This window comes from Saccharibacillus sacchari DSM 19268 (genome assembly GCF_000585395.1).
Classification (GTDB): Bacteria; Bacillota; Bacilli; order Paenibacillales; family Paenibacillaceae; genus Saccharibacillus; species Saccharibacillus sacchari.
Genome location: NZ_KK073875.1, coordinates 1759670 through 1817340 on the forward strand (window position 1 = coordinate 1759670; position 57671 = coordinate 1817340).

54 protein-coding genes (1 of these 54 cut by a window edge) are annotated in these 57671 nt (G+C 54.8%); 6 read left to right on the forward strand and 48 right to left on the reverse strand.

Annotated elements, in window-relative coordinates; all coding sequences use genetic code 11:
• Positions 1-75: 75 nt before the first annotated feature.
• A complete protein-coding gene (locus tag SACSAC_RS07565; RefSeq protein WP_037292325.1) occupies positions 76-1005 on the forward strand; it encodes an ArsR/SmtB family transcription factor in 930 nt (309 codons plus the stop codon).
• Positions 1006-1091: 86 nt separating this feature from the next.
• On the opposite strand, the gene SACSAC_RS26910 is transcribed toward SACSAC_RS07565, so the two are convergent.
• From SACSAC_RS26910 to SACSAC_RS07650, 16 genes are all read right to left on the reverse strand, one after another.
• Positions 1092-1319 (reverse strand): hypothetical protein, encoded by a 228-nt coding sequence (locus SACSAC_RS26910; RefSeq protein ID WP_051506950.1) that lies wholly within the window; start codon positions 1317-1319, stop codon positions 1092-1094.
• A gap of 116 nt (positions 1320-1435) precedes the next feature.
• Positions 1436-2854 (reverse strand): hypothetical protein, encoded by a 1419-nt coding sequence (locus tag SACSAC_RS07575; RefSeq protein ID WP_037285060.1) that lies wholly within the window; start codon positions 2852-2854, stop codon positions 1436-1438.
• 14 nt (positions 2855-2868) lie between these two features.
• On the reverse strand, positions 2869-3375 hold the full coding sequence (locus SACSAC_RS07580; protein ID WP_211251332.1) for an RNA polymerase sigma factor: 507 nt from the start codon (positions 3373-3375) through the stop codon (positions 2869-2871).
• Positions 3376-3585: 210 nt separating this feature from the next.
• On the reverse strand, positions 3586-5043 hold the full coding sequence (locus SACSAC_RS07585) for a hypothetical protein (protein WP_037285062.1): 1458 nt from the start codon (positions 5041-5043) through the stop codon (positions 3586-3588).
• 82 nt (positions 5044-5125) lie between these two features.
• On the reverse strand, positions 5126-5635 hold the full coding sequence (locus tag SACSAC_RS07590) for a sigma-70 family RNA polymerase sigma factor (protein WP_245608600.1): 510 nt from the start codon (positions 5633-5635) through the stop codon (positions 5126-5128).
• Between the two features lie 154 nt (positions 5636-5789).
• Complete coding sequence (locus SACSAC_RS07595) at positions 5790-7208, reverse strand: DUF4179 domain-containing protein (protein ID WP_037285064.1); 1419 nt, start codon at positions 7206-7208, stop codon at positions 5790-5792.
• Positions 7209-7224: 16 nt separating this feature from the next.
• Positions 7225-7758 carry a sigma-70 family RNA polymerase sigma factor gene (locus SACSAC_RS07600; RefSeq protein WP_245608601.1) on the reverse strand — a complete coding sequence of 178 codons (534 nt, stop codon included), beginning with the start codon at positions 7756-7758 and terminating at the stop codon, positions 7225-7227.
• Positions 7759-7928: 170 nt separating this feature from the next.
• A complete protein-coding gene (gene pgmB / locus SACSAC_RS07605) occupies positions 7929-10922 on the reverse strand; it encodes a beta-phosphoglucomutase (RefSeq protein ID WP_037285066.1) in 2994 nt (997 codons plus the stop codon).
• 115 nt (positions 10923-11037) lie between these two features.
• A complete protein-coding gene (locus SACSAC_RS07610) occupies positions 11038-14499 on the reverse strand; it encodes a DUF5704 domain-containing protein (protein ID WP_051506951.1) in 3462 nt (1153 codons plus the stop codon).
• The gene (locus tag SACSAC_RS26915) at positions 14499-15722 is read right to left on the reverse strand and encodes an S-layer homology domain-containing protein (protein WP_051506952.1); all 1224 of its coding nucleotides are present in this window, start codon (positions 15720-15722) and stop codon (positions 14499-14501) included. Before SACSAC_RS26915 ends, SACSAC_RS07610 begins: the two co-directional genes overlap by 1 nt.
• A 535-nt stretch (positions 15723-16257) precedes the next feature.
• The gene (locus SACSAC_RS07625) at positions 16258-17490 is read right to left on the reverse strand and encodes a hypothetical protein (RefSeq protein WP_037285070.1); all 1233 of its coding nucleotides are present in this window, start codon (positions 17488-17490) and stop codon (positions 16258-16260) included.
• Positions 17491-17497: 7 nt separating this feature from the next.
• Positions 17498-19000, reverse strand: a complete 1503-nt coding sequence (locus SACSAC_RS07630; protein WP_156950966.1) for a glycosyltransferase family 2 protein — start codon at positions 18998-19000, stop codon at positions 17498-17500.
• Positions 18981-20087 (reverse strand): HEAT repeat domain-containing protein, encoded by a 1107-nt coding sequence (locus SACSAC_RS07635; protein WP_037285071.1) that lies wholly within the window; start codon positions 20085-20087, stop codon positions 18981-18983. Before SACSAC_RS07635 ends, SACSAC_RS07630 begins: the two co-directional genes overlap by 20 nt.
• The gene (locus tag SACSAC_RS07640; RefSeq protein ID WP_037285073.1) at positions 20084-21976 is read right to left on the reverse strand and encodes a GGDEF domain-containing response regulator; all 1893 of its coding nucleotides are present in this window, start codon (positions 21974-21976) and stop codon (positions 20084-20086) included. Before SACSAC_RS07640 ends, SACSAC_RS07635 begins: the two co-directional genes overlap by 4 nt.
• Positions 21973-25149 carry an ATP-binding protein gene (locus tag SACSAC_RS07645; RefSeq protein WP_051506953.1) on the reverse strand — a complete coding sequence of 1059 codons (3177 nt, stop codon included), beginning with the start codon at positions 25147-25149 and terminating at the stop codon, positions 21973-21975. The genes SACSAC_RS07640 and SACSAC_RS07645 overlap by 4 nt, the downstream gene beginning before the upstream one ends.
• Positions 25146-25529 carry a response regulator gene (locus SACSAC_RS07650; protein ID WP_037285075.1) on the reverse strand — a complete coding sequence of 128 codons (384 nt, stop codon included), beginning with the start codon at positions 25527-25529 and terminating at the stop codon, positions 25146-25148. The genes SACSAC_RS07645 and SACSAC_RS07650 overlap by 4 nt, the downstream gene beginning before the upstream one ends.
• A gap of 188 nt (positions 25530-25717) precedes the next feature.
• Here SACSAC_RS07650 and SACSAC_RS07655 point away from each other — a divergent pair, with 188 nt between their 5' ends.
• Complete coding sequence (locus SACSAC_RS07655) at positions 25718-26254, forward strand: CcdC family protein (RefSeq protein ID WP_084777958.1); 537 nt, start codon at positions 25718-25720, stop codon at positions 26252-26254.
• Between the two features lie 291 nt (positions 26255-26545).
• The gene (locus SACSAC_RS07660; RefSeq protein WP_037285077.1) at positions 26546-26803 is read left to right on the forward strand and encodes a hypothetical protein; all 258 of its coding nucleotides are present in this window, start codon (positions 26546-26548) and stop codon (positions 26801-26803) included.
• Positions 26804-27151: 348 nt separating this feature from the next.
• Here SACSAC_RS07660 and SACSAC_RS07665 read toward each other — a convergent pair whose 3' ends face one another.
• Complete coding sequence (locus SACSAC_RS07665; protein WP_037285078.1) at positions 27152-28591, reverse strand: glycoside hydrolase family 1 protein; 1440 nt, start codon at positions 28589-28591, stop codon at positions 27152-27154.
• Positions 28592-28687: 96 nt separating this feature from the next.
• On the opposite strand from SACSAC_RS07665, the gene SACSAC_RS28385 reads away from it, so the two are divergent.
• Complete coding sequence (locus SACSAC_RS28385) at positions 28688-29959, forward strand: LacI family DNA-binding transcriptional regulator (protein ID WP_245608602.1); 1272 nt, start codon at positions 28688-28690, stop codon at positions 29957-29959.
• A 49-nt stretch (positions 29960-30008) separates the two neighbouring features.
• Entirely contained in the window at positions 30009-31778 is a 1770-nt protein-coding gene (gene nagZ, locus SACSAC_RS07680) for a beta-N-acetylhexosaminidase (RefSeq protein ID WP_051506954.1), read from the forward strand.
• A gap of 350 nt (positions 31779-32128) precedes the next feature.
• On the opposite strand, the gene SACSAC_RS07685 is transcribed toward nagZ, so the two are convergent.
• A complete protein-coding gene (locus tag SACSAC_RS07685) occupies positions 32129-33127 on the reverse strand; it encodes an NADP-dependent oxidoreductase (protein ID WP_037285080.1) in 999 nt (332 codons plus the stop codon).
• A gap of 358 nt (positions 33128-33485) precedes the next feature.
• Here SACSAC_RS07685 and SACSAC_RS07690 point away from each other — a divergent pair, with 358 nt between their 5' ends.
• Positions 33486-34442: an L-lactate dehydrogenase gene (locus SACSAC_RS07690; RefSeq protein WP_037285083.1), complete on the forward strand. Its 957-nt coding sequence runs from the start codon at positions 33486-33488 to the stop codon at positions 34440-34442.
• A gap of 240 nt (positions 34443-34682) precedes the next feature.
• Here the strand turns inward: SACSAC_RS07690 and SACSAC_RS07695 are convergent, their stop codons facing one another.
• From SACSAC_RS07695 to SACSAC_RS07795, 30 genes are all read right to left on the reverse strand, one after another.
• A complete protein-coding gene (locus SACSAC_RS07695) occupies positions 34683-35039 on the reverse strand; it encodes a hypothetical protein (RefSeq protein WP_037285085.1) in 357 nt (118 codons plus the stop codon).
• Between the two features lie 136 nt (positions 35040-35175).
• Positions 35176-35916, reverse strand: coding sequence for an ABC transporter permease (locus SACSAC_RS07700; protein ID WP_037285086.1), 741 nt, complete (start codon positions 35914-35916; stop codon positions 35176-35178).
• On the reverse strand, positions 35917-36633 hold the full coding sequence (locus SACSAC_RS07705) for an ABC transporter permease (protein WP_037285088.1): 717 nt from the start codon (positions 36631-36633) through the stop codon (positions 35917-35919).
• Positions 36630-37607, reverse strand: coding sequence for an ABC transporter ATP-binding protein (locus SACSAC_RS07710; RefSeq protein WP_037285090.1), 978 nt, complete (start codon positions 37605-37607; stop codon positions 36630-36632). Before SACSAC_RS07710 ends, SACSAC_RS07705 begins: the two co-directional genes overlap by 4 nt.
• 183 nt (positions 37608-37790) lie before the next feature.
• Positions 37791-37982 (reverse strand): DUF4177 domain-containing protein, encoded by a 192-nt coding sequence (locus SACSAC_RS07715; RefSeq protein ID WP_037285092.1) that lies wholly within the window; start codon positions 37980-37982, stop codon positions 37791-37793.
• Between the two features lie 55 nt (positions 37983-38037).
• Complete coding sequence (locus SACSAC_RS07720; protein WP_051506955.1) at positions 38038-39333, reverse strand: ABC transporter permease; 1296 nt, start codon at positions 39331-39333, stop codon at positions 38038-38040.
• Complete coding sequence (locus SACSAC_RS07725) at positions 39330-40226, reverse strand: ABC transporter ATP-binding protein (RefSeq protein ID WP_037285093.1); 897 nt, start codon at positions 40224-40226, stop codon at positions 39330-39332. Before SACSAC_RS07725 ends, SACSAC_RS07720 begins: the two co-directional genes overlap by 4 nt.
• Before the next feature lie 362 nt (positions 40227-40588).
• The gene (locus SACSAC_RS07735; RefSeq protein ID WP_037285098.1) at positions 40589-41245 is read right to left on the reverse strand and encodes a response regulator transcription factor; all 657 of its coding nucleotides are present in this window, start codon (positions 41243-41245) and stop codon (positions 40589-40591) included.
• Positions 41242-43572: an ATP-binding protein gene (locus SACSAC_RS07740; RefSeq protein ID WP_037285100.1), complete on the reverse strand. Its 2331-nt coding sequence runs from the start codon at positions 43570-43572 to the stop codon at positions 41242-41244. Before SACSAC_RS07740 ends, SACSAC_RS07735 begins: the two co-directional genes overlap by 4 nt.
• A gap of 25 nt (positions 43573-43597) precedes the next feature.
• Entirely contained in the window at positions 43598-43780 is a 183-nt protein-coding gene (gene comX, locus SACSAC_RS07745) for a competence pheromone ComX (protein ID WP_037285101.1), read from the reverse strand.
• Between the two features lie 242 nt (positions 43781-44022).
• Positions 44023-44940, reverse strand: coding sequence for a polyprenyl synthetase family protein (locus SACSAC_RS07750; RefSeq protein WP_037285103.1), 918 nt, complete (start codon positions 44938-44940; stop codon positions 44023-44025).
• Between the two features lie 170 nt (positions 44941-45110).
• Positions 45111-45842 (reverse strand): nitroreductase family protein, encoded by a 732-nt coding sequence (locus SACSAC_RS07755; RefSeq protein ID WP_037285106.1) that lies wholly within the window; start codon positions 45840-45842, stop codon positions 45111-45113.
• Between the two features lie 14 nt (positions 45843-45856).
• Positions 45857-47200 carry a YcaO-like family protein gene (locus SACSAC_RS07760; RefSeq protein WP_037285108.1) on the reverse strand — a complete coding sequence of 448 codons (1344 nt, stop codon included), beginning with the start codon at positions 47198-47200 and terminating at the stop codon, positions 45857-45859.
• Positions 47197-47778, reverse strand: a complete 582-nt coding sequence (locus tag SACSAC_RS07765; RefSeq protein WP_037285110.1) for a TOMM precursor leader peptide-binding protein — start codon at positions 47776-47778, stop codon at positions 47197-47199. The genes SACSAC_RS07760 and SACSAC_RS07765 overlap by 4 nt, the downstream gene beginning before the upstream one ends.
• A complete protein-coding gene (gene mpaM / locus SACSAC_RS26920; protein WP_051506956.1) occupies positions 47778-48599 on the reverse strand; it encodes a daptide-type RiPP biosynthesis methyltransferase in 822 nt (273 codons plus the stop codon). The genes SACSAC_RS07765 and mpaM overlap by 1 nt, the downstream gene beginning before the upstream one ends.
• A gap of 43 nt (positions 48600-48642) precedes the next feature.
• The gene (locus tag SACSAC_RS07775; RefSeq protein WP_051506957.1) at positions 48643-49476 is read right to left on the reverse strand and encodes an SDR family NAD(P)-dependent oxidoreductase; all 834 of its coding nucleotides are present in this window, start codon (positions 49474-49476) and stop codon (positions 48643-48645) included.
• Between the two features lie 38 nt (positions 49477-49514).
• Positions 49515-50645, reverse strand: a complete 1131-nt coding sequence (gene mpaP, locus SACSAC_RS07780) for a daptide biosynthesis intramembrane metalloprotease (protein WP_037285111.1) — start codon at positions 50643-50645, stop codon at positions 49515-49517.
• A 183-nt stretch (positions 50646-50828) separates the two neighbouring features.
• Positions 50829-50966, reverse strand: coding sequence for a daptide-type RiPP (locus SACSAC_RS28190; RefSeq protein ID WP_169833756.1), 138 nt, complete (start codon positions 50964-50966; stop codon positions 50829-50831).
• Between the two features lie 86 nt (positions 50967-51052).
• A complete protein-coding gene (locus SACSAC_RS28575; RefSeq protein WP_281175760.1) occupies positions 51053-51178 on the reverse strand; it encodes a daptide-type RiPP in 126 nt (41 codons plus the stop codon).
• 29 nt (positions 51179-51207) lie between these two features.
• Positions 51208-51333 (reverse strand): daptide-type RiPP, encoded by a 126-nt coding sequence (locus tag SACSAC_RS28580; protein ID WP_268239471.1) that lies wholly within the window; start codon positions 51331-51333, stop codon positions 51208-51210.
• Positions 51334-51385: 52 nt separating this feature from the next.
• Complete coding sequence (locus tag SACSAC_RS28195) at positions 51386-51523, reverse strand: daptide-type RiPP (protein ID WP_169833756.1); 138 nt, start codon at positions 51521-51523, stop codon at positions 51386-51388.
• A gap of 48 nt (positions 51524-51571) precedes the next feature.
• The gene (locus SACSAC_RS28585; protein ID WP_268239472.1) at positions 51572-51697 is read right to left on the reverse strand and encodes a daptide-type RiPP; all 126 of its coding nucleotides are present in this window, start codon (positions 51695-51697) and stop codon (positions 51572-51574) included.
• A 72-nt stretch (positions 51698-51769) separates the two neighbouring features.
• Entirely contained in the window at positions 51770-51895 is a 126-nt protein-coding gene (locus SACSAC_RS28590; RefSeq protein WP_281175761.1) for a daptide-type RiPP, read from the reverse strand.
• Positions 51896-51936: 41 nt separating this feature from the next.
• A complete protein-coding gene (locus SACSAC_RS28595; protein ID WP_268239473.1) occupies positions 51937-52062 on the reverse strand; it encodes a daptide-type RiPP in 126 nt (41 codons plus the stop codon).
• Between the two features lie 21 nt (positions 52063-52083).
• Positions 52084-52221: a daptide-type RiPP gene (locus SACSAC_RS28200; RefSeq protein WP_169833757.1), complete on the reverse strand. Its 138-nt coding sequence runs from the start codon at positions 52219-52221 to the stop codon at positions 52084-52086.
• 48 nt (positions 52222-52269) lie between these two features.
• Positions 52270-52422 carry a hypothetical protein gene (locus SACSAC_RS27930; RefSeq protein WP_156950967.1) on the reverse strand — a complete coding sequence of 51 codons (153 nt, stop codon included), beginning with the start codon at positions 52420-52422 and terminating at the stop codon, positions 52270-52272.
• 21 nt (positions 52423-52443) lie between these two features.
• On the reverse strand, positions 52444-52566 hold the full coding sequence (locus tag SACSAC_RS28600; RefSeq protein WP_281175762.1) for a hypothetical protein: 123 nt from the start codon (positions 52564-52566) through the stop codon (positions 52444-52446).
• A 163-nt stretch (positions 52567-52729) separates the two neighbouring features.
• Positions 52730-54049, reverse strand: coding sequence for a daptide-type RiPP biosynthesis aminotransferase (gene mpaD, locus SACSAC_RS07785; protein ID WP_051506958.1), 1320 nt, complete (start codon positions 54047-54049; stop codon positions 52730-52732).
• Between the two features lie 26 nt (positions 54050-54075).
• Positions 54076-56496, reverse strand: a complete 2421-nt coding sequence (locus SACSAC_RS28205; protein WP_169833758.1) for a hypothetical protein — start codon at positions 56494-56496, stop codon at positions 54076-54078.
• 332 nt (positions 56497-56828) lie between these two features.
• Positions 56829-57671: the 3' portion of a site-2 protease family protein gene (locus tag SACSAC_RS07795; protein ID WP_037285116.1), read on the reverse strand. Its footprint extends 267 nt past the window's final position; 843 of the gene's 1110 nt are visible here — the last part of the coding sequence; the start codon falls outside the window, past its right edge — the gene reads right to left on this strand; its stop codon occupies positions 56829-56831.

Consider the following 57671-nt stretch of genomic DNA (forward strand, 5'->3'; position numbering starts at 1 on the left):
CGCGCTGCATTATATACTGTTAGGAATAAGATGAGTTATCGAATCGTTAAAAAACATTGCCATTTGGAGGAAGCCATGGAACTCGATATTACCGAACAATCGCTGCCCGTGTATGAAGCGCTCGCCAGCAAAGTCCGCCTCAATCTGCTGTCGCTGCTCGCCGAGCGGCCGATGAACGTACGCGAGCTGGCCGAAGCCTCGAATCTGAGCAGCGCCATTATGACGATGCATGTACGAAAACTGGAGAACGCGGGACTGATTCGCACCGAACGCATGGCGGGCCGGGGCGGAGCGCGCAAAGTCTGCTCGTTGGCCGAAGATCGCATCGAGATCATTTTGCCGAAGGCCGGAAGCGATCGCCGCTCCGTCCATCCGGTCAATGTGCCGATCGGCCATTTTACGGATTGGGAAGTGCATCCGACCTGCGGATTGGCGACGACGGAGAAAATGATCGGCCAGTTCGACGATCCGCGATTCTTCCTGTCGCCGGAGCGGGTGAATGCTTCCATTCTATGGTTCGGACAAGGGTTCGTCGAATACCGCGCGCCGAACTTCCTGCTATCCAGCCAAACGCCCGAAGAACTGGAAATCTCGATGGAAATCTCGTCCGAAGCTCCGGGCATCGACGAAGAATGGCCGTCCGATATTACGTTTCATTTGAACGGCGTCGAGCTGGGTACCTGGACGAGTCCCGGCGACTACGGCAAACGGCGCGGCAACCTGACACCGGCCTGGTGGCCGAACGACATCAATCAATACGGGCTGTTGAAAAGGCTCAAGATCAACCGCGGCGGCACCTTTATGGACGGGACTCCGCTGTCTTCCGTCACGCTCGATCAAATCTCGCCTTCGAGCAAGGAATGGAAGCTTCGGATCGGCGTGCGCAGCGAAGCCCAGCACGTCGGCGGCGTGACGCTGTTCGGCAGCGGCTTCGGCAATTACAATCAGGATATTTTGTTCCGGCTCTATTACAGGGATGCGGTCAAGCCGGAAACGCAAGGTTAAAACGCCTGAACCTCGCAGCCCCGGTCGATACGGCATGTCCGTATTTGCCGCGCCGCGAACCAAACGAAAAAAACGAGCTTGCAGCGTTAGTCTTCATACGCCGCAAGCTCGTTTTGCAATGCCTCGAGTTCCGTTTTCGCCTGTTCCAGTTCGGCGCGCAAATCGGATAGCCGCTCTTCCGGCCCGCCTTGCGAATCTTCGATCTCGGCTAACAATCGCGCCGCCCGATCATCCAGTTCGCCGATCCGGTATTCCAGGTGCGCAACGTCGGAAGCGGCTCCCGCTTGCGAGCCGTCCCGCTGCGAGTAGGTCATGTTGTCGTCCTCCTTCGCTTTTTTCCAGGACGTAAGACATAAACGCCCTGTAGGTTTGACTTTACTATAGCGAAGGTTATCGTGCGGAGCAACTCCGATCGGAGACCGTACGCGCTTCAGTAGAGTTGAATTTTTATCGCTTGGCGGATCGGACTCGGATAATTTTCGATAGTAAAAGTCAGAGGCTGAGGCCACTTCTCCACTCCGAGATAGAAATAATCCCACGTAGTGCCTTCTTCTCCGTTTGCTTCGGTCGATGAATAAGACATTTGTCCTTTCGAATTCGTATATTCGATCTCATGCTCGACTCCATCGCCATCTTCGAACACGCTGTTCAGCAAAATATTATCCGCAATCCCGTTCAAGTGTTTGCCGCTTCTTTTCAACGCAATGTACCCTTCGGCATATTCGTCGCCCGCCGATTCCACCGTAACGCTCGAATCGGGCGCCTTCAATACTTGCATCTTTTCCGTGTCGATCGTCAGCTCCAGCTTATCCGGGTCCAAAGCCGAGATTCCGTCGATGGCAAAAGCCGCTGAATCCGCATCCTCCGGAATAACGCCCGCGAATTGCAGCGATTCGCTCAAGCCCGAAGCATCCGTTGAATAGGAACCGGACGTCATCAGTTCTTCGATTCTCCCGTTCCGTTCAACCGTCAACCTCGGTCGAATCACGCCGAATACTTTCTGGGTATTGGCTTCGTCATAGGCAATATCCACATAGGTCCCGATCGGCGTAGCCACGGTGCGCACAATATGGATCCGCTGCCCTTCTATAGTGATACTTGCTGCCGGATCTTCTTGCCATATCCGCTCCTTCGCCGCCAGAAGACTGCGATCCAGTTCGAAGGGCAGTCGAATTTCCGTCCGGTATTTCATAGTGCTGGACAACATTGCTTTTGCTTCGTTTGAAGTCAATGCCAGGTTAAGCGCGGCATTCTGCCAGCTATCCGTATTGGGGTTCAACATCACGGTCAACACGCGGTATCCGATCTGGCCCGGCTTAACTTCATCATTTCCGCTAGACGAGCCGCTTGCCCCCGGGCCTTCGTTGTCGGATTCGAAATTTTCGCTGATCAAGATGGGTTGGTCGCTGTCGTTTTTGACGCTATAGAGCAGGAACATGGAACGGCTGTCCGCCGCAATCCCTTGCAACGTGGCCGTATACTCTTTTTGCTGTTCCGAGACGTTCAACGGCCGCACCTCTCCGTGATCCAGAGCATGAATCAACCGCTGATCCCCTTCCGCCGCTTCCCGGAAAACTTCGAACTCTCGCCAATCTTGCCGGGCCGAGATTTCGGAGTCCGGACCAAATTCCCCCGCAGGTTGCAACAGCGCAACCATCAGCATCAGCATCGCCGCAACTACCAGCGCACCGCCGGACGCATAAAACACATTTCGTCGCCGGGCACGAATCCGTCCCGCTCCGATCCCTTTTCGCACAGCCGAATCGAGCTTGCTGCGAGATATCTCGGCCGCTTGCCGATGATTGGCATCCGCATCTTGGTGAAGAATTTTTTCTTCGGTTTCTGTCATGGCTTCACACCTCCTCACAATTCATGTTTGAGCTTTTTCAAGCCTTCGCGCAGCCATGTCTTGATCGTGCCTTCCGGCTTATGCAATACCCGCGCAATCTCGGCAGCCGTCATTCCCTGATAATATTTCAACATGACGGCATGGCGATACTTGGGCTTCATCCGTTCAAACGCCCGCTCCAGATCGATCCGTTCGTTGCTTTGCATCTCTCCGGCCTCTCGCTCTTCGATCCGGTCCGTGGGAAAAGAGCGCTTGCGGCGGCGCAGCTCATCCATGCAGCAGTTAATCACGATCCGAATCAACCAACTGGACATCGCTTCCGGGTGCTTCAATTTTCTGCGCTTGATCCATGCCCGGCATGAAGCTTCCTGCACGGCTTCCAGCGCATCCGCCTCACTGCGCAGGTAGCTCAGCGCGATGGCGTACATTTTCCTTTCCTGCTCCGCGATCCGGTTAAAAAATAATTCTTCCTCCGTTCCCGCCGCATCATCGATCTTCGTGTCTTCCAGCACATCGTCCATTTTCGTTCCCCCTCCCTGTCTGTACTGCTTATATTGCCAAACCAGATCATTCATCGGGTTCATTGGCTTTATAGGGCTTTGTTGCGGTTATGATGTGAATAAGACGCCTGATGTTCGAAAATCGATTGATTTTTTCAAAAAAAACAGAACAAAAAAAGACGGTCTCCTTCATCGTACCTGAAAGAGGCCATCTTGGTTCAATCGGATCGTTTATTTCAACTTCAACTCTTGATAGTCCAGCACGTCTTTCGGATAAGACACGATCTCGAACGTCAGCGGCTGCGGGTAATCGCCTATATCATACTGGTAAGTCGACGTCGTCGATTTGCTGTTCGGGAAAATCTTGTTGATAGCATCTCCGGCCGTGAACATCTTCAGGGGATGCTTGTTGCCTTCCGCATCAGTAAAGGTATTCCGCAAGAACATCGTTGACGGCGGGTCGTTTCCTTCGAAATACTTGCTCGCGTCGATCGGATAGCTGAACTGGACCACTTCCGTATCGTCGGCTCCCGGATTGACATTGACCGTCATTCTTTCACTCGGCGCTTGCAGAACTTCTTGAGTCTCCGTGTTCACGATCAACTGCTGTTCCTTACGGTTGAAAGTTTCGATCCCGTCTATGCTGAGCACGACGGAGTCCGGGTTTTTCGGCAGCGGGGTGCGGTTGAAGGTGAAAATGAAGCGGGACGCTTCTTCCTCCGCCGTCTCGATGACGCCTACGCCTGCGCCGCCTTTGGACGCTACCGTCTCGCCGTCTTTCGTGACGGTGAGCTTGGCTCCGACCAATCGCGAAATATTTTGTTCATTGCCTTCGTCGGGAACCAACACGATGTATCCGCTTTGCGGGGTGATCAGCGCCTGTTCCACGTGCAGCAGCTGTCCGGCTGCTTTCAACGTCTGCCCGGCCGCAAGATTCTCTTCGAACACGCCTGAGCCGGTTGGATCGACTTTCACTTCGGCTTCCAATACGGTCAGTTGTTCGCTGCCTTGGTCATAACCGGGATTCAGCGTACGCGTATATATCGGCGCTTGCAGCTTGAACGCTTCCAGATCCGCTCCTACCGATGCGTCCAGATCGAATCGCGCGTAACCATACAGATTTCCATTCACAAAAAAATCTTGGCGTTCTTCCTGCATTCCGATCTGTTTGCCGGACGCGTCTGTCAGCGTACCCAAACTGATTGCCGTCGAACGCACATCCTCCCCGCTGATCTCGTAGAGCAACGATAGCTTTCGACTATCGCGCACCGCGCCGTATAATTGCAGCGTATAACCATCCCCTTCGACCGTTACATCCAGCGGTTCCACTTCTCTTTTATCCAACGCGCTTTTGAGAACGGGATCATTGGATACGCTGGTTCGAAAAACCTCGTATTCTCCCCATTCCCCCTTCGTTTGCGGCTCTTCTTCCATGGCTGGCGCAGGCACGATAGCCGCACGCGTCAGATCGTCGTCGCCTCCGATGGCAATAAACAGGCCTGTCGCAAGCGCCAATCCGGCTACGCTCGCTCCGCCATACTGATAAACGCGTCGTCTGGACGATGCCTGACCGCGCTTCACGCCGCCGCGAATCGCTTGCATCAGCGCTACATCGTCTACAGACGTTTGGTCGCGACTCTCGTGCCTCGCTTCTTCTTCGAAGAGCCGCCGAATCCGATTATCCTCCATCTTCGCTTCCCCCTATACAATCGAAGTTCATTTCTTTGCCGCCTACGATCACGGACCCTGATGTCCTTGATCTGCGCCATCCCTATACCAAATCCCGCATCTGCTTGAGCGCCTTGTGCAACCAGGTCTTGACCGTTCCTTCCGGCTTGTTCAGCACTCGTGCGATCTCCGTCAGCGTCATATCATGATAATATTTCAGAATCACGACATGTCGATGCTTCGCATTCAACTTGGCTAATGCCCGTTCCAGATCGATCCGATTCGAACTGATCATCTCGGCGCCCCGATCTTCTCCGGTCTTGTCCGACGGAATGACTCGTTTGCGTTTCCTCAGTTCGTCCATGCAGCAATTGATCAAAATACGGATCATCCACGGTAAAAACAATGCGTCGTCCTTGAGCGATTTGCGCTTGATCCATGCTTTGCAAGACGCTTCCTGAATCGCTTCGAGCGCATCTGCTTCATTGTGCAAATAACTGAAAGCGATCCCGTATAACTTCCGTCGATGCTCGGCTATTTTGCCGATAAAAAACTCTTCGCTGTCAGCGACTGCGCGCGCGCCTTCCTGCTTCGCTTCTATCGGTGCGTCCACCTGCAATCCTCCTCTGCCACGCGTGTTTCTTTTTTTAATCGATTATGTATCATAGACGGCGTTTAGGCCGCGAACGGTTTTCGAATTCGGAAAAATAAAAAAACCGCGAAGTCCGGTGAGGACTCCGCGATTTGATCGAATGACGGACGGCGGATCATTTTAACACCACTTCCTGTTCGTCGCGAATGCCTCCCGGGTACATGCTGATCGTAAACGTCAACGGCTGCGGATAGTCTTGATCGGGAATGTAAAACGTATCGCTCGCAGATTGACTGTCTCCTTTTCCCGTTTGCATCGCTCCTTCTGACGATACCATCTCATGTTCCTTGCCGTTGCCGTCTTTGAATACGGGATCCAGCCTCATAGAGCCGAGTCGTCCGAATTCGTCTTCATGAACCGGATAGTGAACGGCAATCTGCTTGGCGTTTGCTTTGGCTTGGGTTACCTGCAAAGCAAAGCCGTCCTCCGGCGCTTGAAGCACGCTTTCTTCCTCCGTGTTCAACACCAAATTAAGTTGCTCTTTCGACAACGATTGGATACCGGACACGCCGAACGATAGAGCGTCGGGGTTGACGATTCCGGCATGATTTACAAAACTCATCTCCCAACCCAGCCGCCCTTCGATAAGGGAAGGAACGCCAGGTTTTTGAAGCTTGAAAGTCTGTTCGTCTTGCTCAAGAGTCAAGGTCGGCTCAATGAGATCAAACAGCTTATCCGTATTGTCCGGGTCTTCGGATACGTTCAAATACACGGAAAGCGGCGTAAGCAGCATCCGATGGACTTGTATCGTCTGGCCGGACACGATCAGCTGCTTGGGTTGATCATAGACGAGTTCTTGTTCTTGCGACAAAGTTGACGGGAGGCGCAGCGGAACGACGAACGTTCCGAGCGATTTGTCTTGATCGGGAGATTGTAGGGATAAAGCGTCTACTTTCAAATTAAAATCCTCCGCTCTGCTTCTCGCTTCTCCGCTGAAAAATAATGTCGCGTAACCGTATGTGGCTCCTTCTCCGGTATTGAAGTACGTCCGATGAATCCAATTCTTGGTCGTCGTTTCTTTTCCGTAAAAGGCATCCAGCAGTTTCGGCGTATCCCACTCTGCCGCTTCGCCCTCCGGCGACTTCAACTTGTACAATAACGTTACGCTGCGGCTATCCCGAATCATGCCTTCAATCTTCAAGTTCATGCCGTTCTCTTCGACCGATACCGCATCCACCGGTTCAACGAATCCTTGCTTCCAAGCACTGCTTAGTCCGTCGTTGCCGTTCAGTAATTTAAGAAAAGGCTCCCATTTGTCAGCTTCCGGAAGGAATGACGATTGATGCGTACCGCTGTTGCCGAAAACACCTTGCAGCGGCCCTGAATCCGCGAACAGCAAGACCCCTGCCGCAATCGCCACCGCCGCAACTCCGCCGTAAATGATCCTTTTTCCGCGCGGTCGTTCATTATTCGCACGCTGCATCCCCCTGCGAATCGCCGCGCTGCGCTCCCCTGCCGAAGGCAGGGTTGACGGATGACGAAGAGTCTCGGCGTCCTGACGGATTCTTTTTTCCAAATGATCATTCATCTGCATTCGCTTCTTCTCCCCTCTAGCGATGACGTTCCAGCTTTGCACGCATCTGCTTTAGCGCGCGATACAATCGGCTTTTCACCGTACTCTCCGGTTTGCCCAGAATTTCCGCGATTTCCGCCAGCTTCATATCGTGGTAGAAGCGCAGAATCAAGACGTGCTGATACTTTTTCGGTAGATTGTTCAGCACGTATTCCAGGTTCAGCTGATCGGAGCTTTGCATCTGCGCCATTCCCGGTGCGCTCCGGCGCTCCCCGATATGCTCGACCGGAATCACCCGCTTGCGCCGCCTTAGTTCGTCCATGCAACAATTAATCAGAATGCGGATTAGCCACGAATCGAATAATTGGTCGTTTTTCAACGATTCGCGCTTCGACCAAGAACGATACGACGCTTCTTGCAGCATCTCCAGGGCATCCGCTTCACTGCGCAGATAACTGTAAGCGATGCTGTACAGCTTCCCGCTCTGCCTGTCGATTCGCTCGAAAAACCGTTCTTCCTCTACGTGACAAACCCGCTGCTCCGCTTCTTCCATTTTCAACGTCCCGGCCACCTCATTCCCCCCTCTCGTCACCTTGCACCGCTATGACGGATTGTTCCCCGTGGAAAGTTTCATTTGTCGAAAAAAAGAAAAAAGCCGCACGCGTTCCTTTTCAGGATACGACGTGCGGCAGGTTACGGAATAGCGTTACTTATTTAATTGGATTATCATTGCGACCCACGTTAGCCTTTTAGCTCCCGCTTCGGAAATTCTTCCATCCATTCGCGCAGCAGCGCCGGAGTCAGATCAGCGGGGGTTGCGACATGATGATCGGCATCCGGCAGCGTCTCTTCGGTCCCGATGCCGATCGCCGGCATACCGGCGCGATGAATCGCGAGCACGCCGGCTTCCGCGTCTTCGATTCCGATGCAGCGCAGCGGATGCACGCCGAGTCCTTCGGCCGCGTTCAGGAAAATTTCCGCGTCCGGCTTTTGCAGCGCTACGGCGCCGGCGTCGGCCACGTAATCGAACAAGTCGGTTACGCCGAGGCGGTCGAGCACCGTCGGAGCATTGCGGCTGGCGGAAGCCAGGGCGACGAGAATACCGTCACGGCGCAGCGCCTTCAGCAGCTTGCGTACGCCCGGCAGAAGCGCGTCCGGCGTCAATGTCTCCAGCAGTTTCTTGTACCGTTCGTTTTTTTGATCGGCCAACTTGACCAGCTCGTCTTGCGAGAACTCGCGGTCGCCGTTTTGGAGGATCAGCTTCAGCGAAGCCATCCGGTCGACGCCTTTGAGCTTCTCGTTGTATTCGCGGTCGAACGGGATGTTCAGCTCGTCGGCCAACTCTTTCCACGCCTGGTAATGCAGCTCGGCCGTGTCTGTGATGACGCCGTCAAGGTCGAACAATACGCCGCCCAAAACCCGGTTCGGCAAGGTCAGTTCTTCCTCCAGCTCCGCTTCGACGCCGAAATGCTCGATTTTGACCGGGTCGCCTTCCAGCACGCGGTAAGTGGTCGAATCGGCGGAGATGTTGATGTGCAGGCGCCGTCCTTTCCATTTGAGAGAAAAGGCGTATCGTTCCCATTGATCCGGGATGACCGGGCGGAAACTCAGTTTGTCTTCGTCTTGCTTCATGCCCGCGAAGCCGTTCAGGATCGCCAAACGACTTCCCGCCATGGCTGCGGCATGGATGCCGTCCTTCACGTTGCCGTGCGTATCGTCCAGGTCGAGCCGCGCCGTTTCCATGAAGAATTCATACGCTTGATCCAGATACCCGAGTTCCGACGCGACCATGGAATGCACGCAGGCGGACAACGAGGAATCATGAGTGGTCAGTCCTTCATAGTAGAGATAAGCACGCGCTTTTTCCGCACGAGTAAATCGCTCCGGATGAACATGGAACGCGAGCACCAGATCAGCCTGCTTCAGTACCTGGTGGCGGTAGATGTCCATCGGGTGATAATGCAGCAGTAGCGGATACTTGTCTTTCGGCGTGTCGGCAAAGTTCCAAGGCGCTTTGTGCAGGAACGTATCATCTTGGCCGATCATGCCTTGGTCGCGGTAGATGAACATTTCCTCGGCCATTTTACGCCAAGATCCGATCTCGGCATCGCTCACCTGAAGCCGATCGCACAATTCTTCGCAGCGTCCTTCGTGCATGTCCTTCATTTCTTCCATCAGCTTCACGGTATATTCGAATAGATCCTGAACCATGACGTTGGTGTAGGCATTGTTGTTCACCAGCGCCGTGTACTCGTCCGGTCCGGTCACGCCGTTGATGCAAAATCCTCTTCCGGGGATAAAGCTTCCGTAATCGGCGAAAAAGCGGCTCGTTTCGATCAGGATCTCCAGACCGTCACCGTACTTGTAGTCCGGGTCGTCGACGGCTTCATTGTAAATCTTGATCGCATGCGCGATATCGGCATTAATATGGATCTGCGCCGTCCCTGCCGGGAAATACGCCGACGTCTCCTTGCCGCTAATCGTCCGCCACGGGAACAACGCGCCTTTGAAATTGAGCTTTGCCGCCCACTCCCGTGCTTCGGGCAGGATGTAATGGCGGTAATCGAGCAGCTTGCGCGCGATCTCCGGCTCCGTGTACAGGAAGAACGGCAGCACGTACATCTCCGTATCCCAGAAATAGTGTCCTTCGTAGCCTTCGCCCGTCAGTCCTTTTGCCGCCATATTGGTACGACCGTCGCGGCCCACGGATTGGAACATATGGTAAGCGCTGAAACGAAGCCCCTGCTGGAGCGCTTCGTCGCCTTCTATCGCAATGTCCGCGGACATCCAGAACTCGTCAAGAATGCCTTCCTGAACGATGGCGTAGCTCTCGTAACCGCGTTCCCAGGCTTCATCCAACTGACGAATGCCTTCTTTCCACAGATCGCCGATATTCGGTTCCTCCGAAGCATGGTAGACGACGTATTTCTCCAGCGTGAATTGTTCTCCGGCTTGAGCAGAAACGGTAAACCGTTTTTCTACTCTGCCGCTCGACGAATCGGTCTCCAGCTCGTACTCGCCGCCCGAAAATTTATGCTCGGCCGCGCAGGTCACGTGAAATCCCGTTACCCGGGTACGCTGCGCGATGCCCATATACGTTTTGTTTTCGCGCATCTCCAACGTTGTCAGCACGGGACCCGAGAAAGAAGATCCGGAACGCGGATCGCCCGAAGACGACTGGTTCACGACGTTGCCGTCGATCTCCGATTCGAAACGGATTTTCCCGTCGAAATTCATCGGCTTGACCGTGCATCGGAACAATAGCAGATGCGGATCGTCGAGCGAAGCCATGCGTTCGAACGTGATTTCCACCTCGCGGCCTTCTAGCGAACGCCACTGGATCGTGCGGGTCACGGTACCTTTTCGCATATCGAGCTGACGCCAGTATCCAAACAAGGTGCCCTGGAACATATGCACCGGTTCATCCTCCAACCAGATCCGGATAACCTGCGCGTCCGCGACATTCAGCATCGTCTCGCGCTCATGGGCGGAACCGTACGTCTCTTCTCCGTAAACGATCGGCGCGGATTCGTAAAATCCGTTAATATAAGTTCCGCGCAGGGAAGTCCCAAGCGGTCCGTAATAGCCCTCCTCGAAATTGGCACGCATGCCGATATATCCGTTCGCTACAGCGAAGATAGTCTCGTCGCGCAAGTTCTGTTCGGTATCCAGCGTATGTTCGGTTACTGTCCAAGGTTCATACGCATAGATCGGTCCGGCAGATGAATGCTTCATGTATTTCCCTCCTATTTCCATCTTAATCTCCTCTGCAACACATCTTAACCTATTACCCACCTGGCTTCGGGTAAGTAACTTTATTGAGCGGAAAAGAGGAAAGAGAAATGAAAATTTAATGATTGACCTCGGCCTGGAAATCATCCTTGTACGACTTGTCGGCATTGTAGAAGACAATATCGCCGTCGGTTAAAGAAAACGTGTTTTTCCAAGAATCTTGCACGCTGTGCTTGAACCCTTCCAGTGTCCATTGGTTCATGAGCGGAGCATTGATGTACTGCAAATGCGGCGCGTTCAGATTGCCGTCGCGGATGCTCTCGATGTTGAAGTTCAAAACGATATAGCCGTCCCGCAGGAAGATCGGATCGCGCTTGGTCAGTCCGCCGTGCGTGCGTCCGTATTCGGCCAGATTGGTTCCTTTGACGACGACATAGGGATCGCCGGGCAGGCTGTAATGGCCGTACCACTTCTGCATCGCCGCATTGGCACGCGCAAAATCGACCGAACCGGGAAGGTTGGCCTTGGGTCCGATTAACGTGCGGGTTTGCTCCGGCAGCAGCAGGAGGTCAAAACCGCCAATCGGCGTTTTTTCTTTGGTGAAGCGGCGGATGTAGTCGGCGATGAACATATCGCGACTGACGCCGTTCATTTCCGCAAACGTGTAATAGTTGTCGTACTTATATCTGGCAGTATCGGTCAATTCCTCCTCGGGTACGTTGCGCAGGCGGTCGTTTAGAATGATGTAGCGTTCTTCGGTGTCTTCCGGCGAGCCGACTTTGATGAACGTTCGGTGGTCGTCGTTGTAGTACAGATCGACAGGCGTTTGGGTCTTGCCGTCTTTGCTCACGAAGGTGAAGCTTGGGGTGATGCGGATGCCGTCGGTTTTGCCGAACATATTGCCTTTGGTTTTCAGGTCGAACTTGATGTGGTAGCCGGTTTTGACGGTGATGTTTTTCATCCCCTCGAGCGGATTGCTGCCGGGCAGAATCGGGAGGGTAAACGGCGGGTTGTTGCCGCGCGCGTCTCCGTCGATGCCTTGCAGTCCGGTCCAATAGGTGTTGCCGGTGTGGACGGCGCTGCCTTCTTGGGTGCGGAAGACCATCTCCCAGTTGTAATCGGCGATGTCGGTGATCTGGAAATCGTATAAACGGCCGATCACTTCGACGTCGACGGTGTCGCTTGCGACGTGGTTGACGAGATCGAAGTTCGCGTCTTGCTGCGTCGGTTGAACATCCGGTGCATTTTCGGCGGTGTTGCGGAAGGTGACGGTGTAGTCGCCTTCGTCGACCCAGACGGGAAGAAAGAATTCGGTGGTGATCTGTCCGACCGGGATGTTGATCCAGGTGCCTTTCGGGTAGAACGTTGTTCGATTAGCGGAATACGTATCGAACGGGAAGTAGACTTCTTTGCTTCGGAAATACTTCGCGTAATCGCGATTGCCATAGCCGGGATAGGTTTGATGTTGTCCGCTCGTTGGCATGGTGATCGTGAAGGGGCGGTCTAAGATGAAGGCTTGGCGACTGTAGTTTGGCGTTGTCTTCTGGTTGTGCGCCGCGTCGTCGGATGTGGATGAATAGTTGACGACCGGGGTGTGCACCGTGACGGGATTAATCCCTGGGATCGGGTACGTGTCGCCATCCGGCGCTTCGTAGTTTGCGTCAAGCCCTGCGTATGTGATCGTTCCCATACTCGGAGCCGCCATCCGGTTTGTTTTGGTCTTTGGGATCATATGGTTCGGACTGTACAATACGTTTCGCCCAATTTGATTTCCGTTCGGGACGGGTGTTGGAACCGGTGTTTGGACTTCGGTTTCACGATCGTACATCAGGATTTGACCTTTAAAGACGACCTTGTCATTTTTCCCTTTGACCTGTCCGATTTTTTCTTCGACATAGCCCTGCGCGATGTCCGCATCAGGCGTTGGCGACGGCTTGCTTTTCCCGCCTTCTACCGTGATGGTATTCGGAGCGGTAAACGCAGGAGGTACAGGCGGTGCGGTATATCCACCGTTTTTCTCGACAATCAATTCAGGCGGGATATAGCCTTCGGGGTAGATCGTGATACTTTCCCCCTGGAATGCGTAATTTTTTAACACCGCGCTGTCGATTTCGTATACACCCAATTTTTCAACGGTCCAATACGTGAAGTAGCGTTCCGTATGGATGTTGTAAATGACGGTAGTTTCATCCGTTTGCTCATCAGATTCTTCATGCGTACCGGGCGGCGGATTATTGGGTACCGTTTTACCGGGGTCCCATTTTAAAAGATAGGGTTGAGTGACCGGAACCTCGTAAATACAGGTGACTTTTTGTTCTTGGAACTTGAATTGATGCAGATAGTCTTTGGCGAGTACGTTTCCGTACAAGCTTTCGGATGTCGGAATGCCTTGCAAGACATCGAAAATTTCTCGGTCGCGCTGATCGGCTTTGATCATGGCGCTTACGGTGGGTTGCATGTCTTGACCTTCGATCGTGCGTCCCGTATGGATATTACAGAAACCCGTCGGCTCTTGCTCTTCGCTTGTTCGGTACACCCAATATTTGTCGGGATACTGATAGGTAACCGAAGCAGCGACAAATTTGTAGGCGGCGTAGTAGAACGCCATGATTTGTGCGTTTTTGGGGCTGTCCTTGTCGTATGCTTTCATACTACCGTCTTCGTTCTTTTTGACGTAATAGCGATCCGCGCCTGTATCCGAATGTTGCTGTTTGAATACGATGGTGGCGTAGTTCAAATCTCGGGTGGCGCCTACTTCGGTTTGCCCGGGTTGCAAGCCGACTAATAGTTGTTCGATCTTGATTTGGTCTTTAGCTGGCTTACCTTCAATTTTCAGATTATCATTTTTAACGATTTGGTTGTAATCAGGTACAACTTTCGCTCCATCCTTAACTAATTGCTTGTTTCGGGCTTGCACAATCGAAGCTCGATTATCAATCATGTAGATTGGGAAAGGTACATCTGTAAATTCGTCCACGCCTTTAAACGAATTACTGATTGGATACTGTACGGTTAACTTAACAGTTCTACCGGGTGACGTTGTATACGTGTCGGACCATCTTGGGCTGTCTGTTGCGATGGGTCCTTCGGTTCCAGGTGCATCAATGGATGGCCCAACATCTTCCCAGCGATCACTTTGTCCGGCTTTCCATCCTTCTTTGATTGTGCGGTTCCAGGCAAACCACGAACCATTGGCTCCATTATCAACGGATTGGACTTCGATTTTGTCACCATTAAAGGTTTCAGTTCCGGAATACGTTTGGGCATTCACTTGAATCGTTTTGACGGCTTCCGTGCCTTTGTAAAACACAATCTTTTCGATTTTATTTCCGCCGCCCGCATCTTCATTGATCGCGGCTGTTGTTGCGGTTGGATTTTTTCCGAAGGTGAACGCTTTTTTGTTTGGGTTAGGTGTGGGTGCACCTTCACCGCTGTACACGATGGTTTTTTTAGATATGGTTGTTGCCGCGTCGGTTTTTTGCGGTGCTTGAAAAAAAATACCCAGCACGCTGCTTGCAAGAAGCAGCGTGCTGAGTCCGACAAGCGTGAATCGTTTCTTGCTTTGTCGGGATTTTTGCATTACTTGATACCTCGCAGTCTGAGCAGTTCGACTTCCATAAATCGAGCATTAGATGGTGTTTGAAGTTTGATGACAAGATCGCTGATGCCTTGTATGGTCCCGGTTTTTGGAATAATGAAAGCGGGCACGTCACCGTCTCTATTGCGGTAAATGGATGTAGCTCCATTCAGTTTCCCGTTCATAAAGGCGGTGTCGTTTGAGCTGTTGAAACCACTAACAAGATATGTCAGAGATTTGCGAGGCGAGTATTTAGAGTCGTCTTTGTTGAATATAACACCACCCTTGAAATACAACACATACGTGTTCTTTTCATTTTTGATTGGATGTTTTACGAGTTCAAGACCGATTTGCTTACCGTTGTACCAGTTCAGCGTATTGATATCGCCGAGCAGCGAGCGGTTTGGATCGTTCGGGTCGGCCATGTCGATCGCGACCAGGGCGTCGAGTTTGGCTTGATACAACCCGTCTTTCGACGTGATCGTCATGTTCTTTTCGTTCCACATTTCCTCGACCGACGATTTACCTTTACCTTTCCAATCAGATTCTGGTGTGACGAACATTTCCGGCATCACTGTGAAGATGTTCGTACCGTGCCAGAGGATTTCCGCAGCGCCGGTTGCGTACAGATCGGAATCGAGTTCAGTACCGGCATTTACGCTCAAGATGCGCTCGATGATCACGACCGATTGGGCGCGCGTCGTGAGACCTTCTGGGGCGAGCTTGCCTTTTCCGACGCCTTGGATCAGGCCGGATTTGGTGGCGAGGTACATCCATTTGTCGTTTTCCGACGTTTTCTCGCCGATCGCGCGGGCGGCGACCCGGGCCATTTCTTCGCGCGTCATCGTTTTGTTCCAGCCGGAATCGTTATTCGCGAAATCACTGGCCGAATACAAACCAGCTTTCGTTGCGGCATTGACGTATTGCGTATACCATTTGCCGCTTGCAGGCGTCGTATCCAGCTTCATCGCTGCGACAACCATCTTCACGAACTCAGCGCGACTGACGGATGTGTCGGGTTTGAACGTTCCATTCGTATACCCGTCAACATATCCCTTCGCTACGGCCTTCTGTACGGCGCTGTACGCCCAGTGACTCGATTTCACGTCCGAAAACTGCGTGCCTGCCGCTTTGACCGTAGACACGGCTCCGCTTCCCCAAACGGCTCCCGCCAATACCATCGATGCTGCCGTAGCTTTAATCCATTTGCTCCAAACCTTGCTCACTTCATTCTCCCCCTTCGTTTTCTTGCCTTTCACATATATGAATCCAGGCCCCTCCCGCCCGGACGTACTCTTCCATTGTCGCTTGGTTGCATGAATTGGGAAAGTCCCATTTTTTGTTTTCAAAGAACAGGTAATTCATCGCAAGCAATCCTGATCGTCCATTTGCGCACAAAAAAGCGGACGACCCCCTTCCATGAATGGAAAGAAGACGTCCGCGTGCTTCGCGTAAGCGTCGATTTATTTACGATAACACCACTTTATTTCAGAGTCAGAGGAATTGCAAGAGAAATTCATGCTTGATTACGCAAAAACCCCATAAAAAGAGAGCCTGCGCCGAAACGAAGACTCCAAGTCAGGGTTGTTTTGAAAGGGCTTACAATTGCATTATAATCGCCCGTTTGCTTTTTGTGAATCCCTAATTTTTCAAAATAGAGAAGAAGTTTTTCGAATTCGTCGTCAAGCGAATCCAAACGTAAGCAAATCCTTATTTTTTATTCTCTTTATCCGTCCTTTTGCAGCTTTGAATCCGATGAGGTTACTGCGAACCTGTCGCGTCGGCGGACAATTGCACCGAGGAAGCTTCTTTCAGGATTTTCTGCATCATCGGCACGTAAACATCCCAGTAAAAAGCATCTTCGCTGCCGGGCGCATCGAAGGTAAACCAGCTTTTGAACGCCGGCCAGCCCGCGTATCTTCGCCAAAACGGATATTCGTCGTGGTCCGCGTAATCGCCGGCGAAATAATAGCTTACCTGCGCGGCGGAAGGAGCAGCCGTGGCGCCGAAAGACAATTCGGAAGCATCGACGGTTCCTTCGCGCCGGATCACGGCCGGGAAGCTTTCCCTAACGCCGTGCTCGGCGAGCAACGCACGGCCGTTCCCGGTCAATTGAAGATCGTAGTTCGCCAACACTTCGCTACCGGCAGAAGCCGTGACGATGTCGAACCAATAATTGTAACGGTTCTCGGGATGGATCCCGAAGCGCTCCCTGCCGGCTTCGGTAAAGGAAATGCGCGCCCCTCCTTCGGTTTCTTGGCCTTCGCGCAGCACGAACAGATCGCCGTCGTCCTGCATGAACAGGAAACCGGCTCCTTCGTAATTCCATTCCCTGCCCGTGATTTCCCGGTAACGGTCCGGCACCCAAGCCGGAACCTCGACGCCTTGGGTCAAATCCGGAAAATAGCGCGCCGTCCAGCCGGTCCATTTCATGCCGAACAAGGCGCTGGCGCGATCGCGCACGGGATCAAGCGTGGGAGCCGCGACAGAGTTAAACTCCGCGATCAGCATGGTGCCGCGCGCGGCAGCCGCTTCCAGCACATTGACGTCCACCGTTTTCATGCCGCCCTCCTGCGAATCCGGCGTTTGGCCGCCCGCATTGGCAGGAACGCCTGCTTCCGCGTCGGTATCGTCCGCATTCTGGGCTTCGGCCAGGCCGTAAGTGTCCGCGACGTAAATCAGCTGCGTGTCCGCCGGCATCTCCGCCAGCGTTCGCTCCGCATGCCGCAAGCCGTTTTCGGGAGGATAATTGCCGTAATAATCGCGATCGTATACATATTTTTCGCCTCCGGGCATTCGGTATTTCTGTTGATTCAATGTCCAGAATAATCCTTTATGCTCCCGGTAACTTTCGTCCGTTACGGTTTTATCCAACACGGCAACGGACAGAGTCTTGGCGGGACGAACTTCCCAAATGATCCACGGCAGAAGCAGGAGCAGCATCAGTGCCGCAAGACCGGCCCAAAATCGGGGGAACGGTTTCTTTTTTTTCAATTCCGGTTCACTCCTTCTTCTCCGGCGGAGCCGGGTTCGCGCCCGTGATCGTACCCGGTTTTTTATTGGCGCCCAGCACGTTGACCCGGGTCATTTCGCCCCAACCGTGCTTTTTGCCGCGAATCGCTTGAATCAAGCCTTGCGTCCGCCACACCGTCAATACGGGGCGGTACCAGAACGATTCCGACAGCGCGTAGGCGAACATTTTCAGCACGTCGCGGATCCGGTTGTAATTGTGGAACCGCCATTCCTCGAACAGCACGGCTCCCGCCGAAACGAGCGAGCCGAACAGCAGCATCATCAACGCGAGCGACAGCGAGACCTGAATGTTGATCCGGTCGAGGAAAAATCCGAACACGACCGTGATATAGCCGAATATTTCAACCAACGGCCCGAGCAGCTCGATAAACAGGAACATCGGCATCGATAACATGCCGACCCGGCCGTAGCGCGGATTCAGCACCATGTTTTTATGCTTCCAGATGCTTTCGAACAGCCCACGCTGCCAGCGGGTACGTTGACGGCGCAGGATGGTGAAGCTTTCCGGAGCTTCCGTCCAGCATACCGGCTCCGGCACGTACACGATGCGGGCTTTGCTTTTTCTGCGGCGGATCTCTTGGTGCAGCCGCACCGTCAATTCCATGTCTTCGCCGATGGTTCCGGTCTCGTAGCCGCCAACGTCGACCACCCACTTTTTATTGAATACCCCGAAGGCGCCGGAGATCAGCAGCAGCATGTTGTAACGGCTGAGGCCGATCCGTCCCATCAGGAAGCCCCTCAGATACTCGATGACCTGCATGATGACGAGCGGCTTATCCGATAAACGCACGTTGTCGCTGCTGAGGTAACCGCTGTCGACCGTGCTGCCGTTGGCGATGCCGACGCTGCCGCCGGTAGCGATGATTTCTTCGCCGGGACGCGCGTCCATGATCGGTTTGACCACCTTGATAAAAGCATTCGCGTCCAGCACCGTATCGCCGTCCAAAGACACGAAATACGGGTAACGCGAGATGTTGATACCCACGTTCAGCGCGTCCGCTTTGCCGCCGTTTTCCTTGTCCACCAGCACCAGGTTCGGGTGGCGCAGCGAACGGTATACGGCCCGGATCGGCTTCGTTTCGCGCTTGAGTCCGGCAAACGGCACGCGTCCTTTGACCTCGGACATATCGAATTCTTCGATCATGATGTCGGCGGTCCGGTCCTTCGATCCGTCGTTGACGACCACGATCTCGAATTGCTTGTAATTGATGCCGAGCAGCGAGCGGACGCTGCCGACGATGTTGACTTCTTCGTTATATGCCGGCACGACGATACTCAAAGGGGGCACGAGCTCCGTTTCCAATACCGTGCTGTATTGGATCGGGCTGAGATCGCGGTCGCGCCACAGGCTTCGCGCCGCGGCGGCGTACATAAAGATGTATACTCCTGACGACAATCCGACGTAAGCCATGATCGCGTAGCCGAAAATCCGGTGCGCCTGCATCATGAATTCAAACCACGTTTCGTTCATACGCCCTCCTTTCCAGAATCTCCACGGCCATGTCCCGGGCAAAACGGTCCGGATGATTTTCCGCGACCTGCCGGATGCGGTCCAACCCGCCCCGGTAGTTCGACAGCGAAGCCGCCGCTTCCCGCCGCACTTCGTAGGACGGATCGGCCATCATTGCTTCCAGATGCGCGGCGAACCGTTCTTCGCGAACCGTCCCGGCCAAACGGGCGTGCATCAAGCGCTCGGGCCAGATCACCGCATCGCCTTCCGCCATGCGCGCTTCCAGCCTGTCCGCCGCCTCTTCGCTCATATAGCCGAAGTTCGCCAAAGCTTTGAGCGCGCGGATGCGCGTTTCGGTATCTTCGGACTTCATGCAGCGCTCCAGCAGTTCCAGCACTTCGGTCGTCCGGACATTGCCCAACCGAAGCGTGTCCAACACGCAGCGCGCGACGCGCGGCGGCAGAAGATCGAAGTCTCGGATTAAACGCTCGGCCAGATCGCCTCTCATCGGGCGCAGAACCTGCATCAGTTGAAGCTCCGAAAAACGCTCCGCCCCCATGTCCAGGTAATCGAACGTCTCTTCCGCTTGCAGCGACGCAAGCGTGCGAACCAGCAAAAAGCGCTCGTCGTCCGTTCGCGGGCCTTCCCCGATTGCGTCCAGCCGCGCCAACAACTGCTCTTTCAAGCCTCCGATCCGGAATTTCTCGATATGCAGCAGCGCATTCATCCGATCGCTCCAGCGTCTTTTGCCGAGAAGATAAGCGTACTCTTCGGCGAAATAACCGGACGCGAAGTCGTAAATGCGCTGCCGCTCCGTCTCGGACGCCCCGACGGCCAGCCGATCGAGCATCGCTTCCTCCAGCGCTTCCCTGCGAAGGCCTTCCCCGCTGCCCGAAGCGTTAAGCTTGCGGGTCGGATCACCGCTGCGCAAATAATTTTCGAGCGGCGACTTCGGCGCGGCGAACAGCGCGATGGCCTGCTCCACCTGACGGCGATGGCGCATGCGGCGAACCTTCCGTTCGACGAGATAAAACAGGACCAACAAGATGACCAGCACCAGCACGGCGATCCCGATCCATACGACGAGCAAAAATTGGGAGTCGGTCATGACATCGCCTCGACTTTGCCGAGCAGCCTGCGCACGCGGGCTTCCAGCTCGATCATGCTGAACGGCTTAGTCATATAATCGTCCGTTCCGGCCCGGATCGCTTCCGCGATGCCGAGTTCGTCGCCGACGCCCGTCAGCATGAGCACGGTATAGACCGGATCGTAAGCGCCGCTTCGCAGCCTGCTGAGCACCTCCATGCCGTTCATTCTCGGCATCATACGGTCCAGAATCAGCAGGTAGCGCGCAGGCTCGACGTGCCAAGAATCGCTCAGGAAGTCTTCGCCGTCGGAGAACGAACGGACTTCCAATCCGTACTCTTCTTCCACGCCTTCGAGCTGGCGTTCCAAAATGGTTCGGATCAACGGATCGTCGTCGATGATCGCCAAACGCAGCTTGCGCGGAAGCGCGCCGGAAGCCGAACCTTCGCCTTCCGGCTGCAAGTCGCGGCCGGCCGACGCTTCGAGCGCGCGCAGCGCTCCGGCCAGCGCTTGCTGACGCGTCGAACCGGCTTCGACGTCGATGACGCCGCAAACCGCGCTGACCTCGTCCGGACGCAGCAGCGCCAGCACGTTTTCGTCGGCAAGCACGCCTTCCAGAAACTCGCGGCTTCGCTCGGCATCAAGCCCCGGCTGCATCAGATAAAAGCGGTTCGCCCGATCGCGCGCCCAAATATCGCGAGGTCTGAGCATGCGCCTTACCGCATCGGAAAACGATCGCAGAACGCGGTCTCCTTCGCGGTAACCGGTCCGCTCGTTCAGTCGGCGCAACCCGTCCAATTCGACGGCGGCCAGCGCGAGCGGCTCCCGCCGCGCGTCCGGCGAACCCGTTTGGCGCGTAAGCTCGCGCTCCAAAAACGGCATGCCGTAGGCGCCTGTCGTCTGGTCCAACAGCAGCTGCCCCGTCAGACGGCTGCGACGGCGCGTCAAGCGACGGATGCGCACCACGAACTCTTCCGGATCGACCGGCTTGGAAAGAAAATCGTCCGCCCCGTTCTCGTAAGCGCGCAGTCTCGTCGCCTTGTCGGTTTTGGCCGTGATCAACACGACCGGAATCATGTAGTCTTCGCATAGCCCGCGCAGCCGTTCCATCAATTCGAAGCCGGATTGCTCCGGCAGCAGCACGTCGAGAACCGCGCAATCCGGCCTCATTTCGTAAAACCATTCGACGGCTTTATCGAAGCGCGGGGTCGCGAACACGGTAAAGCCCTGTGCTTCCAGCACGTCCTTCAACAGCGCGAGCAGGCTGAGATCGTCGTCCAGCAGCAGCACGGTGCCTTCCGATTCGGCAGTGGCAGCGGAAGCCCCGGTCCGAACCGCGGGCTCCAAACGCCGGTTAACCGCGTTATCCGGCAACGCCTTCCCGCCCTGAATAACTTCGCCGGCCTGAGCGGACGCGGCTTCCGACGAGGCAGACGTTTCCGGAACCGGGCCGCTCTGCGACGATTCCGGCACGCCCAAGCTGCGAGCGATCGCGTTGCGAAGATTGCCGAACGTTTCCGACGTTCGGCTCGTAGCATCGGAACGGCTCGAATCGGACCCTTCCGCCGTTTTCGAAGACTCAGGCGAAGCATGGTTCGGCAACGATCCGAGATTCGGCGCGGATCCCCCGGCGAGCTTCGCCTCTTGTCCTTCGTTCAACAGCTCCGACAATTCCGCCAGTTTGCCGCTCAATTCCTCGCCCGTGAACACACGGTCGCCATGCTCGTCGAAATCATTAAGCAGCCGCAGGGAGGCTTCGTACCACGCCTGCAACCCGATGGTCCCTGAGGTGCCCTTGATCGAATGAAGCATCCGGTAAACGGAACGTTCGTCGCTTCGGGCACCGGGCTTCAGGATTCTGCCCAAATTGTCTCCCGTTTGATCGATAAACAGCTTCTGATATTTGTTCATGTAGGCCCTCCTTTATCTTCGGATTCGATCTCCGCGATTGCGAAATCCGGCTCGACTTCGATTTGTCGCACGCCCAGGCCGTGCGTTTCGAGCGAAGCCCTGGCCAGCGCTTCGCTCGGTAAAGGCAGCGCAAGCTCCGTTCCGGCATGCACGGAAGCGATCATCCGCCGTCCGAGTTCCAACAGTTCGCGCACCGTGAACGGCTTGCGCAAATACTTGCCGCTTTCCGATTCGGCATATCCTGCGGGCGGATCGAGCGCCGAGGACACGATGATCGGAACGCTTCGCAAACCTTCGTCCGCGGCGAGATAACGAATAAAGTCCCAACCGCTTTGTTCGCCGGCCAGCGACAGATCCACCACGCACAGCTGCGGAGCGGCTTCGGCATTCCCGGCTTCAAGCGCGAGCAGCGCGGTCTCGGCTTCGGAGAATCGGCAAACCCGGAACGCCTCGCCGCGGAAAGCTTCTTCGATCAAGCCGCCGAGGCTGTCGTCGTCTTCCAGAACCAATACCGCGCCCGCCGCGGACGGCAGTTCGAGGAGCGGGAGCGCGAAACGGAACGCGCTGCCGACGCCGAGCGTCGAATCGAACGAAATCTCGCCGCCCAGCCCTTCGACCATCTCTTTCACGATGGCGAGCCCCAGACCCGTGCCGCCGATCTGGCGGCGGTCGGAGTTGTCGACCCGGTAAAACTTGCCGAACAGTTGAGGCTTCGCTTCTTCGGGGATACCGAGCCCGTAATCCCGGATCTCGACAACCCAGCGGTTCTCCGCTTCCGTCTCTTTCGAAGCCTCCCGCCGAATCTCGCAATCCACGAGCGTTTTGCCCGGCGAGTATTTGATAGCGTTGCTCAGCAGATTATGCAGCACCTGTTTCAAACGGTCGCCGTCGCTGCGAACCACGCACGGTTCTTCCGGCAGCGTCAGCCGTACCTCGTGACCGGAACGCCCGTCCCATTGCGCCGCGATCTCCGCCGTCAATTCCTTGAGGTTCAGCGGAAGCGCGCGGTACGTCTGCTTCCCCGCTTCGATCCGTTGGAGATCGAGGAAGTCCCCGATCAATCCCGACAACCGGGTGGCTTCGCCGTGGATGGTGCTCAAGTACTTCTGCGCTTTCTCCGGCTTGACCGTCCGGTTCAGCATGATTTCGGCGAAGCCGAGTATACTCGCGAGCGGCGTGCGCAATTCGTGAGACACGACACTGACGAACTCGTCCCGAAGCCGGTTGGTTTCTTCTTCTTCCGTCCGGTCGCGGAACACGAACAGGCGCACGTCGCCCCACAGTACGTCTTCGACCTTCTGGACGTATACTTCGAAATACCGTGCGGAACGCCCGGGAGGTTCGAAGGCGTAACGCGCACGCGTACCGTCCAGTCCGGAATCGAGCGCCACGCGAATTCTTTCGCCCGAGTCGTCCTCGATGCCGAATTTTTCGTTCATTTCATCCATCGCGTCGGCGAAGTTGCGGCCCGAACAGAAGATCGGGTCCAGCATCTCGCCGGTAATCCGGTTGCACATCAGGATTTCGCCGGAAGGCGAGCAGACGATCAACGCTTCGTGGATCGAATCGATGACCTGCTGCGTGGAATCGCGCTGGTGCAGCAAATTGCGCTTCTCCTTTTCCAAATCCCGATTCAGGCGCTCCAGCTCCCGGCTCTGCCGCTGCCGCTCCGCCTGCGTCAACTGCGCCACCAAGGCTCCGATAAATTGACGGATCATTCCGGCCGCCAATTCTTCTTCCCCGTCCGCGGAAGGCCGGTCGCCGTAACTGGTCAACAGCAAAAATCCGGCCGGACGTTCCTGTCCTCCCCCGTCGTATACCGGGTAATACGTATCCACCGCCGTCTCGTAAGCCCCGTGAACGCCCGCTTCTGCTCCGGAAACCGGACGCCGCCGCGTCACAGGACGGTTCGCGGCGATCGCTTGCAGCGCCGGTCCGGCCGGCTCGCCGACGAACGAGGCTTGCGACGAGGCGGGATAGCCGCTGCTGTAAAGCAGTTCGTAACGTTCTTCGCCGAATCGGGCACGGAAGGCTTCGTCCGCGTAAGCCTCGGGTTTGTCGCCCGCAAGCTCGTCCGCCCGCCAACCTTCGGCGGGAGTGCGTCGGCTATCGCCGCTGCGCATAACGAGCATCGCCGCGTCGCGCCCGGTGACGAAAATAAGCTGACCGATCGCTTCCCGCAAAAAGTCGCCCAATTCCGTCAGGCCGACCAGAGCGCGCTGATACGTGTTGATCGCTTCCAACTGCTCTTCGCGGCGGGTCAGACGTTCGAGCGCGCGTTCCAATTGTTCGCGCTGCTCGAGAATTTGCTCGTTCTGCGCCTCAAGCTCGTCGTTTTGCGCTTCGAGTTCTTCGCGCTGTTCTTCCATATGGAGCAGATTGTTTTCCAGCTCGGCCTGCCTGCTGCGAATGCCTTCGGCCATGCGTCCGATACCTTCGAACAAGCTGCCGATTTCGTTGCGGTGAGGCGAAGCGTCAAGCTCCACGATCTCACCGCGCTCGATCCGGCCCACGGCCGACTCGGCTTGAACCACCGGCGATATGAACGATTTTCTCAAGTACCGAATCAGCAGCAGGGCAGCTACCAGCGCCGCGATCAGAGCCGCACCCGGAACGATCAGAACCATCCGGGCCAAAAAGCGCCCCCGGTCGCTCAGATCCAAGATCCGGTCTCTCTGCTGGGTGACAAGTCCCGAAAATTCGTCTTCCATCTGCCGAACGAGCGCGCTGCCTTGCGTTTGCGCCAGCGCGTCGAGCGCATCTTCGTTTCCGGCCGCGATCAATTGAAGCGCGTCGACGTAATACGTTTCGAAGCGGCCGTTCATTTCGGCGAGAGGATCGATGTCCGATGCATTTTCCGCAGCGTAAGCGGCACTCAAACTGTTGAATAACAGATCGTAATCGGCCCGCGCCGACGTTGCCTGGTTCTGCAAATCCTCCCTGCCGTAAGCCGCGTAAGCGCGAAGGTACGATACCGATTCCAAAAAAGCGCGCTCCGTGTCCTGAAGCAGGTTCAATCGTTCAATCCGATCATCGAGCTGAGTCGAAATGTCCGTATACTGCCGATGCACGCCCCATTCCACAGCCGCAAGCAGCAGCCCGAATACCAAAAACAAAGCCATTGTGCCGTAAGCAATCCGCCGCTGCAAACTTCCTCCGGCCTTGCCGATCATGGAGTGCCTTCCCCGGTCAAGTCATGCACGATTTCCGTTAATTCCGCGGGACTGAACGGTTTGGAGACGAATATCGAGACGCCGGCTTGCCGGGCCTCCTCGCGGTCTTTCTCCTCGGCTTTGGCCGTCAGCAGGATCACGGGCTTTTGCGCGTTGATCCCGCCTTCGGCCCGCAGCCAGCGGCAGACCTCGACTCCCGTCGCTTCGGGCATCATGTAATCGAGAATGACCAGATCGTACTCTCCGTAGCGCAAACTGTCGATGGCGAGCCTGCCGTCTTCGGCTTCGTCGATATCGAATCCTTCATCTTCAAGCGTCTCCGTCAACAGGAATCGAAGCACCATCTCGTCTTCGGCGATCAGTATTTTCTTGTTTCCCAATTCGGCCACCCCGTTCGTGTACGGCTTCCGGACATTTGGAAACCGGTGGAATTTTCGGTTCTCTCTTAATCTTACCCCAAAACTCGCTTTTCGTGCCGGATCGCTTACAAAGCTTCCGATGCCTTATGGTATACTGAAAAAGACGCGCCCCGGCGCATTTCATTCTTTTATAGAGAAGAGGCCCATAGATGATCGATTGGATCAATTCGATATTCGACAAATTCTTTTCCCTGAATCCGATCCTGCTCAGCGTGCTGTTCACCTTGTTCTTCGCCGGAATGGCGTTCATGGCGCTATTCATGCGGATGAAAGCCAGCAAAAGACCCCTTACGGTTCGCAAGATCATGATGCCGCCGGTCGGGATGGCTACCGGATTTTTCATGTTCGTCATTCGCGATATCCAGATTCCGTGGTTGGGCGCGTTGACGGCGTTCCTCGTCGGCTGGTTCCTGTTCGCTTATCCGCTCATACTCGGAACCAAGTTCGAGCAGGTCGGCAGCGATCTGTTCGTCAAAAGGTCCAAAGCTTTTCTGCTCATCCTCGTCGTGCTGATCGTGATCCGTCTGGCGCTGCACGGCTACGTCGAGCAGTTCGTGACGCTTCCGCAGACCGGCGGCGTGTTCTTTATCCTCGCGTTCGGCATGATCCTGCATTGGCGGCTCAACATGCTGCTGCGGTTCAAAAGGATGACGCGGGGGACGGAGAGCGGAGCAGCAGCGGTTTGAGCGAGAGGCGCTGCGGGAAAAATTCGTTCTAGGCGCTGTCTCACCCGGGAATTCGGATTGAAATTTTTATAAGGAAGATTCCCGAGTTCAAAGGCGCCTTTCACTGAATTTCTCCCTCCGCTGGTGCGCTCAATTCTGATCTTTGCTGCGCTCTCCGTTTAAATAAAGGGTAGAAGAAAAAACAATCAAGACGGAACCTTCGGGTTTCGTCTTTTTGATTGGCAACTTTTTATGGGCAAGGAGCGTTTGGGGAGTGAAATATAATAGGAGCTGTAAAAGGAAAACGACGGCATGAAAAAGGTTATAACGGCTGCGGCTTTGGGGGTAGCAATAGCGGGAGGAGCGACGGTGAAACTCAAGGTAATCGATTTGTCGGGCGAGGTCGAATTGGAAAGTGTCGTCGTGCAGAAAAATGGGCGTATCTACGTTCCGGCTCAGGCATTCGAGAAGTTTTTTAATAATGTCGTGATTAAAAAAGGATCGGTGTCCATTTCGCCGCAGATGGCCGAGCTGCATGATGAGCTTCAAACAGAAGGCTTGAAGCGTTAAGCTGTTCAATCGTGCTTATAGGCAACAATTCGGATGATTTTCGGTAAAAACAGCCCCAATGTTGCCTATAAGCAATAATTTGAAGCTGATCTGTATAAAAAAGCCGATCTGCCGCATAATTGTTGCTCATAAGCAGAAATGAAGGGCAAAATCGCTTTTCGGTAGTTGAACTCTTGCTTATTTGCATCAATCGTAACAAACCATGCGTTTGCATTTGATCCGCTGCCAGGCTTACCAACAATTCTTCATTTTTCCCTATAAAAAAACGAGGAACGGCAAAGCCTCTCGGCTCCGTTCCTCGCTTTTTCAAAAATTCATTTCAGAAATCATTCATCGCAAAAATTCAGCTTAACGCTTCAAACTTTTGCCGTTCGTCGCGATGACTTCTTTGTACCAGTTGAACGATTTTTTCTTGTAACGCTCAAGCGTGCCGCTGCCGTCGTCGTGACGGTCAACGTAGATGAAGCCGTAGCGTTTTTTCAGTTGTGCCGTCGATGCGCTGACCAGGTCGATGCAGCCCCAAGTCGTGTAGCCCATCACGTCCACGCCGTCTTCGATCGCTTCGCCCACTTGCACGAGGTGATCGTTCAGGTAGTTGATGCGGTAGTCGTCTTCGACAGTCTTCTCGCCTTTGTCGTTCGTAATCAGCTCGTCGACTGCGCCCAGACCGTTTTCCACGATGAACAACGGCTTTTGATAGCGATCCCAGAAGTAGTTCAGGACGTAACGCAGGCCTTTCGGGTCGATCTGCCATCCCCACTCGCTTGCTTGCAGGTGAGGGTTCGGCACGCCGCCGAGCAGGTTGCCTTCGCCTCTTGCTTTCATAGCAGGGTCAGCCGTTTCGCAGATGCTCATGTAGTAGCTGAACGAAACGAAGTCGACGGTGTGCTTCAGGACTTTTTCGTCGCCTTCTTCGAACTTGATCGTGATGTCGTTCTCGCGCAGGTAACGCTTCATGTAGCCCGGGTAAGCGCCGCGCACGTGGATGTCGGCAAACGCCATGTTTTTGTGATCCGATTCCATTGCTTGGATCACGTCGTCCGGATTAGGCGTCAGCGGGTAGATCGGCATGCTCAGAACCATGCAGCCGATTTGGAAGTCAGGGTTGATCTCGTGACCGATCTTAACCGTCTTCGCGCTTGCAACCAACTCGTGGTGGATGGCTTGGTACAGGTCTTGTTTGCTCAGTTCTTTCTTAGGCGTCGAGATGCCGCCGCTCATGAACGGTGCTTCCAGGATCGAGTTGATCTCGTTGAAAGTCAGCCAGTATTTAACTTTGTCTTTATACCGCTTGAACACCGTTGTGGCATAGTTAACGTAGAAGTCAACCATTTTGCGGTTTACCCAGCCGTCATACTCGCGGGACAGGTGCAGCGGCGTTTCATAGTGGGAAATGGTAACGAGCGGCTCGATGCCGTATTTGCGGCACTCGTCGAACAGATCGTCGTAGAATTTCAGACCGGCTTCGTTCGGCTCGGCTTCGTCGCCTTTCGGGAAGATGCGCGACCATGCGATCGAAGTACGGAAGACTTTGAAGCCCATTTCGGCAAACAATTTCACGTCTTCTTTGTAACGGTTATAGAAATCGATACCGATCAGCTTCATGTTGTCGTCGGTCGGATCTTGCGTGATCAGGGGATCGGTGTCGTGCCCGCCTTGGCCGATGCCGCCTTTTGGCGTAACGTCTTGGATCGAGAGGCCTTTGCCGTCCGCGTTATATCCGCCTTCGAGTTGGTTCGCCGCTACCGCGCCGCCCCACAAAAAGTTTTCCGGAAACTGTGTAGTCATTATCGATTCACTCCTGTGTGTTAGAATGGAAGTAAAGTACTTACCGTTAGCATAAATCGTGAAACGCGTTCCACGTCAAGCGTAAGGAGAGACGTTATGTCCAATCTTGAACAAATCGCGAAACTTTCCGGCTTTTCCAAGGCGACGGTGTCGCGCGTATTGAACAAATCCCGCCATGTCAGCCCCGAGACGAGGGAGAAAATCCTGCAAGTCATCCGGGAAATGGACTACGTGCCGAACCGCAACGCCGTCTCCCTGTCCAAAGGCAAAACGCTTCAGATCGGCATGATTACGGCAGGCATCACCGAAGTCATCCTTCCCTTCATGACCAGTTTCGTCGAAGTCGCGGCTGAACACGGCTTCCAGACGATCATCTATACCTCGGACTCGGATCGCAACCGCGAGCTGCAAGCATTCGAAGATTTGAAGCAAAAAAGGGTCGACGGATTGCTTATTATCACCTGTGTCAACGAACTGTCCGTCGTCAGCTCCTACAATAAATACGGCCCGATCGTGTCGTGGCAGCGAATGGACCGACCGGATATTCCTTCCGTGGCGATGGATCAATACGGCGGCTACGCGCTGGCAATCGAGCATCTGCTTGAGCGCGGCGTGACGAAGATCGCGAATGCGTTCGGCCGCCCGAGCAGCCTGAATACGTTGCGCCGCATTCAAGCCTATGAGGATAAAATGACGGCAAGCGGCCTTACGATTCGGCGGGATTGGTACTTCAACGCCGTCTATCATCTGGAAGACGGTCAAGAAGTCGTTCGACGCCTGCTCGGCGCGCCTACGCAGCGTCTGACGGATACTCATGCCAGACGCGAAGCGGCGGCGGGCGAGCCCGGCGTTCTGGAGACGTATGCGGAAGCTTCCTATCCACGCTCCACAGACGACCGTGCTTCCCGTCCCCGCTTGGAATGGGCGGAAGAAGAAGCAATAGCGAAGCCGGAGCGCTCTCGCGGACGTGCCTGCGCGGATCCCGATAACGAGGGCCCTGTACGTCCGTTTGAGCGCGAGCATCCCTTCGGCGAGGCATCGACGCAGTTCGGATCGAACGACGCAGATTCTCCGGCGCAAGCAAAATATTCTGATGAGCTGCCTCAAGCCATCGTCTGCGCCAATGACTATGTTGCCGCAGGCATTTTGAGCGAAGCTCGACGAATGGGCTGGGACGTTCCGGGCAAGCTTCGGATCGTGAGCTTCGACAATATGCAAATTGCGAGCACGCTTGGCTTGACCAGCGTTCAGAATCCGATTCGCGATCAAGCCTATAATGCCTTCGCCCTGCTGTCTCCCAATCTGCTTGGTCATCAAATTCCGTTGAAACCGCTAAGCTTCAGTCTCGCCGTGCGCGAAACGACTTGAGCATGCGGGAAAAAGCATATCGAAATTTTCGAGAAAGGAGCCGATTCCGTTGAGGCCCAGCACCACCTCTGCATTAAAAATAACGTCTGCCGTATTATTGGTTCTGATTCTGATCAGCTTGGCCGTCTTGCTGCTCAGGGATCGGCCCATAGCCCCCAATGCCGCAAACTCTTCAGTTTCTCCAAGTAGCCAAACTCAAAATACGAATACCGATGCGGTAAAAGATCAGATTGCTGCCATTGTTTCTTTAGCCGAAGAAGGTCGGGTCGAACCCTCGGGCTTCACCGCCGGAAAAACCACTCAAGACGAAGTTATCGCCAAATGGCAGACTCCTGAACTCACTTCGGAGAATGGCGGAATGTTATTTGCTGAATATCCGGCGGAATTCGCTGCGATCGGTTATCGCGACGATATCGCAATTGACCTGCGTTCCGACGATCCGGCGCTGCAAAAGATTCATTATTTGGATCTGCTGGCCGAACTCGGCGACGCGGATCACGTAACCACATATAGCGACGACACCGTCGATCAGATTATTTTGGCATACGACTTGCCCGGCGGATACACGTTGAGATGGATCTTTCCGAGGCCGTGGAGCGGTTCAGACAATGAAACGGACACGTCCGAAAATCCGGCGCTCGATCACATTTCGCTGCTCGGCACAGCCAAGACCGCTGCGGTAGACGCTCCGGGTGCCACTTCTCCATCAAAACCGGAACAACCGGACGGAACGGCCGAGATCCCTTCAAACGACTCGGCATCCGCGGAACCCGACGATTCTGCTTTTAACCCTTCGGAAGAGGTGGCCGCATTGCTCGATAATATGACGTTGGACCAGAAAATCGGCCAGATGATCGTCGCTGGCGTAGAGGGTACTTCGCTAAGCAAAGAAGACCGCGCGCTGCTTGGCGACCATGGCGTAGGCGGCGTGATCCTCTATGCGGACAATATCGATTCGGCGGCGCAAACGAAGTCTTTTGTGAACGAGATCAAAGCCGCCAATCAGGAAAAGGAACTTCCCTTGTTCATCAGCGTCGATCAGGAAGGCGGACGCGTAGCGCGGTTGAAAGGCGTGGCCAAAGTTCCGACAGCCGGAACGGTAGGCAAAGAAAACGACGCAGCCTATGCACGCTCCATCGGCGAACTTCTGGGCGATCAGCTGCTCTCCCAGGGCTTCAACCTCGACTATGCCCCTGTGCTTGACGTGAACAGCAACCCGGATAATCCGGTGATCGGCGACCGTTCCTTCGGCAACAGCGCCGCACTCGTCTCCAAGCTCGGAATCGCGGTCATGCAGGGACTTGAGTCGAAAAACATTATCCCTGTCGTCAAACATTTCCCCGGCCACGGCGATACGTCCGTCGATTCCCATATCGCGCTTCCGGTCGTGAATAAGAGTCTGGACGAACTGAATAAGCTGGAACTGGTTCCTTTTAAAAAGGCAATCGCCGACGGCGCAGACGTCGTCATGATCGCCCATATTCTCCTACCGAAACTCGACAGCGAGTATCCGTCTTCCCTGTCCGAAGCCGTCATTACCGATCTCCTGCGCAGCCGACTCGGATTTGACGGCGTGGTTATGACCGACGACATGACCATGGGCGCCATCGCTGAAAATTACGGCCTGGGCGAAGCCTCCGTGCATTCCGTGCAGGCCGGGAGCGATATTTTGCTTGTTGCCCACGGTGCGGATAACGCCATCGCGGCGATCGAGGCAATCAAGCAGGCCGTTGCGGACGGTAAAATTTCCGAGCAGCGCATCGACGAGAGCGCAGCAAGAATCATCGCGTTGAAGCAGAAGTATTTGCTGAACAATTAAGACTTCTCCGAGACGTGTATACGCTCCTTGACATGACAAAGCCTCCGGCCGATGCCGGGGGCTTTTTTTCGATTACGCGATTACAAATCCGACCTTGTCGACGAGTTCGATGTTCCCGTTCTTGAACGTATTTTCTGCTCTGCAGGCGTTGACCGGCGCGCTGCGCTTGCACTTGGCGCTGCGGACGAAGCCGTCGCTCCAGGTTCCGATGTCTCCATTCTTAGTTTTTGAATTTCAGGGATTTGCTCGGCTAGATCCGGATAGTAGAGATTTTTATGCGCGAAAAAGGCGATGATCCAGAAAATTCCCGATCATCGCCTGCTTGAAGCACTCTATTCGACTTGTTCCTTTTACGCTTTGACCAGCTGCTTGCCCAAGTTATCGCCGCTGAACAGACCCAGGAAAGCTTCAGGCGTCCGCTCGAATCCTTCGATGATGTTTTCCCGATATTTGAGCTTGCCTTCTTTCATCCAAGCCGCCATCTCCGGAATCGCTTCGCTGTATCGATCCTGATACTGTCCGACCAGGAAGCCCTTGACAAGCGCGGTTCGCGTAAGCAGCAGAGGCAGGAAACGCGGTCCCGGCTCTTTTTTCGCTACATTATATAAAGAGATCTGGCCGCACAAAGGAATACGCGCATTCGAGTTCAGCAGTTGGAACACCGCATCCGTTACTTCTCCGCCGACATTGTCGAAGTACACGTCCACGCCGTCCGGGCAAGCTGCCGCCAGGGCTTCGTCCAGCGACTCCGTTTTGTAATTCACGACGGCGTCGAAGCCCAATTCTTCGGACAAATAACGGTTCTTCTCCTCGGAGCCCGAAATGCCGACCACGCGGGCGCCTTTTATTTTGGCAATCTGGCCCACGATCATGCCGACCGCGCCGCCCGCGCCGGATACGACGACCGTCTCGCCCTCTTTCGGTTGTCCGATATCCAGCAACCCGAAATAAGCGGTTAACCCGGTCATGCCGAGCACGCCGAGCGCCGTCTGGATCGGAGCAAGGTCGGGATCGACCGGAGCCACTTGATCTCCGTTTACCGTCGCATGCGTCTGCCATCCCCAACCGCCAAGCACGATATCGCCGACTTTACGGGAAGCGTGACGGCTTTCGATCACTCGACCGATCGAACCTCCGCCCAGCGTGCCTCCGATCTCGTAAGGTTTGGAATACGACTTGGCATCGTTCATCCGGCCGCGCATGTACGGGTCTACCGACAGGTACAGCGTCTCCACCGAAATCTCGCCGTCCTGCGGCGCTTCCAGCTCTTCCGTCTTCAATTCGAAATTATCTTCCGTAGGCATACCGTCGGGACGGCTGGCCAATACAAAGCGTTTCTTCTGTGTCATGATTCATTCACCTCCGTCAAAATTCGCCCGGCGCTTCTTCTGTCGAAAGAACTCCAATCGAAGTCACGTCAAGGCCACCCTTATAGTTTACCCCTTATGAAGCCGATCGCCCATTTTGGCCGTTCATCCGCTGTTCCGTCCCCTTTTCTTCCATTCAAAGTCGATTTATTAACTTTTTCCGTCTGATATGTCATGTATCGTAACATATTCGTGCATTTTGTGGCTGACAATCCTCTTCTTTTCCGCTAAAATGAAAGCAATGAGTTCTTTTGAAATCCTTTCATGTAAACAAGTGAATACCTAATTCTTTCATTCAATCATTTTCGATATAAAATATTAATGACTAGGGAGTGCGAATATGGGGAGAAAAAACCGTAAAGTCGCCATTATCGGATCGGGTCTGGTCGGATCAAGCTGCGCCTACGCCATGATTAACCAATCCATCTGCGACGAAATCGTCATCATCAGCCGCAATCATGAACATGCACTGGCGCAAGCGCTCGATCTGTCCCACTGTGCCGACTTCACCTCGACGCGCACACGTGTACGCGCCGGAACTTATGCCGATTGCAGCGATGCGGATATCGTGGTGCTCACCGCAGGCGCTAATGTCAAAGCGGGCCAGACCCGCATGGACATCATCGCCGATGCGGCTTCGATCACCCGCGAAGTCGTCACTGCCGTCATGGCCAGCGGTTTCGACGGCATCTTCGTGGTGGCCTCGAATCCGGTCGACGTCGTAACGCAGATTACCGCCCAAGTGTCCGGCTTGCCGCGCCACCGGGTTATCGGCACCGGGACATCCATCGATTCCGCCCGCCTCAAAACGCTGCTCGCCGACGTTTTCCAAGTCGACCCGCGCAGCGTCCACGGCTACGCGATGGGCGAACACGGCGAATCCCAATTCGTCGCCTGGTCGCACGTCACCATCGGCGGCAAACCGATTCTGCATATCATCGAAGAACACAAGCTTCGCTTCCCGGATCTCGACCTGAACGATATCGCGCGCAAAACCAAAGACGCGGGCTGGGAAATCTTCACCCGCAAAGGCTCCACCCAATTCGGCATCGGCAGCGCCATCGCCTATATCACCCGCTCGATCCTGAACGACGACCACCGCATCATCGCCGTCTCCGCGATCCTCGACGGCGAATACGGCCAATCCGACGTCTGCGTCGGCGTCCCCGCCATCATCGGCGACGGCGGCATCGAAGAACTGATCGAATTCAACTTGAGCGACGACGAAAAACTATCGTTCCAACGCTCCTGCGACATGATCCGCACCGGCCTGAACAGCATCGCCATGCTTTCTTGATCGAATGTCTGTCTGAATTGAATTTCTTTTTTCGCACAAAAACAGCCCGGAAGCCACTCCTTCCGGGCCTTTCCCTTTATCCATAACAAGCTCAATACGCGAACGTGACGCTAGGCGGAGGGAGAAATTCAGCTCAAAACGCCTTTGAACCCGGAAAGATTCCTTTAAAATTTCAATCAACCTTTCCGGGTGAGACAGCGTCTTGAGCGAATTTCTCCCTCCGCCGCCCCGCACACCTTCTCACGAATTGCGCTTCCGCCGCACCATCAACCCGAACACCCCCAACATCACCGCAAGCGAAGCCGCCATCGATACGCAGAACACGGAAAACCGCTTTCCGTCCGTCATCGACGCGGCCGGAGAACCTTCAATTCCCATGTCCAGCATGGCTGCCGCCTGATCGCCTGTCCGGATCGAAGCATATTCCGCAGCGGCGTATTCCCCCGCTGCTCCTTCGTGCGGCAGTGCAGCCGCGGCGGTTGCGAATGCCGTATCGCCCGGAGCCGCCGCTTCGGCGTGAGTTTGGCCGGCCCCGGCCACTCCCGAAATCGCGATGGCGGCGAGCAAAGCTGCGCCGAGCATTTTTTTTCGAAACATGATTGTTGCCTCCTTGTTATGATGAAACCCGATATTCCTTTTCCTATATCTATCAACGTCGAAACCGGCCGATTCGTTAATAGCCGGAAGCAAGCTTCGCAAAAAATATTTCCTCCTATAGCTTTCCGCACCGTGTTTACACCGGTTTTCGGTTGAAATAAGTTAACCCCGCTGTCAGGAACAATACGAAGCTCCCGCCTACGGTAATCAGCAGCGTCTCGGCAGGCAGCCCGAACGCGCCGAAATCGTATTGTCCGCCCGCCTGCATCATCACCAACATCGGCTGCGCCCACGGATAGTACGGACCGTACGTCGCCGAGTTGGCGATCAATATATTCGGGATAGTGAAGACCACGTTCAACACAAGCGGCGCGGCGAAACTGCTCCACATCGTAGACACGAATAATTGCAGCGCGGCAAGCGGCAGGCAGGCGACAAATCCGCCGAGAATCTTGATGCCGAAATCTGCCCAGGGAATCAAAGCGAGATCAAATCCTTTGAGCGCCCCTACGCCGAGCACCGCAATCAAAAACAGCAGTTGGTTCAACGCGAGCGTCCCCATGACGACCAGCAGCTTGGAAAAATATAACGCGCTGCGCGAAACGGGAAGCGACAAGATCTGTTTCCATCCGCCCCCCGCATGCTCGTACCGACACACATACGCCGAGAAAATCCCCGTCATGATCGGCAGAAACAGCATCGCGTGCAGCACCATCATCGCCAGCATCAAACCAGCCCATGCGCCTTCTCCTTTACCGACGTTGGCAAGCAGCCCGATCACTGCGCATAATACCGGATCAATGACGGCGAGCAGCATGATTTGAGAGCGTCCGAGCTTGATTCGTTCGCTGCGCAAAGCAGCAATCCATGTTCCCATTTACGCCACGTCCTTTCTGGAAAAGTGCAGGGAGCCCAAGAGATACAAGACGGCGAATACTCCGATACCGAGTCCGACGAATCTCATCGTTTGCCCGCTGTGGATCGCCAATGCCGGCCAGGACAACGGGAGCAGCTCCGGCATGGAAGCCCCGAATACCGAGGTCAACGAAGCCGCGATGCCCAGCGCGATCGGAATCGCCTGATTGCGTACCGTCAAAGTCAGCCACAGCATCACGCCCAACATCGGCAGGGAAGCCAGCATCGGATAAAAGCCGAACGTCGCCAGTTCCATATACGGAATACGACCGGGCAGCTTCAATACAAGGCCCAAAATCAAAGTCGAAACCGTCAGAAGCACGCAAGCCGCAAGCAGTTGGATCAGGCAGCTCAGAAACTTGGACGCGAACACCTGGGAACGACGCACCGGAAGTGCCAGCGTCTGCTTCCAGGAGTTCTGCCGATTCTCGATATTCGCGATCATTGACATCAGCAGCGTCATCGCCAGATAGATCGCGATCGGAACGAAAAGTCCGGTCGATTCGATCAGTCCGCCCCATGGATCGCTCGCGTACGCATCATGCACCAGATAATCGTAACGAAGACCGAAGTTAAGCGCCTGCATTGCGGTCAGTCCGACGGAGCCGATGAACACGACCCACCAGATTCCGGTTCGGCGCATCTTCAGCAAATCCGTTGCGAGAAGTTGCCCGATCATTGCGCAGCCTCCTTCCGCAGCCCGGCCGCTCTCGGCGCGCCGGCTTCATGGCGTTCGGAAGAGGCATTGGCTGCACCCGACGTCATGGTCAGGAACAGGTCTTCCAACGATTTGCGGCGTTCTTCCACCCGGTAAATGCTGTGGCGGGCATCCACCAGCGCCGCGACAAGACGGGCGATCTGTCCGTTGTCGATGCCTTTGAACACCAGATGGCCTTGATCCAGCCGCGGGAAGCAGCCCTGCTCGCGCGCGGTGATCATCGCGGCGTCCGGATCGGACAGCGCGATATGGATTTCGCTGCCGGCTTTGCGCTGCAAATTCGGAATGCTGTCCTGGAAGACCATTTTCCCTTGATTGACGATGCCGACGCTGCTGGCCATCTGTTCGACTTCACTGAGCAGGTGGCTGGAGACGAGCACGGTAATGCCCTGCTGCTGCGGCATTTTTTTGATCAGCTCCCGAATTTCCAAAATACCTGAAGGATCGAGGCCGTTCGTCGGTTCGTCCAGAATGAGCAGTTCCGGACTGCCCAGCAGCGCCGACGCGATGCCGAGCCGCTGCTTCATGCCGAGCGAGTAGCCTTTGACGGAGCGCTTGGCGTCTTTGGTCAGGCCTACGGTCTGCAATACTTCGTCGATCCGGCTTTTCGGCACGTTCAAAATACGGCGGATCGTCTCCAGGTTCTCCACTGCGTTCAGATGGCCGTAATACGACGGGTATTCGACCAGCGAACCGACGCGGCGCAAAATCTTGATCCGCTCTCTTTTCAAATCCTGGCCGAAGATCTGCACGACGCCGCTATCCGGCTTGATCAGCCCCAGCAGCATGCGGATCGTCGTCGTCTTGCCCGCTCCGTTCGGTCCGAGGAAGCCGTAAATCTCGCCTCGCGGGATCGCCAGATTAAGCGCGTCCACGGCCGGGGTTCCTTTGTATTTTTTCGTCAAGTTCCGGGTCTCGATCATCATGTCTGTCATTGTCCCTCACCTCTCGTTTTCTTATCGTTGTTTCTTATGATAAAGACGCAAGGTTAAAGGGAGGATGACCTGAAGTTTAAATTTGGTTTAAAAAATCGGCAAAAAGCCGACATTCGTTCCATCAGTGAATGTCGGCTTTTTATAATCAGGCATTTTTCAAACCGGGTTTACGGCATTGCATATTCAGCGCTTGATTTCGCGTTCGAAGTACAACTCCATGAACGTCGCGGTTCCGTAACCCATAGCCGGCGGAGCGAACAGCTGCACCAGACGCCAACCTTCTTGAGCATGCGCATGAATGATTTCGTGATGATCCTGCTTCGGTTTGCCTTTAAAAGCTCCCATTTCGATTTGAACAATATCGTATTCGTACATCGTTGATCTCTCCTTTTCATGATTCGTAAATTTATGGTGCTTTTAGCAACAGGTATTACACGGCGTCGTTCGTTTGGCCGACTCCGACTTGAGTTTGAGGACGAAGGGATTTATTTTTTACGCCTAACATTTTCAGCATCGTGCCGATCGACGGCTTCTGTCCGTACAGCAGCACGCCGCCGCGATAAATTTTAGCCGACAGAAGTCCTACGACGAGCGTGGAAACGGCGAGAACCAGGATCGGCAGCAAGATCTCCAGCAGTGCCAATTCGCCTGCGCCGACTCGAGCCAGCATAACCATAGGCGTCAGGAACGGAATGTAAGAAGAGACGACCGCCATCGTTCCGTTCGGATTGCCGAGCGAAAGCATCGCGATGATGAATCCGACGAACAGCAACAGCGAGATCGGCATCATCGCCTGACTCAGCTCCTCGCTGCGGCTGACGATCGAACCGGCTGCGGCAAACAGCGTCGCGTAGAAGAAGTAACCGAGTACGAATATCGCGGCCGCCACAGCCAGCATTTGTCCGTCGAAAACCGACAAGTCGAATGAAAGTCCTGCCAGCGACAAGCTTTCTTCGGCTCCGAAGAGGTTCACCAACAGAGCGCCCGAGCCGAAAATAATCGCAAACTGCAGCATCCCGGCCAAGCCTACGCCCAATACCTTGCCTGCCAGCAGTTGGACCGGGCTGACTTTGGTAATCAGAATTTCCTGAATGCGCGATCCTTTTTCCACGGAAACCGAAGTCGCGACCGTGCCGGCGAACAGGTAGATCATGAAGAACATCACGACCATCAGCGCGTAGACCGGCATATAAGTCTCGGTCGTGGACTTGGCTCCCGCGTTCAATTCGTTGAGTTCGAAGGCCGGCTGCGCAGTCAGCGCCGCGGCCTGCTGCGTCGTCAGTCCCAGCGATTCCACGCGGTCGTTCACGTTCAGGCGTTCCACGTAAGCAGACAGGTTCGGAGCAAAGGCCACGTCATCCTTCCGGTTGACCGAGAGAAGGATTTGCGGAGCCGCCGCAGCATCCGCGCCGCGTTCGATCACGACGACCGCCGCCAAGTCTTCGTTTTGCAGTAACTTCTGTTGAGACGCCAATTCGCTGTTCTGTACCATTTTCCATTCGTAAATCGGCGACACGCCGGAAGTCAGCTCGCCGGCTTCGACCGGAAGAGACGAATTATTAACGACCGCGACCGTGCCTTCCGTCAGCGCCTGACCGCCGAGGAATCTGGAAGCCAAGACGACGGCGGCAATGACCGCGACCATCAGAACAGTCATCCAAGTGAACGATTTGGAGCGAATGCGTCCTTTAAACGAATAGCCGAATACGATTCCGAATGGTTTCATACCGCTTCTCCCACCTTTTCAATAAAGATTTCATGCAGCGAAGGTTCTTTGAGTTCAAATTTGAGCATAGGCACGCCGGATTGTCCAAGCTCCCGCATCAATTGGTGCGCTTGCGCTTCGCCCGGCACCCGGATCGTCCATTCTTGCGCGTCGCGGCGAATATCGCCCCATCCTTTTCCTTCCAGGAAAGGAGTCAGGTCAGCTTCGCTGCGCAGAACCAGATTGTTGCGTCCGTACGAGCTTTTGATTTCGGACAATTTGCCGTTAAGCCTCATTCGGCCTTTTTTCATGATGCAGATATTCTCGCAGAACTGCTCGACCTGCATCATCTGGTGGCTGCAAAACACGACGGCTTTACCGAGCGCGATCTGATCTTTGACGACCGAAGCCAGCATATCCGCGTTAACCGGATCAAGTCCGCTGAACGGTTCATCCAGGATGACCAGGTCCGGATCGTGGATCAGCGAAGAAATAATCTGCACCTTCTGCTGATTGCCTTTGGACAGCTGTTCGACCCGCTTATGTTCGTGTTCTTCGATGCCGAGACGTTCCAGCCACGTTTTGAGCGCTTTCTGCGCGTCGCCTTTTTTCATGCCTTCGAGACGGGCCAAATATGTAAGCTGTTCGCTCACCGTTTCTTTCGGATACAGTCCCCGCTCTTCCGGCAGGTAACCGACGCTCGGCCGATTTTCCAGAAACGGCTTGCCGTTCCAGAGCACGTCGCCCCGGTCATATTCCAGCAATCCGAGCACCGAACGGATCGTAGTTGTTTTGCCCGCGCCGTTGCCGCCGAGAAGTCCGAACGCTTCGCCGGCTTTGACCTCCAGCGTCACGTTGTCCACGACGTAATTGCCTCCGTACTGCTTGCCCAATTGATTGATTGAAAGTGTCAATTTAATCGCTCCTTCCGAATAATAACTTGATCGACAACCCGTCGATTCGGGAAACATCCTTTTCATAAGCGGCGGCGGAAGATTCCCGCTCGTTTCGCCTTGATTCGAAACTGCCGCTTGTCTGTCTTGCCATCATTGAACTGCCCGATTCGCGGTGTCTGCCTTGCTTGTAAAGTACGGCGCCTCTTGGCTTGATTTCACTATACCAGCCGATATGCGCGCGGAAAACGACAACGCGTTCCGTAATTCCCGCAAATTGTCGTTCTCCGTTTTGCGGGCCGCAAAGCTTTGATGTTCGGTACGGATCGTGCTTCAAAACAGCACGAAAAACCCGTCTCGCAAAGAGACGGGCCAGCAGCTTCTCAAAAAATCGTATTCTCCGACAATAATCCGATTCGCCTCGCTTCGGCGATCGCTTCGGAACGCGAACGCACGCCGAGCTTTTCGAACACGCGGGTCAGGCTGTATTCAACGGTGCGCTGGCTCATCAGCAGCTTGGCGGCAATGTCTTTGTTGCTCCGCCCGCTGGCGACTTCCTGCAAAATCTCCTGCTCGCGTTCGTTGATCGAGACCGTTTCGAGCGTGTTGTCTTCGCGCGTCGATACGCGAATATCGCTGCGCCGAAGCTGGCGGAGCAGCTGCACGGGAATCACGGCCTCGTCGCGCATCACGCAGCGGATCGCCGTAAGCAGCTGCTCGCGGCTGGCGGTCTTGCTGACGAAACCCGAGACGCCGGAATCGATCAGTACGTTAAAATGCGGACTGATGTCATAGCCGGTATAGATCAGCACGCGGCTGTCAGGCTGCGCGGTTACGACTCGCTTGGTCAACTCCAGTCCGCTGATGCCCGGCATATTCAAATCGAACAGCAAAATATCGAATTCTTCCGTTTGCAGCAGCTCCAACGCTTCCATAGGCAAAGACAGCGACGTCACGCGAACTTCCGGGTCTTGCTCCAACAGCAATTTGGTTCCTTCCCCTACGGAAGGGTGGTCGTCGACCAGCAAAATTTTAATCATTGAACGGCCTCCTTATATGAGAAATCGGAACTTGGCTTAAGCGGAATCATAATCTCGGTCTCCATACCGGCTCCCGGTCGGGAATGCCATTCGAACGTTCCTTCGAAGCTTCGGACTCTTTCTTTCATGCCGGCAAGCCCCATATGGCTGAACGAGTCCGCCGCGTCTGCTTCATTCATGCCTACACCGTCGTCCCGGTAGCGGTAATAAAAAGCTTCTTCGTCGGCGAACATGGAGATTTCCACGTTCGAAGCATCGGCGTGCTTGTCCGCGTTGCGCAGCAATTCCTGGGTAATCCGGTAAATGGCCAGCGTCTGCTCGTCGTCGAGGACGCCGCCGATATTGTTGGCCTGAAAATCGACGATATAATCGGCTCTCATCTGGGCCTCGGCGAACAACTGCTCGAGCGATTGTTCCAACCCCATTTCCATCAGCAGCGGCGGACGAAGCTCGTTGCAAGTCTCGCGAATCTGATGAATAACGTCCAGCAGCCCTTCTTTGATCCGATCCAGCTCGGCTTTCAGCAAGCCGTTCATCTCGTAATCCACGATCGCGGTCTCCAAGCGGCGCAGCCAAATGATCTGGTCCTGAAGCGCGGAGTCGTGCAGGTCCGAAGCCAGCCGTCTTCGTTCGTTCTCCGACAGGTTGAAGATCAGGCGCAGTACCCAGCCCGGCGTTTCGCCGTGCTTTTCCATTTCCGCTTCCAGACTGTCGATCAGCCCTTCGACCAGGTACAGATTCTCGAACACGATCGCGCTATAGTTGGCGAGCGTGACGAGTCGATTGCGTTCGTCGGGGTTGTATCGGGTATGATCCGCTTTGTCGTCCAGCCAGAGCAGATACGCTTGGTCTCCGCGGCGGCCGATAACCAGGCAGGCACCGCGCGAAAGCATCGTCAACGAACCGGGAACGAGCTGCTCGTTTTTGCGCCGGAGCGCTTCGGCAATCTCCCGCCGCTCCGCGGCTGCCATTTTTTCGACCGGCACTTCGTTGACCGAAGTATCCCAATCGAAAAATTGCAGCGCGGGTATGCGAATGCTTTCCTTGATCTCCTGTTCGAGCGCCCGTTCCAGATCCGCCCGCTTCATCACGCGCGCGATATTATGGGAGAACCGCTCGAAATTCCCGTCCAGGCTCGTTCCGCCTTTCCCTTGCCGCAGTTTGCGGTCCAGCGCTTCTTTAACGAACAATAAGATGACCAGCACCAGGTAAAAAATCAGGAACATCCTCGTGATGCCGATTCCGCTCGGCCCTTCGCTGCGAACGATCCACATGCCGAGCAGCGCCATGATCGCCGAAGGCAATACGGCCACCGAAGCATGATAAAAAAATCGGTTCAATACGAAATTCACGTCGAAAATACGGCGCGTCATCAGCATGTACATGTAAGCGAGCGGCAGCACCAATAAAAAGGCTGTTGCGGTTCCGACGGAAATGATCGGAGATCCGATTAACAGGGGTAGGCTGTATAAGACGATAAACGGCGAAAAAGCCAAAATATGCGTGATTAAGGTCAGCTTGAACAAAGAGTTCAAGTCGCCTTTTCGATGTTTTCTGTATTTCCGTATCAGTTGAATGATGGCAATGACGTTCGGAATCGCAAAAAAGAGAGTGAAGAGCGGCGAGGTCCAAGATAAAGCTTCGCGCGCGACGAATAAACGGATATAACTCGTAACAAGCACGAAACTGATGCATGAATAAAAGAAAACCAGCCATTTGGAAGACAGCAAACGCTCATTGAACTTTTTCAAATACAAATTCATAAAATGAACAAAGATTACAGGAACCATCAGAAACAGAAAACGAAATAATAAAGTTCCGAAAGGATCAATTTTATGAATCGTATACCCGCCGATATAAGCCGCTCCCGTAAATAGGAAAAAGAGCGCCAGCACAAAAGCTGAAGGGTCCAGGCGTCCGAATCTCCAAAGCGCGGCCGCAAAAATTAAAAATAAAAGCGAAGCCGTTAGCGGCACGCCGATAAATCGAAGCGTCTCCGACAACGGAGGCGGCTCCAATTCATAATGGATACTTTCGTCTTGGGCATTCAGAATGTCGAGCGATCTCGCTCTTTCCAACTCTCCGTAATGCCTAAGAGTGTAATTTTTTGCAGGATCCTCGCCGTTAACTGCTACGATCCGATCGTCAACTTCAAGGTGTCGCTGTCCCCATCCGCCTTGTTCGATCAAGGTTACGCGGTAAGAGCCGTCCGACTCCGGCATCGCTTCGACGAATATATTCGGATTGAATGCCACAACATGAAAATATTGAAAAATAACGACTATGTATAGGAATACGGCGATCGGCCATTTCCATCTTGTTAACATGAAATCCTCCATTTCTTGCCGAAATCTATTTTTCCCAAAGCAGGATATTTGAATTTTTTAAAACCCGATCATTTCTTCCTTCCTTGAACACTTCTTTCAACGCCCGCTGCTCCATCGCTCCAAGCCCCGCAAACTGTAGTTGTCCCGATTGGAATTCGGCCCGAGCATTCTTATTTTGCATAAGCATCGCTATCGCTTCTTTCAACATTTCCGATCAACCTCCGTGAATTGGGATAGGTACAGCCGGCAGTTCGTCTGCCTGAAGCTGTCAGCGTAACCGGGGATCGGAAGCGAGAAGATTCTGGATAGTGGTTCCGGCGTTTGGCTTGACTTCACTATACCAGCGCCGGGAAGTTCGGGAAACGACAACAGCCGCGACAATTCCCGCAATTGTTTTTGCGGTGTTTTTGCGGGAACGCAAAGCGGCCTGCGGACACGCGAAAAAAGGATTCACATGCGAATCGTTTGATCCAATATCCGCTTGAATTCCGATTGGGCGGGCAGCGATTCGATCACGTCCAGACACCGATAATAAGCCAGTCGCATTCTTACCGAAGCATAGGCGAGCGCACCGGATTGTTCAAGCGCCTCCTCGAACTCGGTTGTCTTGGTTTTGACTTCGTCGTAGCTTAATTTTCCTTCGAAATACTCTGTTGCCCAATGATCTTCGCCCTCCAGATAATTCAGCAGCATCAAAACGGGCAGCGTGCGCTTGCGGTTCCAAAAGTCGTTTTTGCCTTCATGATTCGTAATATCCAGAATATCGTTCTTGATCTGGGCGGCTATGCCGAGCTGAAGCGCGAATTCCGCACTTTCGATCTTGGTTTCCCCGCAGCCGAGCAAGGTACCGAGTTGAACGGCCATAACAAGCAAGGAGGCGGATTTCCCCGAAATCATCTCCATGTATTGTTCTTCGGTATAGACGGCATTCAAAAGGTCCGTCATTTGTCCGTTAACGGTCGTAAGTAATTGAGCATTGAGCAGCGCGGCCGCTTCATATTTGCGTTCGGACGGAAAAGGGGCTTGCAGCAGCATCTGCTGAGCCAAAAACGAAAATCCGAGCGCGATATTCAAGGCAAGATCGCTTCGAAATTTGCTCCACGGAGCCGATTCGTTATCTCCGTCTTGCAGATCATCGATCATGTCCAAAGACAGCACCAAGGCTTCGACGGCAGCCGCCGCTTGCAAAATCCCGTCGCCTTCTCCGCCGTACATCCGATAGTGGAGAACAGTGAGATTGCCGAAAAGGGCTTTTTCCGACAACTTGTACGCCGCGCATTCCGCTGCCATGTCCCGAAGCTCGGCCTGGTTGAATCCTTGTTCGATCCCTTGCATCAAAGTTTGCTTAATCGCTTCATTCCAATTCAACGTGAGTTTCTCTCCTTATCCGCTACTGATTAGGATTAGATTTATTCCTATCCCCTATTCTACTTTCAAACCCTCTTTATTCCAACAGCGAAACGCCAACCTTTATATACCCGGAATACGCAAAAAAGACCTTCCCGTTCGGAAAGATCTTCTACGCGATTCCTATACGATTAAGGTTTGTCGTACAGCACGACAGCGGCGAGCGCAACTTCGTAAATCCCGTCCAACCCCAGCCATTCATTCACTCTGTCGTCATAAAACGTGGCAATCGGAGCCGTATCCGTTGTTGGAGGCGCGCAGCTCTGCACTTGTTTCGCCATTCTTCCCGCTTCCAGCAGACTATAGCGGTAGCCCCGTTCGCCGAGCAATTTATGCGAACGGTGCAAATTGGCAGCGACGAACCAGATCGCCCGCGGCGAGCCGCTCAGAAGTCCCGGCGGAAAAGCATCTTGCAACGAAATATTCCAAGGCCGGCCGCAGCACTTCAACTCCCGCCCTTGCTCTTCGATGTGATAGCAAAGGTGCTGCCCTTCTTCGTTCCGGCAAACCATGTACAGCTCCAACTGATCGGGCTTGAATCCGGCAGTTTGCTCCAGCACGCGCATTTCCTCGAAAGGAACTTCAGAATGGGACGCCACGGTTCGGGCATAAGCGTCCAACCATTGTTTCAGATCCGGCGGGATGTCCGCTTCGCTCGACGGAATCGCCGGCGAACCGAAATAACGTTTGTCCGACGAAGCTTGACCGTTCAGGTGTCGAAACAGGTTGCCGAGCATTTTCATCCGAGATCTCATTAACACGTCCAATTCGGGGTGATGGGCAGAACCGGCATGGTAGGTCAGCGAAAGACGTTCTTCATCCAGCTCGCGCTCGGATCTCCAATCGTTAAATTTCAGACTCATCAAGCATTCTCCTTTCAGGGAAAAGGGTGGGGCGCCGTATTCAAATCCGTCGGCGCGATCGGGAATGCGCGGTAACCCGTCCCGACCGGAACATCGAAAATGCGGCGGCTTCCGATCAGGCGTTCATGCTCGCTTCGCGGAAGCTGCACGGTTCCGGGGACGATCATTTTGACGACATGCAGCCCCAGCGCTCTCGCGTCTTCGGTCGTGACGTCCGCGCAGATCGCTTCCAATCCGCGCGCCGCAAGCCGGTCAAGCACCTGCTTCAACTGCTCGGCATGGGACGCCTTGCCGTCGATCGGGTTCGCGGCGAGCTTTCGCGTCTTGGGTGCGGCGCAGGCGAAATCAAGCTCGCGCATCGCGTTCGGCTGCTCGTAATAAGGCAGTCGCAGACCGTAATCGACAATCTGGTCCGCTTGCAGCTCGGGAAGTCCGGACGCGTAAATTTGCGCTTTGTTGCCCATGTACAGCTGGCTGATCTCCATCAGCGTCTTGGACGCGGCCTCCTCGAGCGTGCTGCGGGCGGCGCCGCCGAACGAGACCTTCCCGTCTCGGGTATGCAGCAGGCCGAAGACGGAAGGCACGCCGATATCCGAAGTCGTATCCACCAAATCAAGCCGGAAACGCCGTTCATCCATCAGCGCTTTGAACGGTTCCAACAGCGCGGATCCGTTCAAGTCGATCCCCGGCATCTGCAACCGGTTGTACCACATGATCATGAACGAATCGCGTTCGATGATCTCCAACAGCCCGCCGAGCATGGCTTGCTCCAGGGTCGAGCCGGCCGCGGAGCCGGTCATGAGGCCGAAGCAAATCGCGTCTTCGTTCGGAGCGATCGGCCGGTAAGAGTCCCAGGTCAGCGCGGCCGGCACGTAGACGTTCTTTCCACGGGTCAGACTATATGCCTCGAACCATCCTATGCGGCTGTCTTCCGTAAACGGACGGTACGGGAATCCCGGCTTCGCGTGCTGCTCTTGCGTGAAAAGAGGAAGTTCGCTCGGATGCAGCGCATTCGCGCCCAACTCCCGCCGCGAAGCGAAGACCGTCCGATCGGGCTGCACGTAAGACGCGCAATAGCGTTCGACCGCTTCCGCGACGGCGGACGTATTCGCTTCTTCCGGCGTGCGTCCCATGCCGCTGGCAAAAAAGTCGATCAGCCCTTCCTGGCCCGGAACGAAGGCTTTGGGATTGCCCGGAATAGCCAGACTCAAAAAAAGCTCGGGATCTTCCGCGTCGGAATTGATATTCATCAAGCCTTTCACGATCCCGCCCCGGCTGCCCAGCGTCGCGGCCAACGCTTTCGGCACGCCGGCGTCCGTTCCGACGGACGACGATCTGCGAACCAGTTGACGGCTCATGCGAGCACCGCCGCTTCGGTCCACGGCTGCGCGGCCAGCGAAGCCGATCGACGAACTCCGCATACGGTACAGGTCGGAACGCGATGCACCGCCGACAACTCGCCTTCGATATGGAACGCGTCGAATTCCAACAGATGCCCGAGCGTCAACGGCGCGAAGCTGCTTTTATGCCGGGAGGACCACTTCGCGACTTCAAGCGCGACGATGCCGGCAAAAATCTGCCAAGACAATTCGAAGCCGGCTGCCGCCTCCGGAACATCGGGGCTGGCCAACGACGCCATGCGCCGCTTCAGGCATTCCCGGCAAGCGGTAACCCCGGGAATGACCAGCGGACCCACGCTTCCTCCAAGGCGATTGAAGCGCACCGGCAGCCAATTGAACGCTCGGTTATTCGCGATCTCGTTCCAGGCCGAAAGCCGTTCCTCGCTGCCGATCGCGATCATCAATTCGGGTACTTCGCGTACTTCGTCCGGGGACTGCGTCCATCGAACCGGCAGTCCCGCGATTTGAAGCATGCCGCCGATCTTTTCGGCTTTCGCCCGATCTTCTTCGGCGTGAAGAATCCAATATTCGCCCATCAGCTCACCTTGCCTTTCTCAAGCACCAGGCAGCGCACGGGCGCCTGATCCGCGGGATAGGTATGCGTCTCGATCAGTTTCAAGGAAGAGCGATTCACGCAATCCAGAATTTGCGCTTCCGGGAAAAAGCTTTTGGACGTGGAACCGAAGTAACGGCGCGTGCTTCCGCCCTGCACCACTTCCGCGTAAAAGTTCATGACCGCTTTGCGGGAATCATGCTCTTCGTGCTCGCCCATCAATACGAACTGTTTATGATCGGGACCGAGATCGATCGTAACGCCGTCCACTTTGCCGTCGCGCATTTCGCGGTTGTGCTCGCTGTTCTCGTAGACGTAGTCGAACACGAACCGCCCGCCTTCCTCCAGATGCGCGTAGACCGTTTCCAGCATTTTTTCCACCGAAGCCATATCCGGCAGCAGACTGACGCTTGTCGCCGACAACACGATCAACGGAAACTTTTCGGCTTGCGCAAACGAAGTCATGTCCGCTTGGCCGACTTCGATAAGGTCACGAACATTCTCCGGCAACCTAACGCTCTTGCGGCGGTACAAAGCCAGCATGTCCGGCGACAGATCCAAGCCGAGCGTCGAATGGCCGCGTCGGGCCAGTTGGATCAACACGCGCCCGGCACCGCAAGCCAGTTCCAGAATCCGTCCTTGGCCGCGCACCCGTTCCGCCTGCTCGGCCAGCAGTTCGACGTCGTACTCGGTCCGTTCCGTCAATGCTTCGTAGAACTCCGAGTAATACCCTTCATACAAGTCCATATCGTGACTGTCCGGCAGGTTCAGGCTGCGCAGCTCTTTGAAAATTCCGAAATACATAATCCTCTCCCCTTTTCTTGTCGGTCTTATAGAAATCCGGCCGTTAGGCGACCGTCCAGCCGCCGTCCACGATCAGATTATGTCCGGTGATCATGCCCGCTTGATCCGAAGCCAAGAACAGCACGGCTTCCGCAATGTCCGAAGGCACGGCAAGCTTGCGCAGCGGAATTTTCGGCAGGCTCATTCGGCGGAATCTCGGATCTTCCACGTGTTCGCGATTCGCTTCTGTAGCGACGAAAGTCGGCGACACGGCATTCACCCGGATTCCGTACTTGGCCCATTCCAGCGCCAATGCCTTGGTCAAATGAACAAGTCCCGCTTTGCTGGCGCAGTACGGCGCACGATTCTCGTTAGCGACCACGCCGTGTTGGGAAGCCAGCATGACGATCGAACCGCTTCGGCGTTTGACCATTCCTTTGGCGATCTGCTGAGTGAGGAAAAAAGTGCCCTTCAAGTTGATATCCATAATCTGATCCCACTGCTTCGGCGTGACTTCAAGCGCCGGTACCAGCATATTCACTCCGGCATTGTTCACCAGGTAATCAATGTCCAATCCGTCCGTTTTCAGTTTATTCGCACATTCGGTTATGGATTGGTCGCTGCGAATATCAAGCATGATTCCTTCGATTTCTTTTCCGTAGGTCTGCCGCAGTTCGCCAGCAACGTCATTCAGGCGTCCCATCTCGCCGGGAACTTCCGTGATGACGAGCGAGGCTCCTTCTCTGGCAAAACTTTCGGCTATCTTGGCGCCGATCCCTCTGCCGGCTCCCGTCACGAGTACCCGCTTGCCGTTCAACCTTCCAACGCTCCGAACCGGCAAGTCGCCTTCTTGTTCTTGCGAATCCTCGAGCCCTATTTCAGCCGTATTCCGCTTCATCCTTTCCCCTCCTGACTATTCATGGTTCCGAGCCGGAATCAGACCGGCTCGCGCAGCGTCTTCCAGAACTTCATGGCATGCGCGGCCAGCATGGCGAGCAGAACCAAAGCGACTGCGTACGACGCGATGCCGATATAAGGTTGCAACCGATCGATCAACTGATAGATGCCCCATCCCCAGAACAACGGAGTGAAAGCGGCGGCCGCGATGCCGTACAGCAACAGCACTCCCGTTTCGAAAGGACGTGCCGGCTTGCGATTAGTCTCTTTACCGGGAAGCAGCCAGCCGAAGATGTAACGAAACGCTTTCTGTCTGAGGTTGACGATCCCGAGCGAGTGGGACAGCATCCAATATCCGTCCAATTTGACCAGCGGAATCAAATTCAGCAGGCTCATGCCCAAGTTGGCGACCGAGTAATAGAACAGCAGAGGCACTTCGATTCCCGCGTGCAGCAACCCGTAGAATGCGGCCGCGGATATTGCCGTCATCATCCATTGGCTGTAGATTCCGGCAAACAGAACGGCCAGTTTATGACGCTTCTTTTTGAACAGGTACGTCGAGCTGACGTCGCAGAACATGGCCGGACCGAAGTAAAACAGCATCACTCCGGTCTCCGGAACGCTTCCGCCGTATTTCTTGCAGACCGCCGCATGGGACATTTCGTGAAAAGCGGTCGTCGCGACCATCATCAGATAAAGGATCAATGCTTCTTTGACGCCAAGTCCCGAAAGGGACAACCGGTTAATCAACCCGGGATCGGACATCATCATGTACAGCGCGCCCAGCATCAGCAGCGTATAAGCGCCGATCGCGACCGGGTGCAGCAGGACGCGGATCAAGCCGAGTCTTCGCTCCAGCCAGGCATCCGGATTGATGCGCAGAAGCTTGATCAGCGTCATGTCTTTTTTCTTGCCCGAAACTTCTGCGGCTTCCGCTTGAAGAAAGCCCCATTCTTCGAATTTGGCGGCCAGGTAACGTCTTTCGGGAGCGGTCAATTCTCCGGCATACAGACGTTCTCGCTCGCTTTCCTGCGGCTGGCTCAGCATGAGTTTTAAAAACTCCGCTTCCCGACGTCCGACTTTGATGTATTTGTTCAATGATTTATGTTTAATCGTAAAAGAATTATTTTCAGATTCATGAAATTCGATAAAATCCGCTGTTTGACTCAATGTTCATCACCTTCGCTCTTTGGAATAGATGCGCGATTCGCATTCCTTTGCCGATGCTGCATTTTCGGGGAAACGGTTGAAAAAGAACGGGGCTTTCCGCCGTACGGCTGCCGCTGATGCGGCGGAATAAGCCCCCTATGTCCTGCACGATCCTGCGTTAATGAAAGCCGAATGTATTTGCGGTTAAGTGAAAGCGACCAATCCTGCTCCGACGGCTACGACGCCTACTCCGGCAATAACGCCTTCCACGAAGTCTCTCGAACTTCCCGGCGCTTCGACGTTCTCCAACAGTTCCAGATCCAGTGCGCATGTTTCGTTCATTTTAAAATTCCTCCTCGTTGGTTGTTTTTCAAATTTGGGTTACGAGTATTTCCGACCTTGCATCTTGCGTTTGTCAAAAATACTCTTTACGTAAAAGCGATCAGACCGCCGCCCACGATGACGCCCACGACTACTCCGCCGGCGAACGCTCCGCTCACGGGCGCCGCGATCTCTTCCAGTTCTTCCAATTGCACGCTCAACACGTTTTCCATCGTTTATCGCTCCTTTCGGCTTCGGTTTTTTAAGTCAGGGCTACGATTACGCCGCCGACGACGATTCCCGTGCCGAAAGCGGTCCCGATTTCTTGCCAGCCCGGCGCATCCATAGCTTCCAGTTCTTCGACGATCAGATTCTTGTTTTGTTCCATGTTCAATCGCTCCTTTTGGGTTTGGTTTTTTATTGGTTTTTTATTCGACGACTTAAGTAAAAGCGACCAGGCCTGCTCCGACGGCTACGACGCCTACTCCCGCAATGACGCCTTCCACGAAATCTCTCGAACTTCCCGGGGCCTCGACGTTTTCCAACAGTTCCAAATCCAGTGCGCATGTTTCGTTCATTTTAAAATTCCTCCTCGTTTAAATGGTTTTGTTTTGCGAAAAGCATTCTTACGTAAAAGCGATCAAGCCGCCGCCCACGATTACGCCTACGATCACGCCGCCCACGAACGCTCCGTCTCCCGGCGCCGCTACCTCTTCCAGTTCTTCCAGTTGTACATTCAGCATATTTTCCATGATTAATCGCTCCTTTGATTGAATTTGGTTTTTGAGTATTGCGAGTGTTAGTTGAAAAGAAACGCGAAATCTTTAAGTCAGGGCGACGATTACGCCGCCGACGACGATGCCCGCACCGAAAGCGGTCCCAATTTCCTGCCAACCCGGCGCATCCATAGCTTCCAGTTCTTCGACGATCAGATTCTTGTTTTGTTCCATTTTTAATCGCTCCTTTTAGGTTTGTTTTTTTAAAAGAAAGTTTACGTAAAAGCGATCAGGCCGCCGCCTACGATCACGCCTACAATCACGCCGCCCACGAACGCTCCGTCTCCCGGCGCCGCTACTTCTTCAAGTTCTTCCATCTGTACGTTCAACAAATTTTCCATCGTTAATCTCTCCTTTGGGTTTTAAGTTAAGGCAACCAATCCTGCTCCGACGCCCACAATGCCTACTCCGGCGATGACGCCCGTCACGAAATCCCGTGCGCTTCCCGGCGCTTCCACGTTCTCCAACAGTTCCAGATCGAGTGCTTGTTGTTCGTTCATTTTCATATTCCTCCTCAGGGTTTATCGAGCATATGCCTTACTTTGAACTTAGGTAAGAGCGACGAGAATTCCGCCTGCCACGCTTCCCAGACCCGGGAAAGGGATTCCGGAAGGGAACGGCATCAGGGTTTCGGGAGCCGAATAGATAGGGGCCACCACATTTTCCAACAGCTCGATGTCCAACGCTTGCAGTTTTTTCATTTTCCTATTCCTCCTCGAATATTAGGTCAGGGAGATCAATCCGCCGACAATTACGCCTATGATCGGTCCGCCTATGTACATGCCGCCTGCCGGCGCCGTTACGGCTTCCAACTCTTCGGCTTTTACGCTCCAAGCTTTTTCCATGTTCCTCACCTCCTTCACGAAATAAACTCTTTCAAGACTCTTGGATATCCGGAAATGGATTAGAACAACACGGCCTCGTTAAGCGGCTCGTCGCCGGGATATTCGCCGCCGAAAAGCGTCGTTTCTTTCAAAGGATCGAACGAATAGTCACGCTGCATGCTTCTCACCTGCCTCCCAGCGTTTTCTTGATGATACCGACGATCTTCGATACTTCCTGAGCGGAGACGACGAACGGAGGATAGAGATGGAATCCCGTCGTGACGCCCGGCGTATAGAACGGATACACGATCAATCCCCGCTGCTTCAGCCGGCCGACCAAGGCGGAAAGACGCTCGGCCTCCATGCAAACGCCGCCCGCCAGATCGTCTTGCAGCGCAACGCCCGTCATCAAGCCTTTGCCGCGCGTTTCCAAAAAGGCCGGGCAATCCGCAAGTTCTTCGTTCAAAAGTTCGCGCAGCAATTCTCCCATCTCGGAAACATGTTCCAGCATGCCCGGTTGATTCAAAGCTTCAATCGTCGCCAATCCGGCTGCACAGGCAATCGGATTGCCATTTTGCGTAGACAAATGCTCGATATGCAGATTGGCGGCCGCGAATTCGCGGTAGATCGCTTCGCTGAACAGGACGGCTCCAAGCGGCAAATACCCGCTGTTAATGCCTTTGGACAAACAAAGGATATCCGGTACGGCGCCGCTGTGTTCGAAAGCGAACATTCGGCCCGTTCTGCCCATTCCCGTCGCGACTTCGTCAAAAGCAAGGAGCGCGCCGTGCAGGTCGCACAGCTCCCGAATTTTTCGCAAAAACGCATCCGGCAGAGGAATCGTTCCGCCCGAGCCGATAATCGGCTCAACAATCATTCCGGCAATCCGGTCTCCTTCACGTTCAAACAACTCTTCAATCGCGCGCAGTTCTTCGTCTTCGCTGCCTCGCCCCAAGCTGCTGAGCGGCGTATCGTGGAACAGGAATCCCGGTACCTTCGGACCGTAACCCTGCGAAATCTCCCTGTCGATCCCGCTTGCGCTCATCGCTCCGTAATACGTGCCGTGGTAGGAAATGCTTAGCGCCACGATATTTTGCTTTTGCTCCAGCCCGCGCAGGCTCTGGTATTTGCGCATCAGCTTGATCGCCAACTCGGCCGATTCCGAACCGGTGCAGGTGTAGATCGCCCGGGATAGGCGCTCCGGCGTCAGGGCCAACAGCTCTTGCGCGAATTTGACCGTGGTCGGATTGGTCTGATCGACCAGGTTCACGAACGGAATTCGGTCGAGTTGTTCGAGGATCGCCTGCCGAATGCCGGGGTGTCCGTACCCGAGCGATACATTCCATAGACCGCTGATTCCGTCGATATAAGGCTTTCCGTTCTCGTCGCGAACATAGATGCCCGATCCTTCAAGCAGAGAAGTGAACGATTCGCCCAACTGAACGTTTTTTAGCGGGTGGATCAGCGGATAGACCGCCTTTTGCGCATTTTGCAACGTAGACATAGCCGATTCTCCTTTTATTTTATGCTTTAAGAAGCTCTGCGCGAAGCGGGCAAGATGCCCATTTCGTCCAGCTTGAGACCCACCTGGCGCGCTGCCGTTTCGGCTTGCGCTTCGTCGGCTTTGAACACTTCGGAAATCGCGCGTCTGAGCGATATTTCGGACAACCCTTTGATCCCCGCTTCCAGCACCAAGGCCATCAGCGGACTCAGTTTCAGCAGTTTCCCTCCGTTCGCCTGGTAAAGCAGCGGTTGATCGCCGACGAACAGAACAAACAGATGGTCCGGTACCCATGCGTCGCCTTCGCTCGGATAGGAAGCGGGCAGTACATGCGTGCAGGTTCGCAGCGACACGCCGATTTCGCGGATATCGACATCGCGGAATGCCGCCGTATATTGACGCAGTCCTTTGAGCAATTGCGCGACCTGCATATAGCGGTGCAGCAGTACATGGCGCTTGCGAAGATCGCAGTATTGGTTTCGGGTCATGTATTCCGGCAAAAAGGTGCATTTGGAGCAGGTGTCGCGGATTTCGCAGCCGTCGCAGCCGCGCAGCAGTTGTTCGCGCGTGGAGATTGCCGCCGCTTCGCGCTGCAGCGCGTCATAAGAATCTCCGATTCGGCCGATGGCGGAGCACCCTCCGCAGCCGGAAACTTTGCCGTCGGCTTCCGTGTACAGGCGCGGAAGCTGCTTGATCGGGCATTGTCCGGCAGCCGACCATCGACAACTGTCCGCGACATACCCTTGCACCTGATAGCCTCGGAGGAATCGGCCTTCGCGCTCGAAAGCTTCTACGTCTTCCATGAAAGCATCCAGGTCGGCGGGTTGGACAAGCTGCAAAATCTCCAAACCTTGTCCGTTCGCAGTCTCCTTATCGGCCGGCTCAGAAGCTTCCCGATAATTCGTCAGTCCGATCTCGACCGGAGATCCGAAATCAAATTCGCTCATCTCCAAACGCATCATTCGGTCATCGGCACTGAGAATTTCCGCATGAACGTGAGGGACGTACTGCCGCTGCCGCTCTAGTTCATGATCGATAGGCCCGTACCATTCCCGAGACTGCTTGACGACTCCCTCCATATCGATATATTTTTCTTCCTTTTCCGATTTGCAAACTGAGTTTTTATTTAGAATGAAGGCGCTGTTGACTCCCATCAACTGATCCGGCTCCAACCCTGCAAGACCTGCCGCATGCTCCTCGGACACTCCGACGTGCTTCACTCCGCTTCCGAGTGCTTGCGGCGGATATTGACCCGTTTTGAAGGCCAGATAACCGTTCAGCAAAGCCGGATCGCTGCCGCCCGTCGAAGCCGATAACAGGTCTGCCATTTCGGCATGGAGCTCCGTTCGTCCCGGACCTTTCACGCGAACGTTCAAGTCTCCCTGCCCGATCAAACCGGCAGTCAACCAATCCCGGAGCGCAGACGCCGTTTCCTGTTCGGGCGAGACCGTTTTTTCGTCCAGTGTTATTCTAAGCTTTGCACCGGCCTTGCCTTTTTTCCAATCGGCCAGTCGATTTCTCACCTCGGACGAACGGAGAGAGCCGGAATCCGTTACCACGAGTTCAAGCGTCGCAAGGCTCAGGGCTTCCAACCGTTCAGGCTCGATCCAACCCAACTGCTCGGGACTCAAAGCAATCTCGAATCCCGCCCCGGTTGCATGCTGCTCCAAAACGCCAAGCCCTTGAAGAAGTCGTTGCGGCGACGGCTCAAGCTCAAAGCCTTCCACGACCATTGGCGAGTAGGCTCCGCAGTTCGCTTCTTGCTGAAGCTCTTGGGCGAATCGGCTTGCGGAATGCCGTCGCAGTCCGTTGCTTTGCGAAGTTTCGCCTTGAAGATCGGCCCAACGAACCGTACATCCCGAACCTTTGGCCGCATCCGGCGAACTTAAACGATCCAGCAGGCACATGTCTGGTTCGATTCCGGCTTGCGGATCCGAAAAGGCTTCTTGGTGCGTGTCTTCGAAATCAACTTCGCCTGCAAGCTTTAAGCCCGGTTCGCTTCGCCAGCTTTCTTTGTCCGATTCGGACAATCTCCATAGCCGGCTTTCGGGCTCGGCCAGAACAAAAGCATCCGCGCCCGCATCCGCCGGGTCCGTATCCCGAAGCGTTCCGACCCACTCTCCGAACCAGACGATTCGGATATCGGGGTCCAATCGTTTCAGCGTTCTGCATAACCCCCGGCAAAGCGAGTAGGTCTGCGGTTCGACTTCGAAGGCGACAACGGCGCTTCCGAACGATTCGATCTCTTCGGCGCAATCCTGAAGCGTTCCCAAGCTTGCTTCGATGTACTGCGCGGCGTTGCCGCCCCGGCTTTTGAAATGCGCTCTTATGTATCTGCAGTTCAGGCTGTCACCGGCTGTGTACAGTCTGGACGACTGGGCTTTAAAATGAATAAGCGTAATGCCTTCTCCGTAAGTGAATCCGTACAATTGCTTCGCCTCCTTAACCATCGGCTGTGATTCGTCCTCACCTGAGCGCTGCGGCTTGCTCGGCGGCGTTCCGTTTCGGTGCGGCGTGTCTGTGTTCCTTTTGCTTGATTTCATCATAAACCAGTTTCAAAAGGATTTCACCGAAAAGAATGTAAGGTTTTCCCACAAATGCTTTGCGCTGTATTCAGCCTATATTTGCGGTTTTTGCGCGGCTCCGCAAGTTGCGCGTCGCGTGCGGAATCGCGGTCAGAGCGAAGAGGCGAACCTCAACTCGATGCGGGGATGCGGATAGAAGTTCAAAGCAAAAAGACGACCGTAGATGCGGTCGTCTTCAAACTGTCGTTAAGTCTGACTCATGCTTGCGCCATTCGGCGCTCTTCCTGCGCAATCAACGCCCCGTAAGAAGCCAGATCGCTGCCCATGGCACGAACCGACTGCACATACTCGCGGGCGGAATTTTCAGTTCCTTCTATAAAAGCGCGGGCTTTGAGCAGCAGCGGCGACGGCTTGGCCGAGCGGCCGCCGATCTCTTCATATAATTGCTCGGCTTCTTCCCGCAGACCGTCCTCGCATAAACGCACGACCTCTTCCGCCAGTACCATGACCAGCGTATCGCGTCTCGGTTTGGAGAGTTTGGCGGGAATCGCCGCAGACCAGGCGGCCTTTGTTTCTTCGATCAACCGCCTAACGGCAGGTTGGCGCGCGGTCTCTCCGTCCATCAGCTTGACGTAATAGACCAGGAACAGGTCATGAGCCTCTCGTCCTTTTGCAGGCGCGGAGGCGGCCGCAAGCTCCTGCAAATAGAGCTTGCTCGCCGCATTTAAAAACTTCAGCTTCTGCTCGTCCATTCGCCGATCTTGAACCAGCATCGTCCACCCGCTGACCAATGCGTAGTTGCGACGGCCGAGCAGGATCGCGTTAACCCCGTCGCTGCACAAGGTGGCAAGTCCGATCCCGACAGATAGCAGCGCGTAAATGCCGACGATGCTCCACGGGCTTGCGGCAAATCCGTAAGCGATCAGGCCCGTAATCAGGCTGAATGCGGGTCCGGCCGCATTGACGATCCGCTGCGCCCGGATAGCCCGGGCAAAAGAAGCTTCGTCGCGATAAGCTTGCATATCCGTCTGCATGGCGCCGAAGAAATAACGATTGCGGAACGTGAATCGGATACGCCGTTCGGGGAATAGGCAGATCAA

Bases quoted from the DNA above. Each gene is read 5' to 3' on its own strand.
- SACSAC_RS28205 (WP_169833758.1), bottom strand. From the start codon at position 56,496: ATGGTTAAGGAGGCGAAGCAATTGTACGGATTCACTTACGGAGAAGGC.
- SACSAC_RS07645 (WP_051506953.1), bottom strand. From the start codon at position 25,149: ATGATCGGCAAGGCCGGAGGAAGTTTGCAGCGGCGGATTGCTTACGGC.
- SACSAC_RS28595 (WP_268239473.1), bottom strand. From the start codon at position 52,062: ATGGAAAATTTGTTGAACGTACAGATGGAAGAACTTGAAGAAGTAGCG.
- SACSAC_RS07740 (WP_037285100.1), bottom strand. From the start codon at position 43,572: ATGTTAACAAGATGGAAATGGCCGATCGCCGTATTCCTATACATAGTC.
- SACSAC_RS28600 (WP_281175762.1), bottom strand. From the start codon at position 52,566: ATGGAAAAAGCTTGGAGCGTAAAAGCCGAAGAGTTGGAAGCCGTAACG.
- SACSAC_RS07585 (WP_037285062.1), bottom strand. From the start codon at position 5,043: ATGGAGGATAATCGGATTCGGCGGCTCTTCGAAGAAGAAGCGAGGCAC.
- SACSAC_RS07580 (WP_211251332.1), bottom strand. From the start codon at position 3,375: ATGGACGATGTGCTGGAAGACACGAAGATCGATGATGCGGCGGGAACG.
- pgmB (WP_037285066.1), bottom strand. From the start codon at position 10,922: ATGAAGCATTCATCTGCCGGACCGATCTATGCGTATGAACCTTGGACA.
- SACSAC_RS07575 (WP_037285060.1), bottom strand. From the start codon at position 2,854: ATGACAGAAACCGAAGAAAAAATTCTTCACCAAGATGCGGATGCCAAT.
- SACSAC_RS28200 (WP_169833757.1), bottom strand. From the start codon at position 52,221: ATGAACGAACAACAAGCACTCGATCTGGAACTGTTGGAGAACGTGGAA.
- SACSAC_RS07715 (WP_037285092.1), bottom strand. From the start codon at position 37,982: ATGTACGAATACGATATTGTTCAAATCGAAATGGGAGCTTTTAAAGGC.
- SACSAC_RS07775 (WP_051506957.1), bottom strand. From the start codon at position 49,476: ATGAAGCGGAATACGGCTGAAATAGGGCTCGAGGATTCGCAAGAACAA.
- SACSAC_RS07710 (WP_037285090.1), bottom strand. From the start codon at position 37,607: ATGACAGACATGATGATCGAGACCCGGAACTTGACGAAAAAATACAAA.
- SACSAC_RS07665 (WP_037285078.1), bottom strand. From the start codon at position 28,591: ATGACTACACAGTTTCCGGAAAACTTTTTGTGGGGCGGCGCGGTAGCG.
- mpaD (WP_051506958.1), bottom strand. From the start codon at position 54,049: ATGTCTACGTTGCAAAATGCGCAAAAGGCGGTCTATCCGCTGATCCAC.
- SACSAC_RS27930 (WP_156950967.1), bottom strand. From the start codon at position 52,422: ATGAAAAAACTGCAAGCGTTGGACATCGAGCTGTTGGAAAATGTGGTG.
- SACSAC_RS07755 (WP_037285106.1), bottom strand. From the start codon at position 45,842: ATGAGTCTGAAATTTAACGATTGGAGATCCGAGCGCGAGCTGGATGAA.
- SACSAC_RS26910 (WP_051506950.1), bottom strand. From the start codon at position 1,319: ATGACCTACTCGCAGCGGGACGGCTCGCAAGCGGGAGCCGCTTCCGAC.
- SACSAC_RS07690 (WP_037285083.1), top strand. From the start codon at position 33,486: ATGGGGAGAAAAAACCGTAAAGTCGCCATTATCGGATCGGGTCTGGTC.
- SACSAC_RS07760 (WP_037285108.1), bottom strand. From the start codon at position 47,200: ATGAGCCGTCAACTGGTTCGCAGATCGTCGTCCGTCGGAACGGACGCC.
- SACSAC_RS07655 (WP_084777958.1), top strand. From the start codon at position 25,718: ATGATCGATTGGATCAATTCGATATTCGACAAATTCTTTTCCCTGAAT.
- SACSAC_RS28585 (WP_268239472.1), bottom strand. From the start codon at position 51,697: ATGGAAAATATGCTGAATGTACAACTGGAAGAACTGGAAGAGGTAGCG.
- SACSAC_RS07705 (WP_037285088.1), bottom strand. From the start codon at position 36,633: ATGATCGGGCAACTTCTCGCAACGGATTTGCTGAAGATGCGCCGAACC.
- SACSAC_RS28190 (WP_169833756.1), bottom strand. From the start codon at position 50,966: ATGAACGAAACATGCGCACTGGATCTGGAACTGTTGGAGAACGTCGAA.
- SACSAC_RS28575 (WP_281175760.1), bottom strand. From the start codon at position 51,178: ATGGAAAACGTGTTGAGCGTGCAATTGGAAGAACTGGAAGAGATCGCG.
- SACSAC_RS07735 (WP_037285098.1), bottom strand. From the start codon at position 41,245: ATGATTAAAATTTTGCTGGTCGACGACCACCCTTCCGTAGGGGAAGGA.
- SACSAC_RS07765 (WP_037285110.1), bottom strand. From the start codon at position 47,778: ATGGGCGAATATTGGATTCTTCACGCCGAAGAAGATCGGGCGAAAGCC.
- SACSAC_RS07700 (WP_037285086.1), bottom strand. From the start codon at position 35,916: ATGGGAACATGGATTGCTGCTTTGCGCAGCGAACGAATCAAGCTCGGA.
- comX (WP_037285101.1), bottom strand. From the start codon at position 43,780: ATGTTGAAAGAAGCGATAGCGATGCTTATGCAAAATAAGAATGCTCGG.
- SACSAC_RS28385 (WP_245608602.1), top strand. From the start codon at position 28,688: ATGTCCAATCTTGAACAAATCGCGAAACTTTCCGGCTTTTCCAAGGCG.
- SACSAC_RS07685 (WP_037285080.1), bottom strand. From the start codon at position 33,127: ATGACACAGAAGAAACGCTTTGTATTGGCCAGCCGTCCCGACGGTATG.
- SACSAC_RS07660 (WP_037285077.1), top strand. From the start codon at position 26,546: ATGAAAAAGGTTATAACGGCTGCGGCTTTGGGGGTAGCAATAGCGGGA.
- SACSAC_RS07640 (WP_037285073.1), bottom strand. From the start codon at position 21,976: ATGAACAAATATCAGAAGCTGTTTATCGATCAAACGGGAGACAATTTG.
- mpaM (WP_051506956.1), bottom strand. From the start codon at position 48,599: ATGTATTTCGGAATTTTCAAAGAGCTGCGCAGCCTGAACCTGCCGGAC.
- SACSAC_RS28590 (WP_281175761.1), bottom strand. From the start codon at position 51,895: ATGGAACAAAACAAGAATCTGATCGTCGAAGAACTGGAAGCTATGGAT.
- SACSAC_RS07630 (WP_156950966.1), bottom strand. From the start codon at position 19,000: ATGAACGAAACGTGGTTTGAATTCATGATGCAGGCGCACCGGATTTTC.
- SACSAC_RS07720 (WP_051506955.1), bottom strand. From the start codon at position 39,333: ATGAAACCATTCGGAATCGTATTCGGCTATTCGTTTAAAGGACGCATT.
- SACSAC_RS07595 (WP_037285064.1), bottom strand. From the start codon at position 7,208: ATGCAGATGAATGATCATTTGGAAAAAAGAATCCGTCAGGACGCCGAG.
- SACSAC_RS28580 (WP_268239471.1), bottom strand. From the start codon at position 51,333: ATGGAACAAAACAAGAATCTGATCGTCGAAGAACTGGAAGCTATGGAT.
- SACSAC_RS07610 (WP_051506951.1), bottom strand. From the start codon at position 14,499: ATGCAAAAATCCCGACAAAGCAAGAAACGATTCACGCTTGTCGGACTC.
- SACSAC_RS07635 (WP_037285071.1), bottom strand. From the start codon at position 20,087: ATGACCGACTCCCAATTTTTGCTCGTCGTATGGATCGGGATCGCCGTG.
- SACSAC_RS28195 (WP_169833756.1), bottom strand. From the start codon at position 51,523: ATGAACGAAACATGCGCACTGGATTTGGAACTGTTGGAAAACGTCGAG.
- SACSAC_RS07695 (WP_037285085.1), bottom strand. From the start codon at position 35,039: ATGTTTCGAAAAAAAATGCTCGGCGCAGCTTTGCTCGCCGCCATCGCG.
- SACSAC_RS07565 (WP_037292325.1), top strand. From the start codon at position 76: ATGGAACTCGATATTACCGAACAATCGCTGCCCGTGTATGAAGCGCTC.